51 protein-coding genes and 7 pseudogenes (1 of these 58 running past the window's edge) are annotated in these 56,537 nt (G+C 70.6%); 28 read left to right on the forward strand and 30 right to left on the reverse strand.

Going from position 1 to position 56,537, the window contains the following annotated elements:
- The 3 genes from AC0680_RS33505 to AC0680_RS33515 form a co-directional block, all read right to left on the reverse strand.
- Positions 1-356: histidine phosphatase family protein (locus AC0680_RS33505; RefSeq protein WP_478636473.1), on the reverse strand; the 356-nt coding region annotated here is incomplete at its 3' end.
- Positions 357-513: 157 nt separating this feature from the next.
- The gene (locus AC0680_RS33510; protein ID WP_478636475.1) at positions 514-972 is read right to left on the reverse strand and encodes a pyridoxamine 5'-phosphate oxidase family protein; all 459 of its coding nucleotides are present in this window, start codon (positions 970-972) and stop codon (positions 514-516) included.
- Between the two features lie 159 nt (positions 973-1,131).
- Positions 1,132-1,419, reverse strand: coding sequence for a hypothetical protein (locus tag AC0680_RS33515; RefSeq protein ID WP_478636478.1), 288 nt, complete (start codon positions 1,417-1,419; stop codon positions 1,132-1,134).
- A 117-nt stretch (positions 1,420-1,536) separates the two neighbouring features.
- Here AC0680_RS33515 and AC0680_RS33520 point away from each other — a divergent pair, with 117 nt between their 5' ends.
- Complete coding sequence (locus AC0680_RS33520) at positions 1,537-2,085, forward strand: hypothetical protein (RefSeq protein WP_478636481.1); 549 nt, start codon at positions 1,537-1,539, stop codon at positions 2,083-2,085.
- Between the two features lie 61 nt (positions 2,086-2,146).
- Here the strand turns inward: AC0680_RS33520 and AC0680_RS33525 are convergent, their stop codons facing one another.
- The 6 genes from AC0680_RS33525 to AC0680_RS33550 all read right to left on the reverse strand — a co-directional run bounded on the left by AC0680_RS33525 (position 2,147) and on the right by AC0680_RS33550 (position 9,074).
- On the reverse strand, positions 2,147-3,196 hold the full coding sequence (locus AC0680_RS33525; RefSeq protein ID WP_478636484.1) for a questin oxidase family protein: 1,050 nt from the start codon (positions 3,194-3,196) through the stop codon (positions 2,147-2,149).
- Positions 3,197-3,411: 215 nt separating this feature from the next.
- Positions 3,412-4,386, reverse strand: a complete 975-nt coding sequence (locus tag AC0680_RS33530) for an ABC transporter ATP-binding protein (protein ID WP_478636486.1) — start codon at positions 4,384-4,386, stop codon at positions 3,412-3,414.
- Entirely contained in the window at positions 4,383-5,387 is a 1,005-nt protein-coding gene (locus tag AC0680_RS33535) for an ABC transporter ATP-binding protein (protein WP_478636488.1), read from the reverse strand. Before AC0680_RS33535 ends, AC0680_RS33530 begins: the two co-directional genes overlap by 4 nt.
- The gene (locus AC0680_RS33540; protein WP_478636490.1) at positions 5,387-6,373 is read right to left on the reverse strand and encodes an ABC transporter permease; all 987 of its coding nucleotides are present in this window, start codon (positions 6,371-6,373) and stop codon (positions 5,387-5,389) included. The genes AC0680_RS33535 and AC0680_RS33540 overlap by 1 nt, the downstream gene beginning before the upstream one ends.
- A complete protein-coding gene (locus tag AC0680_RS33545; RefSeq protein WP_478636492.1) occupies positions 6,370-7,314 on the reverse strand; it encodes an ABC transporter permease in 945 nt (314 codons plus the stop codon). The genes AC0680_RS33540 and AC0680_RS33545 overlap by 4 nt, the downstream gene beginning before the upstream one ends.
- A gap of 14 nt (positions 7,315-7,328) precedes the next feature.
- Entirely contained in the window at positions 7,329-9,074 is a 1,746-nt protein-coding gene (locus AC0680_RS33550; RefSeq protein WP_478636494.1) for an ABC transporter substrate-binding protein, read from the reverse strand.
- A gap of 246 nt (positions 9,075-9,320) precedes the next feature.
- On the opposite strand from AC0680_RS33550, the gene AC0680_RS33555 reads away from it, so the two are divergent.
- The 9 genes from AC0680_RS33555 (at position 9,321) to AC0680_RS33595 (ending at position 19,249) form a co-directional block, all read left to right on the forward strand.
- Positions 9,321-10,469 (forward strand): NAD(P)/FAD-dependent oxidoreductase, encoded by a 1,149-nt coding sequence (locus tag AC0680_RS33555; RefSeq protein WP_478636496.1) that lies wholly within the window; start codon positions 9,321-9,323, stop codon positions 10,467-10,469.
- 44 nt (positions 10,470-10,513) lie between these two features.
- Complete coding sequence (locus AC0680_RS33560; protein WP_478636498.1) at positions 10,514-10,828, forward strand: (2Fe-2S)-binding protein; 315 nt, start codon at positions 10,514-10,516, stop codon at positions 10,826-10,828.
- The gene (locus AC0680_RS33565; RefSeq protein WP_478636500.1) at positions 10,809-12,356 is read left to right on the forward strand and encodes an FAD/NAD(P)-dependent oxidoreductase; all 1,548 of its coding nucleotides are present in this window, start codon (positions 10,809-10,811) and stop codon (positions 12,354-12,356) included. The genes AC0680_RS33560 and AC0680_RS33565 overlap by 20 nt, the downstream gene beginning before the upstream one ends.
- 72 nt (positions 12,357-12,428) lie before the next feature.
- Positions 12,429-13,337 (forward strand): dihydrodipicolinate synthase family protein, encoded by a 909-nt coding sequence (locus AC0680_RS33570; protein WP_478636502.1) that lies wholly within the window; start codon positions 12,429-12,431, stop codon positions 13,335-13,337.
- A 30-nt stretch (positions 13,338-13,367) separates the two neighbouring features.
- The gene (locus AC0680_RS33575) at positions 13,368-14,372 is read left to right on the forward strand and encodes a proline racemase family protein (protein WP_478636504.1); all 1,005 of its coding nucleotides are present in this window, start codon (positions 13,368-13,370) and stop codon (positions 14,370-14,372) included.
- Positions 14,369-15,751 (forward strand): aldehyde dehydrogenase family protein, encoded by a 1,383-nt coding sequence (locus AC0680_RS33580; RefSeq protein WP_478636506.1) that lies wholly within the window; start codon positions 14,369-14,371, stop codon positions 15,749-15,751. Before AC0680_RS33575 ends, AC0680_RS33580 begins: the two co-directional genes overlap by 4 nt.
- A gap of 47 nt (positions 15,752-15,798) precedes the next feature.
- Entirely contained in the window at positions 15,799-16,521 is a 723-nt protein-coding gene (locus AC0680_RS33585) for a GntR family transcriptional regulator (RefSeq protein ID WP_478636508.1), read from the forward strand.
- A gap of 147 nt (positions 16,522-16,668) precedes the next feature.
- A complete protein-coding gene (locus AC0680_RS33590) occupies positions 16,669-17,934 on the forward strand; it encodes an alpha/beta fold hydrolase (RefSeq protein ID WP_478636510.1) in 1,266 nt (421 codons plus the stop codon).
- A gap of 52 nt (positions 17,935-17,986) precedes the next feature.
- Positions 17,987-19,249, forward strand: a complete 1,263-nt coding sequence (locus tag AC0680_RS33595) for a M6 family metalloprotease domain-containing protein (RefSeq protein ID WP_478636512.1) — start codon at positions 17,987-17,989, stop codon at positions 19,247-19,249.
- Positions 19,250-19,312: 63 nt separating this feature from the next.
- Here the strand turns inward: AC0680_RS33595 and AC0680_RS33600 are convergent, their stop codons facing one another.
- Complete coding sequence (locus AC0680_RS33600) at positions 19,313-20,236, reverse strand: LysR family transcriptional regulator (protein ID WP_478636514.1); 924 nt, start codon at positions 20,234-20,236, stop codon at positions 19,313-19,315.
- A gap of 176 nt (positions 20,237-20,412) precedes the next feature.
- Here AC0680_RS33600 and AC0680_RS33605 point away from each other — a divergent pair, with 176 nt between their 5' ends.
- The 4 genes from AC0680_RS33605 (at position 20,413) to AC0680_RS33620 (ending at position 26,735) form a co-directional block, all read left to right on the forward strand.
- Positions 20,413-21,816: a M20 family metallopeptidase gene (locus tag AC0680_RS33605; protein WP_478636516.1), complete on the forward strand. Its 1,404-nt coding sequence runs from the start codon at positions 20,413-20,415 to the stop codon at positions 21,814-21,816.
- A 96-nt stretch (positions 21,817-21,912) separates the two neighbouring features.
- Positions 21,913-23,232, forward strand: coding sequence for an MFS transporter (locus tag AC0680_RS33610; protein WP_478636518.1), 1,320 nt, complete (start codon positions 21,913-21,915; stop codon positions 23,230-23,232).
- 360 nt (positions 23,233-23,592) lie between these two features.
- On the forward strand, positions 23,593-24,615 hold the full coding sequence (locus AC0680_RS33615; RefSeq protein ID WP_478636520.1) for a hypothetical protein: 1,023 nt from the start codon (positions 23,593-23,595) through the stop codon (positions 24,613-24,615).
- A 389-nt stretch (positions 24,616-25,004) separates the two neighbouring features.
- Positions 25,005-26,735 carry a mycolysin gene (locus AC0680_RS33620; RefSeq protein WP_478636522.1) on the forward strand — a complete coding sequence of 577 codons (1,731 nt, stop codon included), beginning with the start codon at positions 25,005-25,007 and terminating at the stop codon, positions 26,733-26,735.
- Between the two features lie 92 nt (positions 26,736-26,827).
- On the opposite strand, the gene AC0680_RS33625 is transcribed toward AC0680_RS33620, so the two are convergent.
- The 4 genes and pseudogenes from AC0680_RS33625 to AC0680_RS33640 all read right to left on the reverse strand — a co-directional run bounded on the left by AC0680_RS33625 (position 26,828) and on the right by AC0680_RS33640 (position 28,363).
- A complete protein-coding gene (locus AC0680_RS33625; protein WP_478636524.1) occupies positions 26,828-27,394 on the reverse strand; it encodes a GNAT family N-acetyltransferase in 567 nt (188 codons plus the stop codon).
- Positions 27,395-27,483: 89 nt separating this feature from the next.
- Positions 27,484-27,624, reverse strand: a pseudogene (locus tag AC0680_RS33630) (VOC family protein); the annotation flags it as partial.
- A 109-nt stretch (positions 27,625-27,733) separates the two neighbouring features.
- Positions 27,734-28,159 carry a cytidine deaminase family protein gene (locus AC0680_RS33635; RefSeq protein WP_478636526.1) on the reverse strand — a complete coding sequence of 142 codons (426 nt, stop codon included), beginning with the start codon at positions 28,157-28,159 and terminating at the stop codon, positions 27,734-27,736.
- A 21-nt stretch (positions 28,160-28,180) separates the two neighbouring features.
- Positions 28,181-28,363, reverse strand: coding sequence for a hypothetical protein (locus AC0680_RS33640; protein ID WP_478636528.1), 183 nt, complete (start codon positions 28,361-28,363; stop codon positions 28,181-28,183).
- A 393-nt stretch (positions 28,364-28,756) separates the two neighbouring features.
- Between AC0680_RS33640 and AC0680_RS33645 the strand changes: the two genes are divergently transcribed.
- Positions 28,757-29,512 carry a hypothetical protein gene (locus tag AC0680_RS33645; RefSeq protein ID WP_478636530.1) on the forward strand — a complete coding sequence of 252 codons (756 nt, stop codon included), beginning with the start codon at positions 28,757-28,759 and terminating at the stop codon, positions 29,510-29,512.
- 242 nt (positions 29,513-29,754) lie between these two features.
- On the opposite strand, the gene AC0680_RS33650 is transcribed toward AC0680_RS33645, so the two are convergent.
- Together AC0680_RS33650 and AC0680_RS33655 are read right to left on the reverse strand one after the other, a co-directional pair.
- The gene (locus AC0680_RS33650) at positions 29,755-30,498 is read right to left on the reverse strand and encodes a VOC family protein (protein ID WP_478636532.1); all 744 of its coding nucleotides are present in this window, start codon (positions 30,496-30,498) and stop codon (positions 29,755-29,757) included.
- A gap of 353 nt (positions 30,499-30,851) precedes the next feature.
- On the reverse strand, positions 30,852-31,970 hold the full coding sequence (locus AC0680_RS33655) for a serine hydrolase domain-containing protein (protein ID WP_478636534.1): 1,119 nt from the start codon (positions 31,968-31,970) through the stop codon (positions 30,852-30,854).
- Positions 31,971-32,156: 186 nt separating this feature from the next.
- On the opposite strand from AC0680_RS33655, the gene AC0680_RS33660 reads away from it, so the two are divergent.
- From AC0680_RS33660 to AC0680_RS33670, 3 genes are all read left to right on the forward strand, one after another.
- The gene (locus AC0680_RS33660; protein WP_478636536.1) at positions 32,157-32,816 is read left to right on the forward strand and encodes a TetR/AcrR family transcriptional regulator; all 660 of its coding nucleotides are present in this window, start codon (positions 32,157-32,159) and stop codon (positions 32,814-32,816) included.
- A 527-nt stretch (positions 32,817-33,343) separates the two neighbouring features.
- A complete protein-coding gene (locus tag AC0680_RS33665; RefSeq protein WP_478636538.1) occupies positions 33,344-33,823 on the forward strand; it encodes an OsmC family protein in 480 nt (159 codons plus the stop codon).
- A gap of 102 nt (positions 33,824-33,925) precedes the next feature.
- Positions 33,926-34,087 (forward strand): hypothetical protein, encoded by a 162-nt coding sequence (locus AC0680_RS33670; RefSeq protein WP_478636540.1) that lies wholly within the window; start codon positions 33,926-33,928, stop codon positions 34,085-34,087.
- 31 nt (positions 34,088-34,118) lie between these two features.
- On the opposite strand, the pseudogene AC0680_RS33675 reads toward AC0680_RS33670, so the two are convergent.
- Positions 34,119-34,349: pseudogene (locus AC0680_RS33675) on the reverse strand (hypothetical protein); the annotation flags it as partial.
- A 348-nt stretch (positions 34,350-34,697) separates the two neighbouring features.
- Positions 34,698-35,093 carry a hypothetical protein gene (locus tag AC0680_RS33680; protein WP_478636542.1) on the reverse strand — a complete coding sequence of 132 codons (396 nt, stop codon included), beginning with the start codon at positions 35,091-35,093 and terminating at the stop codon, positions 34,698-34,700.
- 182 nt (positions 35,094-35,275) lie between these two features.
- Here AC0680_RS33680 and AC0680_RS33685 point away from each other — a divergent pair.
- A pseudogene (locus AC0680_RS33685) lies at positions 35,276-35,550 on the forward strand (IS5/IS1182 family transposase); the annotation flags it as partial.
- Positions 35,551-35,956: 406 nt separating this feature from the next.
- Here the strand turns inward: AC0680_RS33685 and AC0680_RS33690 are convergent.
- Positions 35,957-36,202, reverse strand: coding sequence for a hypothetical protein (locus AC0680_RS33690; protein ID WP_478636544.1), 246 nt, complete (start codon positions 36,200-36,202; stop codon positions 35,957-35,959).
- Between the two features lie 238 nt (positions 36,203-36,440).
- Between AC0680_RS33690 and AC0680_RS33695 the strand changes: the two are divergent.
- Positions 36,441-36,633: pseudogene (locus AC0680_RS33695) on the forward strand (serine hydrolase); the annotation flags it as partial.
- Positions 36,634-36,692: 59 nt separating this feature from the next.
- Here AC0680_RS33695 and AC0680_RS33700 read toward each other — a convergent pair.
- Entirely contained in the window at positions 36,693-37,151 is a 459-nt protein-coding gene (locus tag AC0680_RS33700; protein ID WP_478636546.1) for a PaaI family thioesterase, read from the reverse strand.
- A 66-nt stretch (positions 37,152-37,217) separates the two neighbouring features.
- Between AC0680_RS33700 and AC0680_RS33705 the strand changes: the two genes are divergently transcribed.
- Positions 37,218-37,937: a winged helix-turn-helix transcriptional regulator gene (locus tag AC0680_RS33705; RefSeq protein ID WP_478636548.1), complete on the forward strand. Its 720-nt coding sequence runs from the start codon at positions 37,218-37,220 to the stop codon at positions 37,935-37,937.
- On the opposite strand, the gene AC0680_RS33710 is transcribed toward AC0680_RS33705, so the two are convergent.
- From AC0680_RS33710 to AC0680_RS33725, 4 genes are read right to left on the reverse strand one after another with little or no spacing between them, the layout of a single operon-like run.
- Complete coding sequence (locus tag AC0680_RS33710; protein ID WP_478636550.1) at positions 37,844-38,623, reverse strand: ferritin-like domain-containing protein; 780 nt, start codon at positions 38,621-38,623, stop codon at positions 37,844-37,846. The two genes, AC0680_RS33705 and AC0680_RS33710, sit on opposite strands and share 94 nt — an antisense overlap.
- A gap of 6 nt (positions 38,624-38,629) precedes the next feature.
- Positions 38,630-39,316, reverse strand: a complete 687-nt coding sequence (locus AC0680_RS33715) for an HvfC/BufC family peptide modification chaperone (protein ID WP_478636610.1) — start codon at positions 39,314-39,316, stop codon at positions 38,630-38,632.
- Positions 39,288-39,965 carry a multinuclear nonheme iron-dependent oxidase gene (locus AC0680_RS33720; protein WP_478636552.1) on the reverse strand — a complete coding sequence of 226 codons (678 nt, stop codon included), beginning with the start codon at positions 39,963-39,965 and terminating at the stop codon, positions 39,288-39,290. Before AC0680_RS33720 ends, AC0680_RS33715 begins: the two co-directional genes overlap by 29 nt.
- 26 nt (positions 39,966-39,991) lie before the next feature.
- Positions 39,992-41,248, reverse strand: a complete 1,257-nt coding sequence (locus AC0680_RS33725; RefSeq protein ID WP_478636554.1) for a PucR family transcriptional regulator — start codon at positions 41,246-41,248, stop codon at positions 39,992-39,994.
- 174 nt (positions 41,249-41,422) lie between these two features.
- Here AC0680_RS33725 and lysA point away from each other — a divergent pair, with 174 nt between their 5' ends.
- From lysA to AC0680_RS33740, 3 genes and pseudogenes are all read left to right on the forward strand, one after another.
- The gene (gene lysA / locus AC0680_RS33730; RefSeq protein WP_478636556.1) at positions 41,423-42,748 is read left to right on the forward strand and encodes a diaminopimelate decarboxylase; all 1,326 of its coding nucleotides are present in this window, start codon (positions 41,423-41,425) and stop codon (positions 42,746-42,748) included.
- 36 nt (positions 42,749-42,784) lie between these two features.
- Positions 42,785-44,281 (forward strand): APC family permease, encoded by a 1,497-nt coding sequence (locus tag AC0680_RS33735; protein WP_478636558.1) that lies wholly within the window; start codon positions 42,785-42,787, stop codon positions 44,279-44,281.
- A 167-nt stretch (positions 44,282-44,448) separates the two neighbouring features.
- Positions 44,449-44,523, forward strand: a pseudogene (locus AC0680_RS33740) (flavin reductase family protein); the annotation flags it as partial.
- Positions 44,524-44,834: 311 nt separating this feature from the next.
- Here the strand turns inward: AC0680_RS33740 and AC0680_RS33745 are convergent.
- The 5 genes and pseudogenes from AC0680_RS33745 to AC0680_RS33765 all read right to left on the reverse strand — a co-directional run.
- Positions 44,835-45,357 (reverse strand): annotated as a pseudogene (locus AC0680_RS33745) (transposase); the annotation flags it as partial.
- Between the two features lie 547 nt (positions 45,358-45,904).
- A complete protein-coding gene (gene adh, locus AC0680_RS33750) occupies positions 45,905-47,428 on the reverse strand; it encodes an aldehyde dehydrogenase (RefSeq protein WP_478636560.1) in 1,524 nt (507 codons plus the stop codon).
- Between the two features lie 68 nt (positions 47,429-47,496).
- Positions 47,497-48,810 carry a GAF domain-containing protein gene (locus AC0680_RS33755; protein WP_478636562.1) on the reverse strand — a complete coding sequence of 438 codons (1,314 nt, stop codon included), beginning with the start codon at positions 48,808-48,810 and terminating at the stop codon, positions 47,497-47,499.
- A 160-nt stretch (positions 48,811-48,970) separates the two neighbouring features.
- On the reverse strand, positions 48,971-49,984 hold the full coding sequence (locus tag AC0680_RS33760) for a DUF6114 domain-containing protein (protein ID WP_478636564.1): 1,014 nt from the start codon (positions 49,982-49,984) through the stop codon (positions 48,971-48,973).
- Positions 49,975-50,484, reverse strand: coding sequence for a DUF6230 family protein (locus tag AC0680_RS33765; RefSeq protein ID WP_478636612.1), 510 nt, complete (start codon positions 50,482-50,484; stop codon positions 49,975-49,977). The genes AC0680_RS33760 and AC0680_RS33765 overlap by 10 nt, the downstream gene beginning before the upstream one ends.
- A 241-nt stretch (positions 50,485-50,725) precedes the next feature.
- On the opposite strand from AC0680_RS33765, the gene AC0680_RS33770 reads away from it, so the two are divergent.
- Positions 50,726-51,382 carry a TetR/AcrR family transcriptional regulator gene (locus AC0680_RS33770; protein WP_478636566.1) on the forward strand — a complete coding sequence of 219 codons (657 nt, stop codon included), beginning with the start codon at positions 50,726-50,728 and terminating at the stop codon, positions 51,380-51,382.
- A gap of 81 nt (positions 51,383-51,463) precedes the next feature.
- Here the strand turns inward: AC0680_RS33770 and AC0680_RS33775 are convergent, their stop codons facing one another.
- Positions 51,464-52,753, reverse strand: a complete 1,290-nt coding sequence (locus AC0680_RS33775) for a glycoside hydrolase family 18 protein (protein WP_478636568.1) — start codon at positions 52,751-52,753, stop codon at positions 51,464-51,466.
- A 368-nt stretch (positions 52,754-53,121) separates the two neighbouring features.
- Here AC0680_RS33775 and AC0680_RS33780 point away from each other — a divergent pair, with 368 nt between their 5' ends.
- From AC0680_RS33780 to AC0680_RS33790, 3 genes and pseudogenes are all read left to right on the forward strand, one after another.
- The gene (locus tag AC0680_RS33780) at positions 53,122-54,330 is read left to right on the forward strand and encodes an acyl-CoA dehydrogenase family protein (RefSeq protein WP_478636570.1); all 1,209 of its coding nucleotides are present in this window, start codon (positions 53,122-53,124) and stop codon (positions 54,328-54,330) included.
- A 195-nt stretch (positions 54,331-54,525) separates the two neighbouring features.
- Positions 54,526-55,661: pseudogene (locus tag AC0680_RS33785) on the forward strand (Rv3169 family protein).
- Positions 55,658-56,537, forward strand: partial view of a phosphotransferase family protein gene (locus tag AC0680_RS33790; protein WP_478636572.1) — the 5' portion only. Its footprint extends 272 nt past the window's final position; 880 of the gene's 1,152 nt are visible here — the first part of the coding sequence; it begins with the start codon at positions 55,658-55,660; the stop codon falls past the right edge of the window. Before AC0680_RS33785 ends, AC0680_RS33790 begins: the two are co-directional and overlap by 4 nt.

Below are 56,537 nucleotides of genomic sequence, written 5' to 3' on the forward strand. Positions count from 1 at the left end.
CGACCGTCTTGATCACCACGCAGTACGAGACCCTGGTGAAACGATCCGTCGTTCCCGCCGCTGACCTGGGGATTCACGGAACTGCGGTCAGAGCCGCCGTAGTCGCACTCCCGCAGGCGCGGGTCCTGGTGAATGGGGATGCCGCTGTCGGCGAACGCGATGCGGGCAGTCTCCACCGCCCGGTGCAGGTCGGAGGCGAAGACGGCCGCCAGGTTGTCGTTGCGGCGGCGCTCGCCGAGCTGGGCGGCGAACGATCGCCCTTGTACGGAGAGCCTGCCCGGGAGCCAGCCGCTGGCGACCCCGTTCTCGTTGTCCTCGGTGAGCGAGTGGGTCTCGTAGACGATGTCGACGGCCATACCGGCTCCGTTCGCAGGTTGTTGGTCAGGCTGCTGTGCGCAGTGGCCCGCCACCTCAGCGGATGCGCTCCTTTGCCGGGCAGGAGCCGGCCAGGGCATGCCCGACGGGGCGTGGCCGGGGCCGCGGCGTTGCCGACCCTGACCCGTCGGACGCGCCCTAGCCGTCGATGTCGAGCGCCGTTCCGTACAGCCGGTCCACCTTCAACCGGATGACCACCCGGCGTTCGGTGACCAACTGCTCCAGGAACGCTCCTTCGTCCTCCGGTTTCGCGGCTTCCGGGATCATCCCGAGCAGTTCCCGTCCGACCGCGTCGCCAGGAACGGTCGTGGTCTCGGACACCTCGGCCTCGCCCTCGGCGACGGCGAACGACCATACGTCGCCGCCCTGTACATGCAGTGCCGCACGCGGGTCGCGGCGCAATTGTCTGACCTTGACGCGGTCGGCCGTCGTCGAGAACCGCACGACACGGGCCTCGGCGTCCCAGCTGTAGAGCATGGTGGTCAGGTGGGGGTGGCCGCTGCGCTTGACAGTGGCGAGGGTGCCGAACTGCTGCTTGCCGAGCAGGGCGGAGAGGGCTTCGTCGGACAGTGGGCGTGGTGCCGGGCCTTGAGTCATGGTCTGATCAACGCCGGGCACCACTCGGCAATTCCAGGCCGCCGCAAGCCCAGCGGAACCGTCTTAGCGGCTGCAGAGCCGGCGACGCCCCCAGTTGATCCACTGTGCGGTCGGTTGCCGACTTCGACACACCGGACCGAAGGGCCAGTTGGCGCGACGTCAGGCGCGTTCCCGTGCGTTCGTCTCCTCGATGGCTGCGGTTCGGGTGCGACGGCGGCCGAGCAAGGTGCATCCCACGGTCACCAGGCCGATGGCTATGACCTTTGAGGCTCCGTAGTAGCCGGACGCCGGCTCCTCCGGGGTGCCGGGCAGCCGGAAGAAGATCCACGCTGCCGCGAGGCCCCCGAAGACGATCAGTGCGACGGCCCCCCACGTCCCCAGGTCCGCCCACCAGGGCCCCGGGACGTAACCCCGCTCGTCGGTTCGCTCAACGTCCTTGTCGACCACGGTCTGTTCTCCTGGGCATGTGGTGGCGGTCGCGGGGGAAGACGCGGGCCCGGCGCGGAAGGTTCACCGGGCCAGCTCCGGGAGTCACTGTCAGTGGCGTTCGGTACGGTTCCGGGCATGCCTGCACTCCCTGAGAGCTACGACTCGACCCGGCACCCCGATCTCCTGGTGTGGCTGACCGAACGACGGACCGGCTTCGAACACTGGGCCCGCGAAGCCGGAGGCGTCACCCCGTTCGACTTCTCCAGCGCCTCCCTGGACGCACTGGAAGACCTGGTGAGGCAGGAGTACAAGGACACGGAGGAGATCACTCGGCAGCGCCGCACCCCCTTCATACAAGGCGCCGTGTGGTACGTCGGCGAAGTCCTGTGCCACCGCAACGGGTGGGTATGGAAGTTCGAGCCGGACTTCGACACGGGCGAAGTACCGCCGTTCTACGGCGAGACGGAGGCGCCGGGACTTCTGGACGCCCCCTGCGTGGGCGCACCCGAGGCCGGTCCCGGTGAGCACTGGTACCCGCTGAACATGCTGCGGCGCCTGTTCGCCGAGGATGACGAGGTGGGCAATCCGGTTGATGAAGGGCTCGTCGGGATGGTCGAAGGCTGGTACGGCGAGGAGGACGAGGAGGATGAGGAGGACGAGGTTCGGGAGGGGGATGAGGGTTGATGCCGCGTGCGGTCGCGGGCGCGGCCGGCCGGCCGCGCCGAGGTGCGTCCGCCGGTCCGGCTCAGTCGTCCTCGTCGATCAGCCGCACGGCGTTCAGCGCCGCCGAAAGGGCGCGGGTGTCGCCGTCCTCGGAGGCCGTCGCCACATCCAGTGCGGTGTCCGCGAACTTGATCGCATGCTCGTTGCCGTTGGCGACCGCCCGCTCGAAGACCTCTTCGGGGGTCAGCGAGGCGGCGTCGGGTGCCGGAAGCGGGGTGTCGGCGGCGTAGAGGGCGGTGATCGCCGACGTCGCCGCCCAGGCCGCGGCGAAGGAGCCGGCCCACAGCTCCCGGGGGAGCGCGGGGAGTGTCCGCAGTACCGCGTTCGGCGCGGTGGCGGCGTGCACCAGCATGATGCCGTTGCCATGGCCGTGGTCGGCGTAGTTGAGGGTGGCGGCCCGTACGAGCGAGGCCAGCCGCTCGCGTACCGCCTCGGGCTCGTCGGGGACGTGCAGCGACTCGGTGGTGTGCAACCACCCGGGGGTATGCGGAAGTCGGGCGTACCCCTGCACGGGTGTCAGCCCCCGCTCGGCGACGCGGGGGAGGGCGGCCAGCGCCTCTGCCGGAGTGGCACTGCCGGCCGGCCGCACGGCGGTGGGCAGGAGCAGATGGCGGGCGGCCCAGTAGCCGAGCGCATGCGCCAACTCCGCGATCCGCACCTCGTCCTCGCCCTCCGTCAGCAGGCTGCGTACGGCGTGGCCCACGCGGATGACGGGGTGGGTGGCGGCGCCCGCGATGCCGGGCAGCAGCCGCGGCCACCACTCGGCGAGGATCTCGCGCCAGGGCCGTTCGGTGACCTGACCGCTGAAGTACGCGGTCCAGTCCGTGACCCGGCCGGTGTCCCCCAGCGCCTCCGGCCAGTCGGCGTCGGTGATGGGGGCGCGGGCGCTGGGTACGTCCTCCAGTTTGTGCTCGTACGTGTCGAGCCAGCGGTGGACGGTGCGGGCCTGTCCGTTGCGGACCATGGCCTCGACGGCCATCGGGCCGTGATTGCTCAGAAACCCCTGGAACTCGGGACCGGAGGCGTGCAGACGCTGCAGGGCTTCGCCGAGTGTTCCGCTCGTCGTATCCATGGCCAGAGGCTAGGCCGGTGAACCCCGGGGGCGTAACGGGCCAGAGACCTAAGCCGTTCGGACTGCGTCCCGCGTTCTCGGGTGCTGGTGCTGGTGCTGGTGCTGGTGCTGGTGCTGGTGCTGGTGCTGGTGCGGGTGCGGGTGCGGGTGCCGACGGTGGTGCCCCGGATCCTCCGAGGAGCCGGGGCACCGTGCTCGGGCCGCTCCAGGCCGCCTCAGGCCGCTTCGGGGAAGTGGCACGCCACCTGTCGTGTCGTACCCGGCATCGTGCTCTGGAGGGAGGGCGCCGCGGCGCGGCAGATCTCCTGGGCCTTGGGGCAGCGCGGGTGGAAGGTGCAGCCGGGCGGGGGAGCGGCCGGGCTCGGTGGGTCCCCGAGCAGGGTGATCCGCTCGCGGGTCCGTTCGGCGGCCGGGTCGGGAAGCGGTACGGCCGACAGGAGCGCGCGCGTATACGGATGGGCCGGGGCGGCGTACACCTGCTGCTTCGGGCCGATCTCGACGATCCGGCCCAGGTACATCACGGCGACCCGGTCGCACACCCGCTTGACGACCGACAGGTCGTGGGCGATGAAGAGGTAGGCCAGGCCGAGTTCGTGCTGGAGCCGCTCCATCAGGTTGACGATCTGGGCCTGGACGGAGACGTCGAGGGCGGAGACCGGCTCGTCGGCGACGACCAGGCGGGGGCCGGTGGCCAGCGCGCGGGCGATGCCGATGCGCTGTGCCTGGCCGCCGGAGAACTCGTGCGGATAGCGGTCGATGTGCTCGGGCAGGAGGCCCACCAGGTCCATCAGCTCGGCTGCCCGCCTACGGGCGTCGGCGCTCGAACCACCCTGCGCCAGCAGCGGATCGGCGATGATCCGGGCCACCGTCTGGCGCGGGTTGAGCGAGGAGTGCGGGTCCTGGAAGACCATCTGCAGGTCCTTGCGGAGCGGCTTCAGTTCGCGCTGTGACAGATGGCTGATGTCGTGTCCGTCGTAGGTGATGGCGCCCGCGCTGGGTTCCAGGAGCCGGACGATCGTGCGGCCGGTGGTGGACTTGCCGCAGCCGGACTCGCCGACCAGGCCCAGCGTCTCGCCCGCCGCCACATGGAAGGTGATGCCGTCGACGGCCCGGACCGGGGCGGAGCGCCGCCGGCCGGGGAACGTCAGTGTCAGGTTCCGTACGGACAACAGGGGTTCGGTGGATGTCATGAGGCCATGCCTTCGTACGCCGGGAAGTGGCAGGCGGCCGGATGCCCGGCCGGGCCGTCGAGGAGGGGGAGTTCCGCCTCGCAGCGGGAGCGCTCCTGGGCGGGCGCACCGGCGACCCGGGGGCAGCGGGGTGCGAACGCGCAGCCGGGGGCGGGGGTGAGCAGGGACGGCGGGCTGCCGGGGATCGCGCGCAGAGGTTCGTCGTCGCCGTCGTCGAGGCGGGGCAGGGAGTCGAGCAGACCGCGGGTGTAGGGGTGGGCGGGGGCCGCGAACAGGGTGTCCACATCGGCCCGTTCGACGGCTCTGCCGCCGTACATCACCAGGACCTCGTGGGCGACACGGGCCACCACTCCCAGATCGTGCGTGATCATGATGACGGCCAGTCCCCGCTCCTGTTGGAGCCGGGCCAGGAGTTCCAGGATCTGCGCCTGGACGGTGACGTCCAGGGCGGTGGTCGGCTCGTCCGCGATGAGCAGCTCGGGTTCGCAGGCCAGGGCCATGGCGATCATCACTCGCTGGCGCATGCCGCCGGAGAAGCGATGCGGGTACTCCCGTGCCCGGCGCCGTGGCTCGGGGATGCCGACCTCGGCCAGTGCCTCGACCGCCCGCTCACGGGCGGCCTTTCGACCGCTGCCGAAGTGCACGCGATGGTGCTCGGCTATCTGCTCGCCCACGGTGTAGTACGGATGGAGGCTGGAGAGCGGGTCCTGGAAGACCATCGCCATCCGGCGGCCGCGCAGCCGGTTCAGCTCGCGCTCCGCCAGGCCGGTCAACTCCCGCCCGCCCAGGGCGATGGAGCCGGTGACCGAGGCGCCGGTATGCAGCCCCATCACCGCCAGGGAGGTGACGGACTTGCCGGATCCGGACTCGCCGACGATGCCGAGGGTCTCTCCCCGCCGTACGTCGAAGCCGAGGCCGTCCACGGCCCGCACCGGACCGCGCGGGGTGGTGAAGGAGACCGTCAGGTCCCGTACCGAGAGCACGGGTTCGTGGGTGCTCATCAGTACCTCACTCGGGGATCGACGACGGCGTACAGCAGGTCGACGGCCAAGTTGGCGACGACGATGAAGGCGGCGGCGAAGAGCGTGACACCGAGGACGACCGGCTGGTCACCGGTGGACAGCGCCCCGTAGAAGAGCCGCCCGATACCGGGGATCCCGAAGATCGACTCGGTGATCACCGCACCCGCGAGCAGGCCGCCGAGGTCCATCCCGAAGATGGTGAGGATGGGCGTCATACCGGCCCGCAGCCCGTGCTTGACCACCACCGTGCGGCGCGGCAGACCCTTGGCGCGGGCCGTGCGGATGAACGGTTCCGCCATCGTCTCGATCATCGAACTGCGGCTCTGGCGCGCGTACATGGCCGCATACAGAAGGGCCAGGGCCAGCCAGGGCAGCAGCAGGTTGGAGGCCCAGTGGAGCGGGTCGGAGGTGAACTCCACGTACTTCGGATAGGGGAGGAGCCCCGCTGTCCGGATCAGTCCGTAGATGAGCATCACCGAGGTGAAGTAGACGGGCAGGGAGGCGGCGGCGACCGCGCCGACCATCAGGGCGCGGTCGGTGAGGGTGTCCTTGCGCAGGGCGGCGGTGACGCCCGCGGTCAGGCCGAGGACCAGCCAGATCACCGCGGCGCCCAGGGCGAGCGAGGCGGAGACCGGCAGCCGGTCCATGAGCAGGTCCCAGACGCCCTCGCTGTTCTCGTACGAGTAGCCCAGGCACGGGACATCACAGTGCAGCTCGTAGCGGCCACCGCCCATGGTGCGGCCGGTGAAGATGCCGGTGGTGAAGTCCGCGAACTGGCGCCACAGCGGCTGGTCCAGGCCCATGTGGGCGCGGATCGCCGCCAGGCGCTCGGTGCTGCACGACTTGCCGCAGGCCGCGGCGGCGGGGTCGGAGGGCAGTACGTAGAAGATGAGGAAGGTGACGGCGGCGACGGCGACCAGGACACCGACGACGCCGAGCAGCCGGCGGCCGAGGTAGAGGATCACGTGCGGCTCCCTCTCGGGTCGAGCACGTCCCGCAGTGCGTCGCCGAGCAGGGTGAAGGCGAGCACGGTGAGGAAGAGACAGGTGCTGGGAACGATGAAGTACATGGGGTCCGTGTCGTAGAAGGCGACGCTCTCGGCGATCATCTGCCCCCATGAGGGGGTGGGCGGGCGGACACCGACGCCCAGGTAGCTCAGGGCCGCCTCGGTGGCGATCATCCCGGGGATGATCAGGGTGGTGTAGGCGATGACGGGTCCGGCGGTGCCCGGAAGGATGTCGCGGGTGAGGATCCGCCAGGGGCCCGAAGCGCCGACGCGGGCGGCGTCCACGTACTCGTGGTGCTTGAGCGAGAGCGTCTGACCGCGCACCACACGGGCGATGCCGGGCCAGCCGAAGAGCCCGATCACGGCGATCATCAGCGCGATCCGGTTGACGTCCCGGGCCACGGACATCATCGCGATCATGAAGATGAGGGAGGGGAAGGACATCGTCAGGTCCATGAGCCGGGAGAGCACCGTGTCGGTGCGCCGGCCGAAGTAGCCGGCGGCGATCCCGGCCGCCGTGCCGGTGATCACGATGATCGCGGTGGCGGCGAAGGCGATGAGCAGGGACACCTGGGCGCCGTGGACGACCCGGGCGAACAGGTCGCGGCCGGTGACCGGTTCGACGCCGAGCCAGTGGTCGGCGGAGACGCCGCCGAGCGGGCCGATCGGCTGCCCGCCGAGATAGGGATCGACGGCGCTCTTGTCGAACTCCTCGGGGGACCAGCCGCCTAGCCTGCTGAGCAGCGGGGCGGCGACCGCCATGAGCGCGAAGAGCGCGATCACGACGACGGAGACCTTCACGGAGGTACGGCGGCGCAACTCGCGCAGGGCGAGTCGCCAGGGGCCGCTGCCCGCCGGAGCGGTGGTGGCGGCCGGTACGGGCATGGAGGTGGTGGCCATGGTGGGGGAGCTCCTCAGCCCTTGCTCGCGGCCGGGTCCTTGAGACCGACCGACGCGTAGTCGAGCTGACCGCCGAAGGAGGTCTGCCCGTACGCGCCCGCGATGTTGGTCCCCACCACCAGCGGCCACCGCCGGACCAGGACGGGTACGGCCGGGGCCTTGGCGAGGATCTTGCCGTCCAGCTCGCGCCAGGCGGCGACGGCCTGCTTGGCATCGGTCATCGCGGCGATCTCGTCCATCCGCCTCATGGTCGCCTCGTCGCGGTAGAGGGAGTGGTTGCCGAGGTTCCCCTTCTCCTTGATGTAGCGGCCGTCGAAGACGAACGGCAGGAAGGTCGAGCCGGACGGATAGTCCGGGCACCAGCCGGTGTAGACCAGGTCGGTGCGGTGGGTGGTGTCGCCGATGGCGGCGTAGAACGCGGACGGGTCGACCGTCTCGATGGTGACCGTGATCCCGGCCTTGGCGAGTGACTGCTGGATCGCCTCGGCCCGCCCCTTGTCACCGTTGGAGACCGTCATCTTGGTGGTGAAGCCGTTCGGCTTGCCGGCCTCCTTCAGCAGCCGCCTGGCCTTGTCCACATCACCGGTGGCGGGGATCTGGAGGGTGTCGGGCTGCTTGCCGTCGAAGAGGGCCGCGGGCATGTAGGCGGTGGAGACGTCGTTGAAGGCGGGACCGCCGGAGGCGGTGACCACGACCTCCTTGTCCAGGGCGTACTGCACGGCCTGACGGACCTTCACGTTGTCGAACGGGGCCCGCCCGGTGTGCATCTGCACCATGTCGGTGCAGTTGGTCGACTCGGCGAGCAACCGCTTGCGCACGTCGGCGTCGGGCAGCACCTTCGCCGCGCTCTCCGGCCGCAGCGCGTACCAGGGGACGGCGGAGGCGTCCGTGCCCTGGCTGGCGATCATCCGGTCGTCGATCTGGTTGGGCTTGAGCCCCATCAGCATCACCAGTCTGTCCGGGTAGGCCTTGCGTATGGTGTCCGTCCCGGGGTTCCAGTGGGGGTTGCGGACCAGGACCAGCTTCTTGTTGCGCTGGTACGTCTCGATCTTGTACGGCCCCGAGGAGAACGGTCGGTTGTCATACCGGGGCCCCTTGTCCTTGGCCTGCGGCACCGGGGCGAAGGTGGGCATCACCGTCGCGTTGGGGAACTCGGCGAAGGGTCTGCGCAGTTCGAAGACGATCGTCCTGTCGTCCGGCGTCGTGATGGAGTCCAGGTGTTCGCCCTTGGCCGGGCCCTGATAGCCCTTGGCGCCCTTGAGGTAGCGGGCCGCGTAGTCGGAGCCGCCGGGCAGGTCCGGGGAGAAGGACCGCTCCACGTTGTACTTGATGTCCTGGGCGGTGACCGGCGTCCCGTCCTCGTACCTGACCCCCGGCTTGAGGTGGAAGGTCCAGGTCTTGGCGCCGTTGGACGGCGTGCCGAGGTCGGTCGCGAGGTCGGGGACCAGCTCGGCGCCGGCGGTTCCGGGGGCCGCTCGGTACGACACCAGGGTGCGGTAGAGCAGCCGGGTGCCGAAATCCATGTCGTTCATCACCCAGTTACGGGCCGGGTCGAGGTGGGTGAAGTCCTGGTTGGACAGGACGGTGAGGGTGCCGCCCTTCGTCGGCGTCCCGCCGACCGTCCGGCCGTTGTTGGCCGTTGCGGGGTTCTTGCGGCCGCGGGTGCCGTCCACCGTCCGTCCGCCGGAGCAGCCGGCCGTGCCGAGGGTGAGGGCCGCCACCAGCGTGGCGGCCAGGGCGGTACAGGTGCGCTTGTCCATGGGTGGTCACTCCGGGAAGCAGTCGGACAGCCGGGCAGGGCTGACGGGAAGGCTGGAATGTGACCGGTAACATAGTAATGTGAAATTGCACTGACAAGGTGTCGGCGCCTTCTTTACTCACCCGTGCCCATGGGGGCCGCAGTTGGGAGCGCGGGACGCGGTCGAGGCGCGGAGGTGAAACCGCTCGACAGTTGACCGAACCCTCTTGGCAGACGCAGTGCAATGTGAAATATTACTGCCGTGCTCATGAGGAACTCCGCAGACGTCATCGTCGTCGGGGCGGGTGTGATCGGCGCTGCCTGCGCCCACTACGCCGCCCGGTCCGGCCTCCGCGTCACCGTGCTCGACCGCGGCCCTGTGGCGGGCGGGACGACGGGGGCCGGCGAGGGCAACCTCCTGGTCTCCGACAAGGAGCCGGGCCCCGAACTCGAACTCGCCCTGCTGTCCACCGAGTTGTGGCGGGAGCTGGCCGACGAACTCCCGCCGGAAGTCGAGTACGAACCCAAAGGCGGACTGGTCGTCGCCTCCGATGAGGCCGGGATGGCCGCGTTGGGGGACTTCGCAGCCCGGCAGCGCACGTCAGGTGTCACGGCGGACGAGGTCCCGCCCGACCGCCTGCACGACCTGGAACCCCATCTCGCCGGCGGCCTGGCGGGCGGCTTCCACTACCCCCAGGACGCGCAGGTCATGCCGGCGCTCGCCGCCGCGCATCTGCTGCGCACGGGCGGCGACCGGGTCCGGCTGCGCCTCGGTGAGGAGGTCACCGGCCTGCTCACGGGGGCCAACGGCGAGATCCGGGGGGTGCGTACGGCGGCCGGGGAGCTCCACGCCCCGTATGTGGTGAACGCCGCCGGGACCTGGAGCGGCGACCTCGCCCGCCTCGCGGGTGTCGAGCTGCCCGTACGGCCCCGCCGGGGCTTCGTCCTGGTCACCGAGCCGCTGCCGCGCGTCGTCCGCCGCAAGGTGTACGCGGCCGACTACGTCGCCGATGTGGCCAGCGGCTCCGCCGGGCTGCAGAGTTCGGCGGTGGTGGAGGGCACCCCGGCGGGTCCGGTCCTGATCGGCGCCAGCCGGGAGCGGGTCGGCTTCGACCGCACCCTGTCGGTCGAGGTGCTGCGGCGTCTGGCGGTCCAGGCCACCGCGCTCTTCCCGGTCCTCGCCGGGGTTCGGGCGATGCGCACCTACGTCGGCTTCCGCCCGTACCTTCCCGACCACCTGCCCGCCATCGGCCCGGACCCGCGCGTGCCCGGCCTGCTGCACGCCTGCGGTCACGAGGGTGCGGGGATCGGCCTGGCTCCCGCCACCGGACTGGCCGTCGCACGGTCGCTGACCGACGGCGCACCGCCCCTCGACATCCGCCCGTTCAGGCCGGATCGCTTCGCGTCCACCGCCTGAGACCGTCCGCCATGTCTGCCACGACCGCCATGAAAGGAGGATCCGTGGCCCGTACCCCCGCCGAGCTGGTCGGCGCTCAGCCCGGTCCGCCGTTCCAGATCACGTTCGACGGGCGCGCCGTGAGCGCACTGCCCGGCCAGTCCGTTGCCGCCGCGCTGTGGGGTGCCGGAATCCTCGCCTGGCGCACCACACGCGGCGGCGGGCGCCCGCGGGGCGCGTTCTGCGGCATCGGCCAGTGCTACGACTGCCTCGCCACCATCAACGGAGAGCCCAATCGGCGGGCCTGCCTGGTCCCGGCCCGGCCGGGGGACGCCGTCACCACTCAGGAAGGACACGGCCGTGCCTCGCTCGGAGTCTGAACCGTACGACCTGGTGGTGATCGGTGCGGGCGCCGCCGGCCTCGCCGGAGCCGTCGCGGCCGGTGAACTCGGTCTGTCCGTCGCCCTGCTGGACACCTCCACGCAGACGGGCGGACAGTTCTACCGCACCCCCGCGCCCATCATGGGGGCCGTCCGGCCCGAGGCGCTGCACCATGACTGGTCCGCGTACGCCGACCTGTGCCGACGGCTGGCACGGAGCGAGGTCCGTCATCTTCCCGGACATCATGTGTGGAGCGTGACGCAGGAGGAGGGTCCCGGGGCCGTCGAAGGGCCGTGGGCGGTGCACGCCGTCACCGGAGCCGACGGCGACGGCGAGCGCCCCGTGCGCGTAGCGGCCCGTGCGGTGCTCCTGGCGACCGGCGCCTGTGAACGTCAACTCCCTTTCCCCGGCTGGACATTGCCCGGTGTCGTGGGCGCCGGCGGAGCGCAGGCCATGCTCAAGTCCGGCCTGGTGCTGCCCGGGATCGGGGTCTCCCCTGCTCGAGCGAAGTCGAGAACTGGGGGAAGGGTCGTGGTGGCGGGCAGCGGCCCCCTGCTGCTCGCGGTCGCCTCCTCGCTGGCCGCCGCCGGCGCGAGGGTGCCGGCCGTCGTCGAGGCGTCCGGCTATCTGCGGTACGCCCGGCACCCCCGGGCGCTCGTCGGCAATCCGCACAAGGCGGCCGAGGCGCTGGTCCACGGCGCCGCGCTGCTGTGGCACCGGGTGCGGGTGCGGATGCGCAGCGCGGTCACCGAGGTGCACGGCACCGACCGGGTGGAGGCCGTCACCGTCACTCGTCTCGACGGCGACTGGCGTCCCGTACGGGGGACGGGGCGACGGATCGAATGCGACGCGCTGGCGGTCGGACACGGCCTCGTTCCCCAGATCGAACTGGCCACGGCGCTCGGCTGCGCCACCCGCCCGCTGTCCGACGGCACCAGGGCCCTGACCCTGGACGGCCTTCAGGAGACATCGGTACGCGGCCTGTGGGCGGCGGGCGAGACCGGGGGAGTGGGCGGTGCCCGACTCGCCCGCACCGAGGGGGAGTTGGCCGGAGTGTCGGTGGCCGCCCGGATCCTGGACCGCCCCGCCCATCCCGGACGGGTCCGGGAGCTCCAGCGCCGCATCGGCCGGATGCGTGCCTTCGCCGACGCGATGACCGCCGCCCATGCGCCCGGCCCGGGGTGGCCGCGCTGGCTCACGGACGACACCGATGTGTGCCGCTGCGAGGAGGTCACCGCCGGGCGGATCCGCGAGGCGGTCGAGGACCTCGGAGCGCGCGACGCGCGCACCGTCAAACTGCTGACCCGGGCCGGTATGGGCTGGTGCCAGGGCCGGATGTGCGGTCCGGGGGTGGCCTGCCTGGCCGCCGGCGGCCAGGCCGCCGAGGCCCCGGCCGAGCGCCGCCCTTTCGCCGCCCCCGTCCCGCTCTCGGCGCTCGCCGCGCTGGACGACCCCGTCAGACACGAGCCCGGGGACCACCCCGACACCGAACCCGACCCCGACGCCGCCCCCGGCGGCGACGGCTGACCGCGAGCCGGGCCGCCCTCGGACGAGGCACGGCTCAGTAACATGTCACACATCCTAGAGAGGTTTCGCGGCATGACCGCTACCACCTGGAACAACGCCCGCCCCTGGCGCGGCATCATGGTCGCCACCGCCCTGCCCCTGCGTGACGACCTGTCCGTCGACTACGACGCCTACGCCGAACACGTCCGCTGGCTCATCGCGAACGGCTGCGACGGAGTCGTGCCCAACGGCTCGCTCGGCGAATACCAGACCCTCACCGACGAGGAGCGGACCCGCGTGGTGCGGACCGCCGTCGAGGCCGCGGGCGACGGAGGGCGCGTCATGCCCGGCGTCTCCGCCTACGGCAGTGCCGAAGCCCGGCACTGGGCGGATCAGGCGGCCGAAGCGGGCTGCGGCTCGGTGCTCCTGCTGCCCCCGAACGCCTACCGGGCCGACGAGCCGGGCGTGCGCGCCCACTACGCCGAGGTCGCCCGGGCCGGGGTGCCGGTCGTCGCGTACAACAACCCCATCGACACCAAGGTCGATCTCACGCCCGGCATGCTCGCCCGGCTGCACCAGGACGGCAGCATCGTCGCCGTGAAGGAGTTCACCGGTGACGTGCGCCGGGCGTACGAGCTCGCCGAACTCGCCCCGGAGCTCGATCTGCTGATCGGCGCCGACGACGTGCTGCTCGAACTCGCCACCGCCGGTGCCGTCGGCTGGATCGCCGGATACCCCAACGCCTTCCCCGCCGGCTGCGCCGCGCTGTACCACGCCGCCGTCGCCGGTGACCTGGCCACGGCCCTGCCGCTCTACAAGTCCCTGCACTCCTTGCTGCGGTGGGACTCCAAGACGGAGTTCGTCCAGTCCATCAAGCTGTCCATGGACGTCGTCGGGCGGCGGGGCGGGCCCACCCGTCCGCCGCGTTCCCCGCTCACGGGGGAGATCGAGGCGGCGGTGCGGGCCGCCACCGAGAAGGCCGTCGCCGACGGCCACCGCTGACCACATCACCGGATCGTCGAAAGGAAGCCCGTGCGCACCCGCAATGTCTTCCACGCCGTCGACTCGCACACCGAGGGCATGCCCACGCGAGTGATCACCGGCGGCGTCGGGGTCATCCCCGGCGCCACCATGGCCGAGCGGCGGACGTACTTCATCGAGCACATGGACCAGCTCCGGACGCTCCTGATGTACGAGCCGCGCGGCCATGCCGCCATGAGCGGCGCCATCCTCCAGCCACCCACCCGCCCCGACGCCGACTACGGAGTCCTCTACATCGAGGTCTCCGGGCTGCTCCCGATGTGCGGGCACGGGACGATCGGGGTCGCCACCGTCCTGGTCGAGACCGGCATGGTGCCGGTCACCGAACCGGTCACCACGGTCCGGCTCGACACCCCGGCGGGGCTGGTGACCGTCGAGGTCCAGGTGGCCGACGGCGCGGCCAAGGCGGTCACGCTCACCAACGTGCCGGCGTTCTGCGCCGCGCTGGACAGCAAGGTCGCCGTGCCCGGATACGGCACGGTCACCTACGACCTGGCGTTCGGCGGGAACTTCTACGCCCTCGTCGAACTCGACGCACTGGGGCTGCCGTTCGACCGTGCGCGCAAGGACGACCTGCTGGCCGCGGGGCTCGCCATCATGGACGCGATCAACGCCTCACCGGAGCGGCCCGTCCACCCCGAACGACCGGAGATCGCCGGAGTCAAGCACGTCTACCTCGCCGCTCCCGGCTCCGGCGCCCGCCACTCGCGGCACGCCATGGCCATCCATCCCGGCTGGTTTGACCGCTCCCCGTGCGGTACGGGCACCTCGGCCCGGATGGCCCAGCTGTACGCCCGCGGTCAGCTGCCCCTCGGCCAGGACTTCGTCAACGAGTCCTTCATCGGTACCCGCTTCACCGGCCGGCTGATCGAGAAGACCACAGTGGGCGCGCTGCCCGCCGTCGTGCCGACCGTCACCGGACGCGCCTGGATCACCGGCACCGCCCAGTACTTCCTCGACCCGGACGACCCCTTCCCCGGAGGCTTCCTCCTGTGACCGCCGCCGTACCCCTCATCACCTCGTGCAATCCGACCGACCCGTCCGACGTGCTCGTTCACCTTCCGGCGCCCGGCGCCTTCGCGGTGGCCGACGCGGTGGAGCGGGCCCGCGCCGCCCAGACCGACTGGCGGCTCGGCGGGGCGGCCGCCCGCTCGGCCGCCCTTGGTGCGGTCGCCGCCGCCATCGATGCCGCCGCGGCCGAGCTGACCGCACTCGCCGTCCGCGAGGTGGGCAAGCCGCTCGCCGAGGCCCGGGCCGAAGTCGCACGCACCGTCGCCATCTGGCGCTACTACTCCCAGGCTCCGTACGAACCCGTCGGCGCCGTCCACGAGACCGCCGCGGGCCCCGGCCTGCTGCTCACCCGCCGCCGCCCGCACGGGGTGGCCGGGCTGATCACGCCCTGGAACTTCCCCTTCGCCATTCCGAGCTGGAAGGCCGCCCCGGCGCTCGCGGCCGGCAACGCGGTCGTCCTCAAGCCCGCGCCCGAGGCCACCGCCTGTGCACAGCGCCTGGCCGAGATCGTCCAACAGGTCCTGCCCGCCGCGGTGTTCACCGTCCTGCCCGGCGGGGCGACGGAGGGCAACGCGCTCGTCTCCGCCGCCGACGCGGTCTCCTTCACCGGCTCGACCACCGTGGGCCGGGCCGTCGCCCGCGCTGCCACGGAACGCGGTGTTCCGGTCCAGGCCGAGATGGGCGGCCTGAACGCGGCGATCGTCCTCCCCGACGCCGACATCGAGCGGGCCGCGGCCCACATAGCCGCTGCCATCGCCGGGTATGCGGGCCAGAAGTGCACGGCCACCAGCCGTGTCATCGCGGTCGGTGCGGCCCTCGATCCGCTGCGCGAAGCGCTCTGCGAAGCGCTGCGTGCCGTTCCGGTCGGCGATCCGGCCGACGGCGCCACGGTGAGCGGGCCGCTCATCAGCCAGCACGCCCGCGACCGGGTCCGCGACGCCTGGCACGGCCTGGGCGCGCTGGCCGGCGGCACCGTGCCCGACGGGCCCGGCTGGTACGCGGCGCCGACACTGGTCGAGAAGGTCCCCGCGGGGCACCGCCTGCTGCGCGACGAGGTCTTCGGGCCCCTCGCGGCCCTGCTGCCCGCCGATGACCTGGCCCATGCGGTGCGGATCACCAACTCCGTGCCCTACGGCCTGGTCACCTCGGTCCACACCGCCGACCTGGACGCCGCGCTGTGCGGACTCGACCTGCTCGACACCGGGATGATCCGGATCAACGCACCGTCCACCGGTGTCGACTTCCACCTGCCGTTCGGCGGCGCCAAGGCGTCCAGTCACGGGCCGCGTGAACAGGGTCGGGCAGCGCTGGAGTTCTACACCTCCGGCCGGACCTACACCCTGTCGCCCGCTGGAGCAACGTGACATTGTACGGTGGTGGTCCATACCAGACCGAAGGGACCACCACCGCCATGGGGCACCTGAAGCACCGCGACCTCAACGTCGGCCGGGAGCGGCTGCGCGACCAGGTCAGCAACGCCCTGCGAGCGGCCCTGATCTCCGGCGAGCTGCGGCCGGGTGCGGTGTATTCGGCGCCCACCCTCGCCGAGGACTTCGGTATCTCCGCCACCCCGGTACGTGAGGCGATGCTCGACCTGGCCCGCGAGGGCCTGGTCGAGCCCGTCCGCAACAAGGGCTTCAGGATCACCGAGGTCAGCGAGCGCGACCTCGATCAGTACACCGAGATCCGCGCGCTGATCGAGATCCCCGTGATCGGCCGGGTCACCCGAAGCGTGGCGCGCGAGGACCTGGAGGCGCTGCGCCCGGTCGCCGAGGAGATCGTCCGGGCCGCCCGTGACCACGACCTCATCGGCTACCTGGAGGCCGACCGGCAGTTCCATCTCTCGCTCCTCGCACTCGGCGGCAACGACCGCCTCGTCGAGACCGTCAGCGACCTGCGCAAGCGTTCCCGCCTCTACGGGCTCACCGCCCTGGACGAGCGCGGTGAACTGATCCCCTCGGCCGAGGAGCACCTGGAGCTCCTCGACCTGATGCTCGCGGGGGACGCGAAGGGGGCGGAGAAGTGCATGGCCGAGCACCTGGGCCATGTCCGCTCTCTGTGGGCAGGCGGCGACAGCCCTTCGTCGGCCGAGCCCAAGGCGGCTGCGCGGCGTACGCGCAAGCGCACCGCCTGAGGCGCAGCGGCGAGGTCGGCTCCCCGTGACGCGGGGCTGCGCCCAGTGGGTGCTCCTCGAAGGGGGCCGGCCGAATGCATGCGGCCATGCAATGTCACACCTCACCTTTCGTATCCGATTCCTCTCGCCGCGCCGGGAAAGGGCCCCATGAATCCTGCGTACGCCACCACCGATCACCTCTTCACCGTCCCGCTGGACCACTCCCTTCCCGACGGCCCGACCATCCGGGTGTTCGCTCGCGAGGTCGTCGACCCCGCCCGTACCGGTGAACGACTGCCCTGGCTGCTCTACTTGCAGGGTGGCCCCGGCGGTAAGGCGCCCCGCCCTTCGGCGGGTTCGCCGGGCTGGCTGCCCCAGGCCCTGAAGACCCACCGGGTACTGCTCCTGGACCAGCGCGGCACCGGCCGCTCCACCGCGGTCACCGCGCGGATGGCCGCACGGTTCGCCTCCGCGTCGCAACTGGCCGCGCATCTGGCCCACTTCCGCGCCGACGCGATCGTGGCGGACGCAGAACTGATACGTCGTCAACTGTGCGGTGAGGAACCCTGGGAGACGCTCGGCCAGAGCTACGGCGGCTTCATCACCCTCACCTATCTCTCCCGGGCCCCCGAGGGCCTGCGGGCCTGCTACGTCACCGGCGGCCTGCCCGGACTGGCCGCGACCGCCGACGACGTGTACGCCCGCACCTATCCGCGGGTGCGGGACCGGGTCCTGGACTTCTACGCCCGCTACCCGGACGACGCCCCTCGGCTCCGCAAGATCGCCGACCTGCTCGCGGCCGGCGACGTCCGGCTCCCCGGAGGCGACCGCCTCACGACCCGCCGCCTGCGCACCCTCGGCCTCGCTCTCGGCATGGGCGACGGCTTCGAGCGGATCCACTGGCTGCTCGACGAATCCCTCGATGCGGACGGCGAGTTGACCGACACCTTCCGCCACCAGGTGGAGACCCTGACCGGCTTCACCGACAACCCGCTGTTCGCCGTCATGCAGGAGACGCTGTACGGGCAGGCCTCCGGCCCGACCGGCTGGGCGGCCTCGCGGGCACTCGCCGGCTTCGCCGAGTTCGCGGAGGAGGCGGACCCGCTCCTGCTCACCGGGGAAATGATCTACCCCTGGATGTTCCGGGAGATCAAGGGCCTGCGCCCCTTCGAAGCGGCCGCCGACCTCCTGGCCCGGCGTACCGACTGGCCCCCGCTCTACGACCCGGACCGCCTGGCCGCCAACCAGGTGCCCCTCGCCGCGGCCGTCTACCACGACGACATGTACGTCGACGCGGGCCTGTCCCTGCGCACGGCGCGCGAAGTCGGCGCCACCCGCGTCTGGGTCACCAACGAATGGGAGCACGACGGCGTCACCGCTTCCGGTGGCAGCGTCCTCGCCCGCTTGATGGACCTGGCCGCGGGCCGCGCCTGAGCCGACGGTTCCCACGTAACCGCCCCTGGACATCGCCTCCGACGGGAGTGACATGCCTGCCCTGCCGACCCGCCTGCGCCCTTGTGCCGCGGCCCTCACCCTCACCGCCTGCCTCGCCGCCCCCACGACGGCGAACGCGGCCCCCGTCCCTCCGGCCCACCCTTCCTCGCCTCCCGCCGCCTGCGCGCTGCCCGGCAGAACCGGCTGGACCGACGAAGGCCACGGCACCGACCGCGTCCAGTTCCAGCCCGCCACCGGAACCCGGCGCGTCCTGACGCTGTTCGTGGACTTCCCCGATGCCCGGGCCACCGGCACCACCGACGAGTACGCCGCTCAACTCGCCCCCGCCGCCGACTGGTTGCGCACGGCCAGCTACGGCCGCACCCGCCTCGCCCTCACCCCACTGCGCCGCTGGATCCGCATGCCGGCGGATGCGGGCTCCTACGGCTTCGAGCGGGGCCTGACCTTCGAGGCCCACGAGAAGTACGTACGGGACGCGATCGCCGCCGCCGACCCGTACGCGGACTTCTCCCGCTACGACATGGTCCATGTCGTCCCCACCAGAGCGGCGGCCGCCGTCTCCTTCTCCCCGACCTACCTCTACGACCCGACCACGTCCGGTGTGACCGCCGACGGCACCCGCATCAAGTGGGCCGTGACCTTCGGCCAGGACCTGTGGCACTGGGGTCCCGAGGTCGCCGACCACGAGACCGGCCACACCTTCGGCCTGCCCGACCTGTACTCCTTCACCGGCGCCACCCATCGGTTCGTCGGCGGCTGGGATGTCATGGGCGATATCGCCGGTCACGCACCCCAGTACCTGGGCTGGCACTCCTGGAAACTCGGTTGGACCCGGGACGCCCAGGTCGCCTGCCTGGCCGCGCCCGGCCGGCGCACCGTGCGCCTGACCCCGGTGGAACGGCGCGGCGGCACCAAGATCGCCGTACTGCGCACCGGTGACACGACGGCGTACGTCGCGGAGTCCCGCCGGGCCGAGGGCAACGACCGGGACATCTGCTCGGCCGGCGTCCTCATCTACAAGGTCGACTCCGCGGTCCCGACCGGCGAGGGACCGGTCCGGGTCATGAACGGCAACCCGGCCGCCCGCCCGTCGCCCGACCTCCACCCCCAGAAGACGGCGCCACGCGCCGATCGCTCGCATGCCACCGGCTGCACCGGGCTCGACCTGGCGGCCTACACGCCCGGCCAGACCTTCACGGACCCGGACAGCGGCGTCCGCATCGACGTCCTCGCGGGCGGCAGGGCGGGGGACACGGTGCGGCTCGACATGGGGCGGGCCGGGCAAGGCCGATGACAGCCGCCGTCGGCATCATGAAGGCCTGGGGCGTGTCCGATGGCGGGACGAGACCCCGGACCGTCAAGACACCGGTCCTGCCGGGCGCAGCAGGGAGACCAGCAACCCGGTGAACTGTGTTGCCGCCCAGGAGAGTCGACGGCCGAGCATCGTCTGCACCTGGGCTTCGCGGCGGCGGAATACCGGGTGGTCGAGCGGCACGTAGACGACGCCTTCGGCGACCGGGTCCGGGCGCAGGTCGCCCACATTGCCCAGGTTGCCGACGAGTGCGATGCCGCCGCCGGAACGCACGAACTCGTACTTCGTGGCCATGGCGTCACAGACCAGGGCCGGCCGGACGGTCAGGCCCTCCAGTTGCACGCCGGTGTCGAAGAGGTCGCGCTGGGTGGTTCCGGCCGGGGGCAGGGCGAGGGGGTACGCGCACAGTTCGGCCAGGCCGACCCGTTCCCGGTCGGCGAGCGGGTGCCGGGGCGGGACGATGGCGGCCATCGGAACCACGACGGCGCACTCCACCCGTACGTCGTGCTGCGGGCCCATCGCGTAGGTGACGGCGACGTCGGCGATTCCTTCGGCCACCCTGCGGGTCGCCTCCTGAGGGGGCACGCGGTCGAGCTGGAACGTCACGTCGGGGTGGTCGTGCCTAAAGGCCGCCATCGCGCGCGGGACGAGGCGGCGTGCGAAACCCTCCGAGCAGGCCACGGTGACGTTGCGGGCGTCCGCGCCGCTGCCCGTGCGCAGTTCGGTCAGGAGCGCGGAGGACTCGGCCTCGCTGCGGCGGGCATGGGCCAGCAGACGTGATCCGGCGTCGGTCAGGGTCATTCCGCGCGGATGCCGGATGAACAGGGGGACGCCGACCCCGGATTCGAGCTTGGCGATCTGCCGGCTGATCGCCGACGGGGCGACCCGCAGGTTCTGGGCGGCCTCGCTCACCGCCCCGGTGCGGGCGACTTCGAGAAAGTACGCCAGGCTCACCGGCATGAGCTGCATCGGACCTCCATGGGTGGGGCGGTGTGCCGTTCTGACGCGCACACCGGTTTGCCGAGATTAGAACGCCGGGCAGCACAAACGGCAATGGTCACGGTGAGTCAGGGCCCCTACGCTGCTGAGCCAACACGGCACGTGCCGTGCACCCGTACCTGCGCCATGCTCAGGAGTAATCGCCAGTGATACCCGAAAATCTCGTCCAACAAGCCGAGGCGTACGTCGACTCGGGCGCCTTCTTCGCCGAGCTGAGCGCCATGGTCGCGTACCCGACGGAGAGCACCCGCCCGCAGAGTCACCTTGCCGTTACGGCATACCTGGACGAGGTGCTCGTCCCCGCGCTGACCGACCTGGGGTGCTCGGTGGCCTCATACGCCAATCCGGACCCCTCGGGCGGCCCGTTCCTCGTCGGCACACGCGTGGAGTCCCCGGAGCTCCCGACGCTGCTCTGTTACGGGCACGCCGACGTGGTGGACGGCCACGCGGGCAGGTGGAGCGACGGCCGCGACCCATGGACCCTGACCGCCGACGGCGACCGGTGGTACGGCCGTGGGGCGGCCGACAACAAGGGCCAGCACCTGGTCAACCTCGCGGCGCTGCGGCTGCTGCTGGCCGAGCAGGGGTCGCTCGGCTTCAACCTGACCTTCCTGTTCGAGACCGGTGAGGAGATCGGCTCGCCGGGCCTTGCCGCCTTCGCCGCCGCGCACCGCGAGGAGCTGCGGGCCGATGTGCTGATCGCCTCGGACGGGCCGCGCCTGGACGCGACGACGCCGACTCTCTTCCTCGGAGCGCGCGGTGGCGTCAGGCTCCTGCTCGATGTCGACCTGCGGCCGGACGCGTACCACTCCGGCAACTGGGGCGGCGTCCTGCGCAACCCCGCCACCACCCTTGCCGGTGCCGTCGCGAGCCTGGTCGACGGGCACGGCCGCATCCAGGTCCCGGCACTGCTGCCGCCCGGCCTCCCGGACCAGGTGCGCAAGGCGCTCACCGGCGTCGCGGTCGGGGGCGCTCCCGGCGACCCGGTCCCCGACGAGCAGTGGGGCGAGCCCGGCCTGACCCCTGCCGAGCGGCTCTACGGCGGGAACACCCTCGAGGTCCTGTCGCTCGGCTCGGCCGACATCGACCGCCCGGTCAACGCGATCCCCGGCCGGGCACGCGCCGCCCTGCAGCTGCGGTACGTCGCCGGAACCGACGTGAGCCGGATACGGGAGATCGTCACCGAGCATCTCACCGCCCACGGTTACCCGATGGTCGACGTGACCGTCCACCACAGCTTTCCCGCCGGCCGAACGCCGCTCGACGACCCGTGGGTGGGCTGGGCCAGAGCGACGCTGGAACAGGCCACCGGCAAGGCCGTCGCCGTCCTGCCCAACATCGGCGGTTCACTGCCCCACCACGTCTTCACCGACATCCTCGGCCTGCCCGCCCTGTGGCTGCCGCACTCCTACCCCGGCTGTCTGCAGCACGCACCCGACGAGCACCTGCTCGGCACGATCGCCCGAGAGGGCATCGTGCTGGCGGCCACGCTCTTCCACGCCCTCGGCCACGACCCGGCCGGCCTCCCGCTCCCCGCACGCAGCGGCTGACCCGCCACTTCCCGCACGCGCCCCGGCCCACCTCCGCTCCCCGTCCCCAGATCGGCCTGACGACCGTCAGCCCGGCGCCTGCCGGAAGGACCCGCGATGACCGAAGCCTCCCCTCGACCCACCCAGCCGGGGACGTCCCCGGCCGCGCCCCCGAGACGCGCGTCCGCCAAGCGCGCGATAGCGGCGGCGACCATCGGCAACGCCCTTGAGTTCTTCGATCTCGCCCTGTACGCCCTGATGGCGACGTACATCGGCAAGACCTTCTTCCCCGACGACGACCCCGGCATCCAGCTCGTCCAGACCTTCGCCGTCTTCGGCATCACGTATCTGGTGCGCCCGATCGGTGGCCTGCTGCTCGGCTCGTACGCCGACCGGCAGGGGCGCAAGAAGTCGCTGATGCTGTCGATCCGGCTGATGGTGCTCGGCACCGCGCTGATGGCGTTCATGCCCGGCTACGCCACGCTCGGATTCCTCGCGCCGCTGGGCATCGTGCTCGCCCGGCTGGTCCAGGGCTTCGCGGCCGGCGGCGAGTTCGGCGCCGCCACCTCCTTCCTGGTCGAGCAGGACAGCCGGCGCAAGAGTTTCCTCGGCAGCTTCCAGTTCGCCAGCCAGGGGCTCGCCACGGTGATGGCCTCCGTATTCGCCGCCGGCCTGACCGCGACGCTGTCCGATGCCCAGATGACGGCCTGGGGCTGGCGGATACCGTTCGTCTTCGGCCTCCTGGTCGGCCCGGCCGGCTATGTCATCCGCCGCTGCGTCGAGGAGCCGGCCGGGACGGCGCAGCGACCGGGGGCGCGGGAGGGCGGGGAGACGCCTTCGCCGATCCGCTCGGTGTTCCGCCGCCATGGGGGCGGCCTGCTGATCGCCGGCGGGGCGCTGATGGTCTCCACCGCACTCAACTACACCCTGCAGTACCTGCCCACCTTCGCGATCAAGGAACTCGGCCTGGACGACTCGCTGTCGTTCACCGCCCTGCTCATCACCGGCGTCATCCTCACGTTCGGGACCCCGGTCGTGGGCCTGCTCGCCGACCGCTTCGGGCGGCTGCGGATCATGGTCCCCGCCGCGGTCCTCATCGGACTGAGCGCGGTCCCGCTGTTCCTCTGGCTCACCACGGCACCGTCCTTCCCGGCACTCGCCCTGTGCATGACGGTCCTCGGGCTCCTGAAGGCGGCGTACTTCGGCGCGCTGCCCTCGGTGATGTCCGACGCCTTCCCGGTGGAAGCCCGCGCGACCGGGCTCGCGTTCAGCTACAACACCACGGTCGCCCTCTTCGGCGGCTTCACCCCGACGATCGCCGCGGCACTGGTCACGGCGACCGGCTCGCGGATCTCACCGGGCTACTACCTGATGGCCGTCGCAACTCTCAGCATCGCTGCGCTGGCCAGCGGATACCGGATCCGCGGCATCCGCTGAGAGCGCGTGTGGCGGGTTCCTGAAGTGACGCCCGGTCAACGCCCGTATCGACCATGACTGAACGCGACCCGCTGTCCAGCCGGCGCTGTTCGACGCCGCACAGTGCGACTGAGTCACGTCCGTTACAAACGTTACGGACGAACGCAATAGTAACTTTCTAGATTTTTTGCCGCGGCAGCACCCATTCGGAGCGCCAACTCCGCTGTTCCGTCGCACACGTCGATATCGACATCGACAGGCCTCGACGGCTCCCCGCTCTGGGGGCCACGGCCTGGCGAGGTGCGACAAGCGGGTGCGCCGCACACCCCCCACAAATCGGCGCGGCCCCAAGGGGCCGATGCCCGACTGATTGGAGACCGTGTGTCAACGCAACCGCAGTCCGAGCTCACTTCGGGCCGACGCAAGAGCAGTGTGGTGGCCGGGACACTGGCCACCGCGTTCCTCACCGGCATATCCCTGATCGGCACCCAGACCCCCGCCTTCGCCGAAGACGGTCAGCCCGCGAAGGTCGCCGACGGCACCTACGAGTCCGATCAGGACGTCCTCGCCGCGATGGAGAAGACCGATCCGGTCAACTCCTCGGAATCCTCCATGGGTTACCCGGCCGGGGTGGACAAGGACAAGGACGGCAACGTCAAGGCATTCACCCTGGCGGACGTGCAGGGCAAGTACGACCCCGAACAGGCCGTCAAGGACGCCCAGGCGGCGGCGACACAGTACGCGGCCGACGAGAAGCACTCCGCGCCGCTGCGGGAGAGCGCCAAGCACCTGGCCGGGGGATGGGCCGATGCGGCCAAGCCCGCCGCCACCGAAATCCGTCAGAACACCAAGGACGGCGCGCTGTCCGGCGGGCAGAGCGCCGAGCAGTACTGCAACATGACCAACACCGATTCGCAGAGCCCGTACTACGGTCAGGCGGCGCCCTGCATGTTCGTCGGGAAGGTCGACGAGAAGTACCCGCAGCGGGGCGCCAGCGACGGCCTCACCGGCGAGGGCAAGCTCACCTACAAGGTCACGGCGTCCGTCGCCGACGAGCAGAGCACGACCGAAGGCTGGCAGGTGGGCGGCAAGATCACGCCCTCGATCAGCGGCGACGGCGGATCGGTGGGCGGCGAGGCGAGCTTCACCTACAGCTACAGCTCCACGTCCACCACCAAGGTGCAGAACACCCGGGAGTCGGACGTCGAGATCAACGTGCCGCAGGGCAAGAAGGGCTATCTGGAGGGCCGGGCCAACGGCGCGACCTACACCGGCTACATCGTCGTCCGCGACCTCGACAGCAGCAACCAGGAGCACCTCGTGGCCATTCCGGCACGGGTCTTCATCCAGGCCCCCGGCAGTAGCAGTTCGGTCACTTGGGTCAAGCGACTCACCGCCGCGTAACAGGCCGGCGCAGGGCAGGGCCGACGTACGTGGGCCCTGCCCTTCACCGACTCGTCGCAGATCGTCGGCTCCATGCTCCATGTGCCGAGCGGGCGGCGCCCGTTGAAGGTCTCCAGGTCCCTTCTTCGGCGCCGGTGAGCGTGCGCCGGAACTCCGCCTTGTTCGCACCTCATCCACATTTTCCGCACTGGGCGATGACATGCGCAGGCCGTAGGTATATGGTTTCGGCCACTGTCACTCAGGGTGCAGCTCTGGCCAATGATTGAGCCAGTGATCGATCGCTGCAGTGCCCGGGGCGCAGTGCCCTACCCCCCTCACAGATCTGCCCGCGTGCACCGGACCCGGTCGTGCCAGACCCGGTCCGGTGCACGCCGCAGAAAGGCATGCCCATGTCCCGAATACGGGTCACGAAACCCGCCGCTCTGACCGCGCTGGCAGGCGTAGGAGCCTGTCTGGCAATCGTCGTCGTACCGTCCGCGTTCGCGGGCACGACCACTCCGGCCGGCGGCACCTGCACGATCCGCCCCGCGGCGAAGAGCTCCGAGGCGCCGCTCAGCTGTCTCGGCGTCACCGCTTCCCTCGACCGTCTGCCTGCTGTCGGCGAGCAGGCCACCCTCACCGTGGACGTCCGGGCGCAGGCCGACGTCAAGCGCGCCGGCCTGTCCGTCCAACTGCCGCCCGCGCTCCGGATGACCGGCGAGAAGTCCGGCCTCGCCGCACCCACCACGGACACCTTCGGCCAGCGCACAAGCCGGGAACTCGCCCTCACCCCCGGCACCCACACCGTCAAGCTCAAGGTCGAGGCCGTCGCCGCCGGACCCGCCCAGATCCAGGCGGACATCAGCGACATCGACCGCCCCGACCCGCGGCGCGCCGCGCACGACTCGGTGGAACTCACCGTCGGCACCTCCAACGGCTCCTCCGACAAGGGCGTCTCGGTCACCAAGGGCGACGCGGCCCCGGCCCACCGGCCCGGTTCCGGCGCCCGCAAGGCACGCCCGGTCACCCCCAAGGCCCCTGCCCCTGCCCGCTCCTCAGCCCGTTCCTCGGCCGCCTCGGCCCCGGACTCCGCCCGCGCCACCACCTCGGCGAGGTCTGCCTCCCGGACCTGTGTCGGCGGCACCTTCCGCAACCGCTTCCAGTCCGCCGAGGGCGGCAGTTGGAACGGCAAGGCCAACCGGGACGAGCCGGTCAGCAACGCCAACATCACCCTGTGGGGCAAGCCCACCGCCAACAGCGCCACGCAGAGGCTCGCCACGGGGATGACCGGCAACGGCGACGGGAAGTTCAACCTCTGCTTCACCCCGACCGCCTCCGTCACCGCCCAGGCATGGATGGAGTTCCAGACGCAGGCCGGTCAGATGTGGTCGGTCGTCGACGGCGGCGGCCGCCGCTACTCCACCGCCACGTACTCGCTGAACAACATCTCGGGCAGCACCAGTCTGGGCAACGTGTACGCCAACGACGGCCAGAGCCGTGCCTGGCACGCCCTCGACACCCTCAACAAGCTGTGGTGGAACCGCGGTTCCACGACCAACTGCTGGGCGAGCCGCCAGCAGGACGGCCACTGCACCCCGATCACCGTCCAGTGGTACCCCGGCTCCACCGACGGCACGTACTGGACCACCAGCGACGACAAGATCCACCTCGCGGACAACGACCCCGACTCCGAACACACCACCGTCCACGAAGCGGGCCACGCGCTCATGGGCAAGCTCTACAACGGCTGGTGGCCGAACGTGAGCAACTGCTCGCCCCACTACGTCAACCGCACCTCCTCCACCAGCTGCGGCTGGACCGAGGGCTTCGCCAACGCGGTGGCCTTCCACACCTTCAACGACACCACGTACTACTGGGGCAACGGCAGCTCCATGAACCTCGCCAATGACCGCTCCACGACCGGCATCGACTCCGGCGACGCCTGCGAGGCCCGCGTCGCCACCGCCCTCGTCGACCTGTGGTCCCAGGTCGACGGCGGCTGGACGAAGAGCAACACCATGATGTCCCGGACCTGGCAGTCCAGCTTCCGCGAGTACTTCGTCGACGACCGGCCCGATTACGGCCTGGACAGCGGCACGACGGCCCGGAACATCCTCTACAACCACACCATCCAGTACTGACACCGACCTTCTGCCAGCCGCATGAACCCAAACCCGTGGACCGGGCCGACCGTCGGCCCGGTCCATCCTTGTGTGTCCCAGACGCGGGGACATCAGACGCTCGTGTGCCGCATGTGCAGGTGGCCGTCGAGGGGGAAGGAGGGCGGCGCCGCGGGGAGGACATGGTCGAAGTCGTACCGGCTCTTCTGCGCCACCCGGCACGATGCCAGGTTGTCCACCTGGTGCAGGAGTTCGAGACGCGCCAGCCCGTCGTCGCCGAAGGTGTCGAAGGCCCAGCCGGTGAGCGCCTCCAGAGCGCGGGGGGCGACTCCCCTCCCACGCGCGTGCGCCGCGGTCCAGTAGCCCACCTCGGCCGCCGGATTGCCGGAGACGACTTCCTTGAGGACCACGTTGCCCACCAACTGCTGGCGAACTGGGCCGGGTTGTGCCTCGAAGACCGCGAAGCTGAACCGGTCTCCCGCCGCCCAGTGTCGCTGCTGGGCCCGCACCCACCGTGCCCCGTCGGCGTCGCTCTCCACGGCATGGCTCGTCCAGCGCCGCAACCCGGGATCGCGCAGCACCTCGACCAGTGCGGCTGCATCCTGCGTGCACCAGGGACGAAGCACGAGAGCAGGCGAGGCCGCCGTCGCGGCAACCTGAAGGGGGACGGGGGTACCCATTGGCAGATCATAGGCAGTGCGAGCCGGCGGGGCGCGCCATCTCCTGCGGGAAGGAAGCGACTGATCCGGCGAGCCGCTCTCAGCGCTTCTCAGCGCCGGACCAGGCAGAACGGATGCCCCGCCGGATCGGTGAGGACCCGCCACCTGTCCTCACCCGGCTGGTGATCCGGCTTGCCCGCGCCCAGCTCCAGCAGCCGGGCCTCGGCCTCGTCCAGGTCCTCGACCGCGAAGGCACCTCCGGCCGGATCGGGGGCTTTCACGATGGGCACGCTAGTGCCGTATCAGGCAACGTCCGCCCTGTTGTCGGTCGGCGGAGCCAGCGCGTGCTGAATAGCGCGGTTACTCGGTGTCGAGCTGGTGGTCGGCCCAGATGTAGCTTTCGGGCAGCAGGTCGGTGATGAGGACGGTTCGGATGCGATCGCCTTCGCCGACGATGACCTTGAGGGTCGGGAAGTAGTCCAGGAGGACCTGGCGACACCGGCCGCACGGGGGAACAACGCCTCGGTCGCGGTCGCCCACCGCGACGATCGTGTTCAGCTCGTTGGCGCCCTGGGCGGCTGCCGTGCCGATAAGGACCAGCTCGGCGCAGGGTCCTCCCGTGAAGTGGTAGGCGTTCACCGCGGTGACGATGCGGCCGTCCTGGGCGCGGGCGGCGGCTGCCATGGTGTGGTTGTCGCCCCGACAGCGAGTGCGAGCAACGTGCGCCGCTGCCTGGATGAGCTCGTGGTCGACGGGATGGTCGACGGGATGGGTCTGCGTGGTCATTGTCTCTGCCTTCGTCAGGTGTCACGCGACGTTGACCCGAGTGACGACGGAGCGCAAGTGAATATCGGCGGTGTGCCTCATCTCGGCGTTGTTCGCCCCGGCCCAGGTGCCGACCCGCTGGCACTTCAGCCGTCTGCCTTCGTCATCGTCGATCTCCCGTACACGTACGTACCTGTTCTGCCAGCTGGACAGGGTGACGGCCACGCGCCGCCCGGCACAGCACGGCGACGGCGCGTCACATCACAACAGGGCATGCGTTGCCTGCTGCGGCACTGGAGGCGGCCGCCCGCCTATCCCGAGCTCGGTCCTCGGTGGAGCCGGCGAGGGACGTACCACTGCCTTCGCGGTGCCTGTCGCCCGATCCAGTCGCTCAGCTGCTGTGTCGGGTTCAGCCGCCAGCAGCGCCAGCCCTTCCCGAGACGTCATTTCCGCTGCTAGTTGTCATGAAAGGATCAGGATATTGATCCTGTGTGAGGAGACGTGAGAGTGAGCAACCACCAGCCTCCGCCGTCCGGTTACCCGGCCCCTGGCGGTCCACCGCATGGCGGCTGGCAGCAGCCCGGCCCAGAGTCTGGGCCGCAGCCCGCGTGGGGTGCCGTGCCGCCGCTGGGAAGCGGACCGGGCGGACCGAACAACTGGGGCGGCCCACCGGTCGCCCCGCCCCCGCAGCGGAAGGGCAAGGGTGCGTTGATCGCCGTCATCTCCGTGGCAGCCGCGCTCGTGCTCGCGCTGGCGGTCGGTGGTGTCGTGTGGTTCCAGAGCCGGGACAGCGAGATGGTGCCGTACACCATCAGCCTTCCGAACAAGCTCCTCGGCGACTACTACAAGAAGAAGGACATCCCCAACGTCTGCCCCCACTCCGACTGCCTGACGTCCATAGACGAGGTCAAGAAGCTGGGGATCAAGAAGGGGTTCCCCCGGGGGGCCTACTACATGACCCCGGTCGGCGACCCCAAAGAGCAGCCGACGATGACCGTCATCGGCATCCAGGGAACGGTCACCAACCCGACCGACTCGGTGGACGCGGTCCTGACGCGCATGCACAAGGACGACAAGAAGAACGCGAAGACGCTCGGAGTCAAGATCGAGGTCATCGAAGGGACCAAGAAGACCGCGTGGAAGGGCGACACGTTCGACGGAACCCTCATGATGTGCGAGTCGGTCATGATGCAGCCGAAGCACGGCCTCGACAATGACGTGACGATCACCCGCTGCGTGTGGGGTGACACCAGCGCTGTGGGCATCGTTCAGCAGCAGGGGGCGGGCATCAAGTCCGACGTGATGGACACCAACGAGCTGACCGACGCCACGCTCAGGATCCGGAGCCAGTTGCGGCAACCGCACCCCGCCTGACATGCGGAAGACCGTGTGTGTACGGCACCGGCTGTGACACCTCGCTGTCGGATTCGGCGCTCGGCGGAGCGGTCTGGGCCGGAGCCGGCTGATCACCCAACACCCGCCCCCGGCCTACGCCACACGGCTCTTCGACGCGCGGGCCGCCGGCGCCACCGAGCAGCAGCTGCAGATCATCGCCGCCGAGGGCTTGCAGTCTCACGAGCAGTCAGGCCTCACGTGCCGGGGTGTCGCCGAGTGCGTCAGGACTGGGCGAGGACGCAGAACTCGTGACCCTCGGGGTCGGCCAGGCACGTCCACGAGACGTCGCCCTGGCCGAGGTCGAGGTCGGTGGCGCCGAGGGTCCGCAGCCGGGCCACCTCCGCCGCTGTGTCGTCACCGGGGTACGGCAGCAGGTCGATGTGAACACGGTCCGGCACGGTCTTCGCGTCGGGCTTGCGGAGGAACTCCAGGTACGGGCCGACACCCTTGGCGGAGCGCAACACCGCCTGATCATCGGTCACTTCGCACAGGGTCCAGTCCGTCGCCTGGCCCCAGAACCGAGCCATGGCCCGCGGATCCAGGCAGTCGACCACCACCGCGGCGACCGGCCCGGTGTCCCGGTAGATCTCCCGGGGTTCGAGGACGCAGAACTCGTTGCCCTCCGGGTCGGCGAGGACCGTCCACGGCACGTCGCCCTGGCCCACGTCGACGGGCTTGGCACCGAGCGCCTGGAGGCGTGCGACCAACTCCGACTGATGGGCCGCGGAGGTGGTGGCGAGATCGAGGTGCACACGGTTCTTCGTCGCCGTCTTGGGTTCCGGGACGGTGACGATGTCGATGCAGACGGCGGTTGCGTCCGGCCAGACGAAACCGTCGCCGGGCTCGACGTTGGTCACACCGGGTGCCTCGCTGGAGATGCCCCAGCCGAGCGCCTCCGCCCAGAAACGGCCGACCGCGGCGTCGTCGAGCGCCTTGATGTTCACATTCACAGGTCGAAGTGCCATGCCGGCAACCCTATGCACTCCGTTACGGCATCCACAGCTGTCGTCGCCAAACAGAGATCAACTCGCTCACCAGCCCCACAAGACTCAGCTCGCCAAAGAGAGCGCTCAGCCCCGCCAGGTCAACTGCGCACTCGCCAGGTGAAGCGCCATGTCACACCGGGCCCTGCGGTCGGCGGATCGCGCCAGTTCGGGACCAGGTCGCCAGGACCACGATCCCGCCACCGGCGGCCGCCGACGGGGGCGGCGACCACATCCACGGCAGTCCCCGGCAGCCGTCCCCCCTGTTCCGAAACGAAGACCTTCGGCGCCTTCGGGGCGGCGCCGCGGGGGCTCGGCGACTCTCTCCGGCCTGGTCAGCCGTACATCGCCGCGCGGTAGAGAGCCGCGAGCGCGTCGTCGATGGGATGGGGTTGCGGCTGGCCTGAGGAGTCGAGCCTGTTCCACCTCTGCAGGTTCACCGCGACGGCCATCTGCCGCTTGCCGTCGGCACGGGTCATGGCCAGTGCTCCAGCACCCCAGACCGTGCCGCCGTGGCCCCAGAAGGTGCCCTGCCCGGGAGCCTCCATCGGGTGCAGGCCGAGGCCGTAGTCGATCGTCCTTCCCTCTTGGGAGACGACGGCGACGGTGCGTTGCATCTGCGCCAGCGACCCGGGGCTGACGATCTCGCCGGCCAGCAGCTTGCCGAAGAAGCGGTTGAGGTCCGTGACGGTCGATATCAGCGAGGCCGTCGGCCCCACCCATGACATGTCGTAGACGCTGTAGTCGCGAGGCGGGTCGATCATGCCGAACCACGCCTCGTAGATCTGCGAGTGCGGCCCGTCGACGCGCGGTCCGGCGGGAAATCCGGTGTCCCGGAGGCCGGCACGTTCGATGACGTTCCGGGTGATGTACTCCTCGGCCGTGGTGCCGGTCACCTCCTCCAGGAGTTTCCCGAGGAGCAGGTAGTTGGTGTTGGAGTACACCCCCGGCGTACCACCCGGCGCGCCGACGGCGGGTGCCCTGACCCCCATCCCGATCAGTTCGACGGGGTCGAACCGCGTGAACCGGTGATCGTCCAGGCTCTCGGGCCGGGTTTCCGCGATGACGGGGTACGCCCTGAGGGAGGCGTAGGCGTACGGGAGGTACTCGGGGAAGCCGCTGGTGTGGTTGATCAGCATCCGGACCGTGATCGCGGCACCGCGCTCTCCGGGAACCAGCCGCGGAAGGTACCGGCCGATCGGCGTGTCGAGACCGATCTGCCCGCTCTCGACCAGCCGCAGAACCGCGGCGGCGGTGAAGGTCTTGGTGATGCTGCCGACGCGGTGCCGCATGTCGGCGGTGACGGGGCGACCGGTGGCGACATCGGCGACCCCGGCGGCGCCGCGCCAGACCTGGTCGCCGTCACGCACCTCGGCGAACAGGCCCGGCATCCCGGCGCGGTGGACGTTTTCCATGGCGGCGTTCAGCTCCGCGGGATCCAGCGGGTTCCTCACGACATGCGTCCTTTCGTAGTCCCGGGGGTGAGCCGCACGCCGGCCGCCTGACCCGGGTAACGGGGCACGAGTGGCACGCCGGCCCGCCTGCTGCCGAGCCGTTCGGCACTCGCATGACCTCATTATGCACGCGGTGCGTGCAACACCAAGTGCATAGGTTAGACTGAACCCGACGAGAGGGGTGAGATGGCAGGCAGAAGGCGCTGGTCGACCGAGGAGATCCTGGATGCGGCGGCGGAGTTGCTGCGCACGGGCGACGCCGAATCGTTCAGCGTGCGCAAGCTCGCCGCGGCGCTCGGGACCGATTCCTCCAGCCTCTACCGGCATTTCCGCAGCAAGACCGAACTGCTGCGTGCGGTCGCCGACCGGATCCTCCTGGCTGCCATGGACGGCCACCGCCCCGAGGGCGACTGGAAGCAGCGCATCACGGCCCTTGCCCTGCGGGTGCGAGAGGCCTTCGGTCAGCAGCCCCAGCTCGCCGCGGTCTGGGGACGCTACGCGTCAAGCGGCACCGGTTCCCGGCTGGTCATGGAAGAGGTGCTGCAGGCTCTGCGTGCGTCGGGACTGCCCGACGCGGAGATCCCGGCGCGCTACCACCGGATCGCGGTCCTCATCGCCGCGTTGATCGCCTCCGAGGCCGGGGTCAGTACCGTCACGCCCGGAGAGCACGAACAGGGCATGGAGCTGTTTCGCGTCGCGGTACTCGGCGCCGACCCCGAACGCTTCCCGGCCCTGGCCCACTTCGCCCGCGACGTTCGCCCCCTCGGGGCGGACCGCCGCGCCGCGTTCGAAGAGATCCTCGCTGCCCAACTCGCCCACATCGAGGCCGCGATCCGCCCGAGCTAGCCGCCTGGCTCGGGAGTGTCGGCAGCCCCTGCGGGGGCACCACTGAGGCCGGCCGGAGGCGAAGCGGCGGCGGCAGTCGTCTCCGAGCGCGGGATCGGGCGGCACATCATCGAGCAGGGCATCGACACCTCCACGAGGGGGCCGGGCGATGTTCGGGGTACTGTCCGTCCTGCCGAGTTCATCCGCGAACTGCGAACTCATCGTCCAGGGAACCAACGAGGGCCTGGACGCTGCCGCCGCACCCGCGACGCCCACCTCGGGCCCACCACCGGCCGTGACCGGGGAACATATCCGCCACGCCCGCGACGTCCGCCTCGGGTCCACCGCCCGCCGTGACCGGGGAGCAAATCCGCCACGCCCGCGACGTGCTCACCCGGCCGGAGAGCACCGTCCCCTCGATCGCGAAACTGCCGGGCGCCCCTCCCCATGACCACTCCGCGAGATGATCACGGCGCCGGGGGAGCTGCACCCTGGAGGATGGAAATGCGTAGCACCACCGCCCCCAGTGCCTTCTAAGCTCTGGCCCTATGACGACAACGCATACCTACGACGTCACGGTCGAGTGGACGGGCAACCTCGGGTCAGGCACGGACAGTTATCGGTCCTTCAGCCGAGATCATGAGGTATTGGCGGACGGCAAGGCCGGGATCGCCGCCTCCTCGGATCCCGCGTTCCGCGGCGACCCGGCGCGCTGGAACCCCGAGGAGCTGCTCGTCGCCTCCGTCGCTCAGTGCCACATGCTCTGGTACCTCCACCTCTGCGCTGTCGGCGGGATAACGGTCACCGACTACGAGGACAACGCCCATGGAGTCATGACCATGGACGAGAGCGGCGAAGGAGGCCAGATCACCGAGGTTGTCCTGTGCCCCGAGGTGACAGTCGCCGACGCGTCGATGGTGGAGAAGGCTCGCTCACTGCATGGCGACGTACCTGAGCTGTGCTTCATCGCCCGCTCGGTGAACTTCCCCATCACTCATACACCCGTCATTCGTGTCCAGGAGAACTGAGCGGAGTTCCGACAGCCCCCGGCTCGCAGTGCCCGGCCAGGAAATGTCACGTGGTCGGCGAAACTTGGAGTCGGGACGGCGCAGACCGAGGAGGATCCGGCCGTGCTCGTCCTCAAGGCAGAGGTGGACGCCGACGATGAGGAGCTCGGTGCCTTCCGGCGCCTCGTCGCGCAGCAGACGGGCGCGGTCCGGCGGGCTGCCGGCCGCGGGGTGTTGGGCCGCATGTCGGCGGACCAGGTCACCGAGGCCAGGGCTCAGGCGTAGCCGATCGAGCATGTCAGGGGGGAACCACGCATCAGCGGGGAAAGCCGCTCTGGCGGGCGCGGTTCGCTCTGCATCTGCGACAGGGCGGGTGGCGCCGACCTGCCGAACCCGCCGCATTTTCGATGCTGTCCATGAATACACCGTAAGCATGCCCTCCAGTCGACCACTTGGAGATTGTTTCGGTCAGGTGGCTTGGGCTGGATCGTGCGAATTCACGGGAACAGATGAGCTCAAACCCGGGCAGGGATGCGGTGCATACGGTACCCGGATCAGGTCAAACCGCGAGATCGAGGGGGAGAGCTTCCGTCTCATGTACGGCCGTCCCGAGGGCCCTCTCGGCCAGGGCCTTCGACTTGGAAGGATGGATTTCCGCCATGGATCGAAAAGTCTCTCGCGGATCACCCTCGGCAACAACCATCACCACGACCGATTTCGACCCCAACGGGGTATCTCTCAAATTGCCGTCGTCCTACTGAGTTGATGCAGGCTAGGGATCCTGGGCAGGGCACCGACATTGCCCGCCTCCACGACCTGCTGCTCGAAGCTGAGATTCTGCAGGTAGTGGCGGCTGTGGTCGGGCAGTGGTTCGGTGATGCGGATGCGGATCACCTCAGGGCTTGAGCGAGTCCTTCGTACTGGGCACGGGAGCGCGTTTGACGCCGCTGCACGCCAAGAGTTCGGTCCCGGTGGCGTCGAAGTACAGGTTGAAGAACCAGAGCCGGTCTGCTGCGAGGATGGTCCCGGTACGCAGTTGCTCGCCGCGGTGCAGCGCGAGGATCTCAACGGTCTCGTCAAGGCCGATGGTCTTCGGCAGACCACGCTTCAACGACCGCCTCAGCCTCGTTGCGGCGATGCCGTGAACCATCCAGTGGGGCGCCGCCCTGTCCGAGACGTGTACCTCGCCGCCGCTGGCGATGGCGTCGCGTGCTGCCTTGCACGCGCTCGTCTGATCGGTGAGCATCGCGGCGATGTCGGGGTGACTGGGGCGCTCGTCCTCTGTGGCCATGCGCTGACTGTAGGGACGGAATTCGGGCGTTGCTACAGGATTTCGGCGTGGTCTGCGCCGGGCGACACGTAGAGGATGGAGCACTCGCGATGTTGCGCCGGGCACCCTGGAACGATCTTGTGGTGGCTGGTGTGATCACGGCGTCGGAGTCGTCCTGGATAGGCTCGTTCAGTGGGCGGGTGGGAACCAGGGTGCCGTCTACGATGAGGACGGTGTCCCTGCTGAACGCCGATATCCGACTCGTCGTGGTGATCGGCCGGCCCCTTCCCGGTAACCGCAACGACTGCAAGGCGTGGGAGGAGCCCGGCGCGAAGGCCGCCGTGAGCACGACCATGACGATCGCCGACGGTGGCTGTCCAGGCACAGGGCTTGTCATGCCTCACTGCCGCCTCACGGCGATGGCGTCCACCCCGGCATGCTCGGCATCGCACGCCCACGCAACCTCAACCTCGCCGGACAGGCGAGCGGACGGTTTGATCCCCGGCCTTGTCCACACCAGGCAGAGATGATTTACGGGGCAAGCCTTAGGCGCTGGTTGTCGGTCAGTACTGCTCCCTTTCCGGTCTTTGCCTCGACTGCTACCCAGTTTCCCGCAGTGCCCTGCGCTACGAAGTCGGCTCTGAAAAGGGGTGCCCGGGCGGGAGCGGTGGCCGGCACCGATCTGGGTTCGCCGCTGTAGCGTCGAGGTACGGCTCTTGGAATGCTGAGAGCGTGCGGAGCAGGCAGAGTGGTAGCCGCCTACCGCCAGGCGGGCACGGTACGTGCATGGCGAAGGCGCGCGCACAAGACTTGCTAGTCGTTGAGCACGCCACTCCCCGTGTCGATCGGGAGGTACGAGTTCCATGGCGGCACGATGTCGGACGTCAGGGAGTTGACTTGCCGAAATCTCCGAGTTCCGCAATCAGGCGCTCGCGTGCCGCTTCCAATTGGCCGGAGTAGTTGGAGTCGAAGATCTGAGGCAGTCCGGTCTCCAGTGTCCCACTGATCTTGAGAAGAGCGGACCAGACGGAGCGGTCGTCCACCAAATTCGAGAAATCCTCGCTATGCATGACGCGGTCCAGCCAGTCTGACAGGACAAGGGCCTGGTCGCCCGTCAACTCAATGTTCATTCGAAGCCTCCCCGTGAATCTCGCAACCGTGACCCGCCATCATAGGATGCCGTCCCGAAGCAGGTAGGTAAGCTGGTCCCCGTGAGATCGCCAGCCTCCAAGGTATTCCCCAACGTTAGGTCCGCTGGCGGGAAACGAGGCATGTAGCCCGGTCCCCGGTCGCGTCCACGTAATGGGCCGCCGACTGCCGTCTGAAGGTTCCCTCAATTTTCCGCGTTCCGAGGTTCTTCACCAGACACCCGGCGTCGGCGTCCCGGGTGGTACGCCGGGGGTGTACTCCGACACCAACTACCTGCTCCTCGGGAAACTCCTGGAGGAGATGACCGGCACCACGGCCGAGCGGTACATCACCCGGAACGCCATCGAACGTGCCGGCCTCCGGGACACCGGATCTTCCCGCTGGACCGTGCGTCGACGGGCCGCACTCGCAGACGACGCGCTCGCGGCGCCCTACCGCGTGGCGATGTAGGCCGTCACTCGTGAGCCGCCCTCACCGGATGGGGAAGATCGCGCAGGTGGTGGTGGCGTGTGCGTACACCTTCCCGTCGTCGACGCCGACCACCTGAGCCTCGGCGGTGCCGAGCGTGCGCCCGACGTGGACGGCGGTGCCGGTCGCCCGGAGCTTTCCGGTCCGCGCGGTCACCGGCCGGATGAGATGCACGTTGAGCTGTGCGGTCGTGTAGCCCGTACCGGCGGGCAGGCGGCTGAAGACCGCGGAGCCGAGCGCCGAGTCCAGCAGGGTGGTCAGGTAGCCGCCGTGCACGGTGCCCATCGGGTTGTACAGGTGCTCGCCGGTTCCGCCCTCGAAGACCGCCCGGCCGGGCTCCGCGCCGACGAGCGTGAAGCCGAGCGTGTGCGAGATGGGTGCCTGCGGCGTTCGGCCCTCGATGATCGAACGCAGGAAGTCCAGGCCGGAAGGAGCGGTGGTTTTGGTGTTTTCGCTGCTCATGGGAGTAACGCTAGATCGCCGCCACGACACGGCAAGTACGGATTCTGGACCGCTACCGTGGGCTGCATGAGTGGATACGGGCAGTTCTGCGCGGTCGCCCGCGCGCTGGAAGTCCTGGGTGAGCGGTGGACGCTGCTGGTCGTACGGGAGCTGCTGCTGGGCGAGCGGCATTTCAACGACATCCGCCGGGGCCTGCCGCGCATCTCACGGACCATGCTGTCGACGCGCCTGAAGACCCTGGAGAAGGCCGGGATCGTTTCCCGGGAGGACGGCGGCTACCGGCTCACCGAGGCAGGCGAGAATCTGGCGCCGGTGGTGCGGGAACTGGGCGGCTGGGCCACGCACTGGGACCGGCGCGGCCTGCGGCCCGAACACCTCGACCCCGACGTCCTCGTGTGGGACATCCGCCGCCGTACCGTGACCGAGCACCTGCCGGAGCGGCGGACCATCGTCGAACTGCGCTTCCGCGGAACGGAGGGCGGGCCGTACTTCCTGCACATCGCCCGGCCGCAGATCGACCTGTGCACTGACGACGGCGGCTTTGAGGTGGCCTTGCGAGTGGACGCCGACCTGGAGGCACTGACCCGCTACTGGCTCGGTGAGACCCCATGGGCCCCGCTCCTGCGCTCAGGAGCCGTCACTTTGACCGGACCGAGCACGCTGCGACGGGCCTTCCCCACCTGGTTCTCCGGCTACCTGCTCCGTGCCACGCCTGCCACAGGGCCACACCGCGGCCGTGTTCCCCTCGCGGGACAGCCGCCGAACACCGCGGTGGAGGACGGCTGATGAGCGGACCGGCTTCCGGTCGCCCGGACGAGCGGGACCGCCGCCGGCGCCCTCAGATGCCACGGTGATCTGCATCGCCTCGATCGCCGACGCCTCGTCCACGATGAGCCGCGGCTGGTCGGAGCCCCGTTCTGGTTCCAGTAGGCCCGGTGGTACTGGAACTTCCACAGGTCCTTCTTCGCCTTGGCCCAGTCGATGGTCGAGCTGAGGTCGTGGATGCCCCGTTCGATGCGCGCGTAGAACTCCCCGAGGGAGTGGTACGGCTCGATCTCGCCGAGAGCGGCCACCGGAGGGGCGGCCGGCAGCTCGATCTGCATGAACGTGTTCCTGACCTGGTCGGTGGAGAGTTTCCGCAGCCGCATGGTCAGCTCGGGCTCGCGCTTGAGCATCACGCCTGGGTAGGTGGGGATGACCTTCGGGTCGTAGAGCCGGAAACTCGTGTCCCCGACCGCGATCAGCAGGTTGCGCACCAGACTGAGGTGCAGCATCTCCTCGATCGCCACACCGATCATCGTGCGCTGCGCCGACGCGCCGGCCGCCCACTGCGAGTAGCCGCGTGCCTTGATCGAATAGGTCGCGTACAAGTACAGCGGAACCGTGGACAGTTCGACTTGGGCGGCGGCCTTCAGATGGTCGATCAGGTCCTGCAGGTCGGTGATCTCCTGAACCGATTCCTTCGTGGTCACGGTGAATCAATCCTCCGATGCCGATGCCGATGCCGATGCCGATGCCGATGCCGACACCGGTGCCGCTGGGGAAGTTGGGGGAGGCGAAGAAGAGACGTGCAGTCGCGCGTACGCCCCCGGGCTCAGCTCCCGGGTGACGACCGTGAAGTGCCGTCGGGTCACGGCGAGATGGACGGTCCGCTGTGCGGGCGGATCCGGTTCCTCGCCCCGGTGCACCGCGGCCAGGTACGCGTGGACGGGCGCGCAGACCCGCAGCAGCCGCAGGGGCGGCGCCGGGGCCGTGCCGTCCTCGGTGCCGGGCGCGTCCAGGACCTCGGTGAAGGCCCGCTCGAAGCGGATCAGGTCGATCAGCAGGTCGATCCACGCCTCGCGCTCCGCGCCGGGTCCGGAGTCCGGCCGCGTACGGGCCGGGTGGCCGGCGAAACCGGCACTGAGCCCGGCCAGTGTGGGGGAGCGGGAGGGGTGCGCGTCCAGGTGCTCCTGCGCGAAACCGTCGAAGATCTCCTGCTCGAGCAGCTGCACCGATCCGGGGTGAAGGGTGCGCATGCACTCCAGCAGCCGCAGCCGATAGCCCTGTTGGTGGACGAGCAGCCGCTCGCGGGCCGACTGCCGGCTGGACGCGGTGATCTCGTGTGGCCGGGGTCCTCGTCCGTCGGGTGCAGGATCACCGCCTGCATCCAGCGCTGCACGGATGCCAGCGAGGTGGCGTCAGCCACGGGAGCCCCCGCCGGGGCGGCTGCCGCCCGCTCCCGTGCCCTGTCGAGCTCGGCCAGCAGCTCCGGGAACGGCGGCAGCTTGTCGTCGCGTTCCAGCAGCGTGGACACTCCGCCTCCTGCGCCATCCGCCCGAGGAACTCCCACTCGGCGAGCGTGGAGGCGCGGAACTCCACGTAGCTGCTGGGGTTCTCCAGGACCAGTCGGCGCTCCAGCACGTCCTGGACGATGCGCACGCGGCGCACGACGTGGTCCAAGGTCTCCTCGGTGAACGGCAGCGGAGGCAGGTCGTGGGTGTGCACGCCCAGTACGCCCGTCCAGCACACGTGGTCCGAGACCCACGGGGCCCGTACCTCGTCGGCCAGCCCTTTCAGCCGGCGCAGGTAGCCGAAGTCCAGGGGGGCCGTGCTCCCGATGGACAGCGAGCCCCCGTGCAGGACGACCGGGTACCGTTCGGCGATCTCCGCCAGTGCGTGCCGTCTGGCGCCGCGGGTGTCCAGGAAGTTCGCGGAGATGATCTCGAAGAAGCCGACGTACTGCAGCGCTGGTTGCCGAAGGTTCCAGCGGTGCTGGTCACGGTCGTGCCGGCGATCGGCGCGGCGGCCGTCTTCGACCTCAATGCAAGCCAACCAGCACAGTCATCACGAGTAGACCTCTAGCCCGCGTTCCGGGGGCCCAGGGGCAGCCGCAGCTGGAGCCAGCAAGAGAGCCGGACGTCCGGGTTGGTGAGGTCGAGCCCGAAGAGGTCTTGGGTGCGGCGGAGGCGGTATTTGAGGGTGTTGGGGTGGACGGTGAGCCGCTGGGCGGCCTCGGCGATGTTGCCGGTCGCGTCCAGCCAGGCCAATACGGACGCGGCGTAATCGGTGTGGCGGGTGCGGTCGTGTTCGCGCATCGCCTCTATGCCGGGGTGCCGAAGGCGGGGGCGGCGGGCCAGTTCGTCGGCGCAGTGGAGCAGCAGCACCTGGGCGTGCACATCGGTGAGGGCGGCGACGGCCGGAGTGTCCGGGGAGGCGGTGGTCACCCGGAGGATGTCGTCCACCTCGGCACGTAGCCCGGGCAGTTCGGCCAGGTCGTCGGAGGGGCGGCTGACGGCGGCCCGTAGTGGGGTCTCCAGGATGCGGCCCAGGGCGGCCACGGCTTGCTCGGCGAGACGGCGGGCCTCGGCCGGGCCGGCCTGCGGCAGCAGAACGTAGACGGTGCGGCCGACGGTGGCCACCGCCGCCTCGTTGTGCACTGCTGCCCAGTGCCGGGCCGCTGACGCGCCCAGCCGGACGACGGCGGGGCCTGTGCGGTCGGTGCCGTACACGGTCGGGGCGAAGCCGAGGAGTGTCGGCTGCGGCCGTTCCGGCAGGCCCAATTGGAAGCGGATCTCCTCGGCGGGCCCGTCGCCGCGCAGCGCGGCCCGCAGGGTGTCCTCGCGAGCCCGCAGTTCGAGCTCGGCCGAGCTGCGGCGGCGCAGCATGTGCAGTGCCGCGAGCCGGGTGCCGTCCAGCAGCGCCCGGCTGCCCGCCGCGTCCAGCCGGGATTCCCCCTCGATGGCCCACATCGTGCCCAGCGGCAGATCCCCGGCCCGGATGGCGGCCGCGGCGCGCGGCAGCTCGTCGGGCGCGAGGACCGGCAGCCGCACGATGCCCTGCGCGCCGAGCACCTCGCGGTACTGGCGCAGCTGCTCGGGATCCTCGGGGACCCGCCGTTCCAGGATGCCGCGGCGGCGCAGCTCGTCGATCCGCTGGCCCGGAATCGACGAATAGGCCAGCACCCGGTGATCAAGATCCTCGATCGCCACCGAACCGCCGATGACCGCCGCGACGGCGTTGGCCAGGGCGAACAGCTCCTCGCTGGTGCCGCCGAGCCCGGACCCGGCCGGAGGCGGCAGTGCACCCGGCGGGTTTGGCGAATCCGTCGTCTCCATGTGCGGACCCTAGGCGATTTCGCCAACGACGGGGAGTGATCTGCACCTCACCATGGTGCGAACCGATCGATCCCGTACGCCCCCTCCTACCTACCTCGTACATCCCGTACGCCCCTTGCAGCCGGCCTGCGTGAAGCCCGGCCCTGCAGGAAGTCAGCCCTGAGGAGAAGTGCCATGGTCCCCGGGACCACCACCGAGACCGCCACCACTGCGAAACCCGCCCACCCCTCGTCCCCCCGCCCGCACGGGCTCTTCCCGCCCGGCACCGCCCTCGCGCCCGACGGAGCGCTGCGCATCGGCGGCTGCCACGTGGCCGAGCTGGCGGAGCGCTACGGCACCCCCGCCCTGCTCGTCGACGAGGGCGCGCTTCGGGACCGGGCCCGCCGCTACGCCGACGGGCTCGCCGCCCGCCGTACGAACTCGGCGGTCGCCTTCGCCTCCAAGGCTTTCCCCTGCACCGCGGTCTACCGGCTGCTCGCCGAGGAGGGGCTCGGCATCGACGTCGCCAGTGGTGGCGAGCTGGCCCTCGCCCTCGCCGCCGGCACCGACCCGGCCAGGCTGATCGTGCACGGGAACGCCAAGACCGACGGCTATCTGCGCGCGGCCGTCGAGGCGGGCGCCGGGCTCGTCGTCATCGACAATTTCGATGACATCGAGCGTCTGGAGCGCATTCTGGGCGCCGCCGGGGGCCGTGAGCAGGCCGTCCTCGTCAGGGTCACCCCCGATGTCCGGCCCGACACCCACGAGGCGGTCTCCACCGGCCAGCGCGGCTCGAAGTTCGGCTTGCTGGTGCCGCAGGCGCGCGAGGCCATCGCCCGGCTGCGCGGCAGCACCAGGTTGCGGCTCGACGGGCTGCATGTGCACATCGGCTCGCAGATCCTCGACACCGAACCGTTCGTCCGGGCCGTGGAGGCGGTGGCGGAACTCGGGGAGTTCCCGGTGTACGACCTCGGCGGCGGGCTCGGCGCCCGCTATACGTACGACGACCGGCCACCGAGTGTGGAGGAGTACCTCGACGCGCTGGCATCGGCGGCCGATGACCTGCTGCCCTCCGGAGCCCGCGTGATCATCGAGCCCGGCCGGTCCATGGTCGCCGAGGCGGGCGTCTCCCTCTACCGCGTGGTGACGGTCAAGCGCACCGGCGGCGAGACCTTCGTCGCCGTGGATGGCGGAATGGGCGACAACCTCGAAGTCTCCCTGTACGGGCAGCGGTTCGAGGCGACGGTCGCCACCAGGCCGGCCGGCCCCGACGACGAGATGTGCCGGCTCGTCGGCCGGCACTGCGAATCCGGCGATGTGCTCAGCGCGGGCGTCCCCCTGAACGACCCGCGTCCGGGCGATCTGATCGCCGTCCCCGTCACCGGCGCCTACACCTACTCCCTGGCCAACAACTACAACGCGGCCCGCCGCCCACCCGTCGTCTTCTGTCGCGACGGACGTTCCCGCCCGGTCGTCCGCCGCGAGACCTATGCCGACCTGATGCGCCGCGACCTCCCCTGAAAACGCCCGCTACCCCTCCCCTGGAATGAGGTCGCCTTGAGACTTGCAACGCGAACGCCCCACCCCACGAGGACACCACTCCGTCAGCAGCTCCTGCGCCGCAAGCCGGTGGCGGCCTTCCTCGCGGACGCCGAAACACCGGCCGACGGCGGCGGGCTGCGCCGCACCGTGGGCACGTTCCAGCTCACCATGATCGGCATCGGTGCGACCATCGGCACCGGCATCTTCTTCGCCCTGAACGCCGCGGTCCCGGAGGCCGGCCCGGCCGTCACGATCTCCTTCGTCATCGGCGCCGTCGCAGCCGCGCTCACCGCCGTCTGTTACGCCGAACTCGCCTCCGCCGTACCGGTCTCCGGTTCCTCGTACTCCTACGCATACGCCACGCTCGGTGAGTTCGCGGCCTATGCGGTCGGCTGGTGCCTGCTGCTGGAATACGCGGTCTCCGGCGCGGCCATCGCGGTGAGCTGGGGCCAGTACCTCAACGACCTGACGCAGCGCCTCTTGGGCTTCCAGATGCCGGCGGCCATCTCCGCACCGCCCGGCGCCGGTGGCTACCTCAATCTGCCGGGCGCCGTCCTGGTGGTGCTCTGCTGCGTCCTGCTGGTGCGCGGAGCCAAGGAATCGGCGCTGGTCAACACCGTGATGGTGCTGCTCAAGCTGGCGGTGCTGGGGCTGTTCGTCGCGCTGGGCCTCACCGGCTTCCACAGTGCGAATCTGCACCCCTTCGCGCCCATGGGGATGGCCGGCATCGGCGCCGCCGCCTCCACCGTCTTCTTCTCCTTCATCGGCCTCGACGCGGTTTCCACCGCCGGCGAGGAGGTCCGTAACCCGCGCCGGACGCTGCCGCGGGCCATCATCTGCGCGCTGCTGGTGGTCACCACCGTCTACGTTCTGGTGGCCCTCGTCGGCGTCGGCGCCCAGCCGTGGACCGCGTTCGCAGGCCAGGAGGCGGGCCTGTCGACCATCCTGGCGAAGGTCACAGGGGCGGGCTGGCCGGGCGTGGTGCTCTCGGCGGGCGCGGTGCTCTCCATCATCAGCGTCACGCTGGTGGTGCTCTACGGGCAGACGCGCATCCTGTACTCCATGAGCCGGGACGGCATGCTCCCCGCCGCCTTCCACCGCATCGACCGCCGCACCGGCACCCCGGTGCTCGGCACCATCATCGTCGGCGGGTTCGTCGCTCTGCTGGCGGCGGTGTTTCCCCTGGACCTGCTGACCGACCTGACCAGCCTTGGCACCCTGGCCGCGTTCACCGTCGTCTCGGTCGGCGTGATCATCCTGCGCCGTCGGGCGCCCGGTCTCGACCGCGGCTTCAAGGTGCCCGGCTACCCGGTGGTCCCGCTGCTGTCGGTGGCGTTCTGCGGCTATCTGCTCTACGGGCTGCCGGTGTCGACGTACATCATGTTCGCCTGCTGGCTCGCCGCGGCCCTCGCCGTGTATCTCCTCTACAGCCGTCACCACTCACGGTTGCACGATGAACTCCCGGACGCAGAGGACGAGTTGAAGGAGACGGCGCCTGGCGTACGTTCGTAGGCGTGCGGGGGGCGGGGAGACGGCGCGCCCCGGGCCGGGGCGCGCTACCCGACGTCCCCCACCTTCCGCCGAACTCAGGGGTTTGGTGGTGCCGTGGAATCGCTGCAGGGTCCGCGGCCGCCTGTGTGGATACTGATCACCAAGGCATTGACTTTGATCCCGCTGACATGTCCCGCAATGCCTGCTACAAGCTGCTGACCTCGACGGTGGTGCCGCGGCCGAGCGCCTGGGTGTCCACAGTTTGACCAGGCGCTTCAGCTTGGTCCGGGTGCTCGGGCAGTTCCGGCGGGGATGCGGGGAGCCGATCGGCGAGACCGATGACCGTCTTGCGGGTGATCGCGAGGTGCTCAAGGTGTGTCTCGGTCTCCCGCAGCCGGATCTGCAGGTCATCTCTCTGCGCGCGAAGGTCGTCGGCCAGAGCCCGGGTGGCGTCCTCCTGCAGGTCCAGTGCCTGAGGGAGGGGGCGGATGTTCACACGCTCACCGCCTCTTCGCGCCAGGTGGAGGTGTTCGCGCCGGTGAGGCGGCGGATCATGACGTGGGAGTGGGACATTGACGACCTGGTTCTTGAAACCTGGTCGACGAGGGCTTTGCGGACGCTGCCGCCGGTGTGCTCGGCGACCTGGTCCAGAAGGACGATGCCCGCGGTGTTGTCGTGGATGTTCGCGGCGAGGAAGACGACCGCGATGACCAGGACGAGGACGTCTACGGCCGAGCCGCGCTTGCGGCCCGGCACCCGCTTGGCCGGATCGTGGCCGGTCGTGGCCGCGGAGACCCCGGCAGCCGAGTGGACGCTTTGGGTGTCCAGCACCACCAGGGTCGGGCCCTGTAACCGGCAGGCGCGTTCACGGACCTGGCAGCGCAGGAGTTCTGGATGACCTGGTGGGTTCCGTCGTCCCGCAGGCGGCGAAATAGTCGTACGTCGCACTCTTCTGCGGCAGGTCGTGCGGGAGGTGGGTCCACTGGCAGCCGGTCCGCACCTGGTAGCGGACCGCGTTCACGATCTCCCGCATGTCATAGGTGCCCTGACGACCGCTGAACCGAGCGGTGCCGGTCCTTCCACGCGGTGATCACAGGAAGTCCTGGAAGATCCGGATGACGACGTCGGCTTCCTCCGGGACGAGCTGCCTCTTGTTCTCGCAACGCCGGGCGGTAACCGCCCCTCGGAGTAGCTCCACATAGGTGGGCCAGAGTCGAGAGCGGACAGCAGATGTTCACCAGTCGCTGGACTGTGCGCCGGCCGGGTTCGAAGCCGCGGCTCCGGTACGCCTGTTTCGGTGGTCGCGGCTGCCGGGCCTTCTATGTAGAAACGGGCCGCAGCGGACCTTGGGCGGTTATGGCGCTGGCCAGCGCCATGAAGTTGCCAAGTTTGGACGGCGTCCGGGAGCAGGCCAACCGCCTCATCGAGCAGTCGATGAAGGAGTGGGACCGCGTCAGCCAGGGCGTGGCGCCTGCGGGGTGAGCCGGGGACTTGGACCGGAAACAGACCGGAAGAGCTGGTCAGAACCGGGATGGCCGCGGGAGAAACTGGGAGTTATGACGTAAACCGGGCTCTGCTCTGAGCGGGCCGAGCGAAAGGCGCCTGACGGGCAGAAGCCCAGGTCAGGCGCCTTTTCTCGTGGGCCTAGAAGAAGCCCAGCTTCTTCGGCGAGTAGCTCACCAGCAGGTTCTTCGTCTGCTGATAGTGGTCCAGCATCATCCTGTGGGTCTCGCGCCCGATGCCGGACTGCTTGTAGCCGCCGAAGGCCGCGTGTGCGGGGTAGGCGTGGTAGCAGTTGGTCCATACCCGGCCGGCCTGGATGGCGCGGCCGGCGCGGTAGGCGGTGGAGCCGTCCCGGGTCCAGACGCCCGCGCCCAGGCCGTACAGGGTGTCGTTGGCGATGTCGATCGCGTCGTCGAAGTCGTTGAACGGCGCCACCGCGACCACGGGGCCGAAGATCTCCTCCTGGAAGACCCGCATGCTGTTGTTGCCCTCGAGGATCGTCGGCTGCACGTAGTAGCCGCCCTCCAGCTCGCCGCCCAGCTCGGCCCGGGAGCCACCGGTCAGGATGCGGGCGCCTTCCTTCTGGCCGATGTCCAGGTAGGAGAGGATCTTCTCCAGCTGGTCGTTGGAGGCCTGTGCGCCGATCATGGTGTCGGTGTCCAGCGGATGTCCCTGGACGATCTTCTCCGTACGGGCCACGCCGGCCGCCAGGAAGGTGTCATAGTGCCCGCGCTGGATCAGTGCCCGCGACGGGCAGGTGCACACCTCGCCCTGGTTGAGGGCGAACATGGTGAAGCCCTCCAGGGCCTTGTCCTGGAAGTCGTCCGCCGCCGCCGAGACGTCGTCGAAGAAGATGTTGGGGCTCTTGCCGCCGAGTTCGAGCGTCACCGGGCGGAGGTTCTCCGAGGCGTACTGCATGATCAGGCGGCCGGTCGTGGTCTCCCCGGTGAAGGCGACCTTGGCGACCCGCGGGCTGGAGGCGAGCGGTTTGCCGGCCTCGACGCCGAAGCCGTTGACGATGTTCACCACGCCCGGCGGCAGCAGATCCGAGATCAGGCTCATCCAGAAGTGCACCGAGGCGGGGGTCTGCTCGGCCGGCTTCAGGACCACCGCGTTGCCGGCGGCCAGTGCCGGGGCGAGCTTCCAGGTGGCCATCAGGATGGGGAAGTTCCAGGGGATGATCTGGGCGACCACCCCCAGCGGTTCGTGGAAGTGGTAGGCGACGGTGTCCTGGTCGATCTCCGACAGGGAGCCCTCCTGGGCGCGCAGGGCGCCCGCGAAGTAGCGGAAGTGGTCGACGGCGAGGGGGATGTCGGCCGCCAGGGTCTCCCGCACGGGCTTGCCGTTCTCCCAGCTCTCGGCGACCGCCAGGGCCTCTTGATGCTGCTCCATCCGGTCGGCGATCTTGTTCAGGACGGCGGCGCGGTCGGCGGCGGAGGTGCGGGCCCAGCCGGGCGCGGCGGCGTGCGCGGCGTCCAGCGCGCGCTCGACGTCCTCGGCGGTGCCGCGGGCCACCTCGGTGAACGGCTGCCCGTTGACCGGTGTCGGATTCTCGAAGTACCGGCCCAGCGCGGGCGCCACGAACTCCCCGCCGATCCAGTGGTCGTAGCGCGGCAGATAGCTCATGACGGCATCGGCGGAACCCGGGCTGGCGTAACGGGCCATGGGGCGGCCTCCCAAATCGCTCTCGGCACCAAGCCCGCCGCTCCCGTGCGCCGGGCGTTGTGCGCAGGCTAGAGCGGACGAGGTTGCGCGGACGTTGCGACGCGCACGGCGGGTGGCGCCGCGCTCCCGCCGCCGGTCAGGCCGTACGCGGCGCGCAGCCGGTCGGCGGTGGCCCGAGGGGCGGCCTGGGCCGGGGAGCGCTCGGGGAGGGCGCCCACGAGGGCCTCGAAGATCTCCAGGTCGTCCTCACCCCAGGGGGTACGCGACCACTCGCGCAGCAGTTCGGGATCGCCCGCGGCGAGCAGTGCGCACCGCATCCGGTCCGCCAGCGCGTCGCGCAGCCGTCGTACGCCGGGCGCCTCCGACAGCGGCAGCAGCGGACCGGGATAGGCGCCCAGCGCGGAGCGCGGGTCGCCAACCGCCAACTGCTCCTCGACCGTACCGAGATCGGTTTCGACGGGCCGGCTCAGGCGGTACGGGCGGGAGTGCAGCAGCGCACCGACGAGCTGCCGCAGCCGGGACAGCTCGGCCCGCAGCGTCACCGGGCGCATCTCGCGCTCCCCGTACAGCAGCAGGGTGAGCTGATCTCCGGTCAGGCCCTCCGGGTGCCGGGCCAGCAGGAGCAGGATCTCGCTGTGCCGGCGCCCGAGCCGCAGCCGCTCACCGTCCACGACCAGCAGCGCCTCGTCCCGGCCCAGCGCGGTCAGGAAGACACCGCACTCCGGCGCGCCGGAGGCGAGATGGGCTTCCGCGGCGCGTGCCGTGGCCTGCACCAGGGCCAGGCTGTGCGGGCTCGCCAGATGGTCGCCGCCGGTGATGTCGACCGCGCCCAGCAGCCGTCCGGTCCGCGGGTCGTGCAGTGGGGCCGCGGCGCAGGTCCAGCGCTGCACCCGCCGGTTGTAGTGCTCGGCCGCGAAGATCTGTACGGCGTGATCGGCGGCGAGCGCGGTGCCCGGGGCGTTGGTGCCGGCGTGCCGCTCGTCCCAGCGGGCGCCGACGACGAAGTTCATCCGCTCGGCGCTGCGCCGCACCCCGCGGTGCCCCTCCACCCACAGCAGCCGCCCCTGCGGATCGCAGACGGCCAGCAGATGCGCCCCGTCCTGCGCGAAGCTGCCCAGCAGCTCCCGGAAGACGGGCATCGCCCGGGCCAGCGGATGCCCTTCGCGGTAGGCCCGCAGTGCGCTCTCGTCCAGCTCGATGGGCGCGGGCCCGTCGTACGCGGCCCGGGCGTCGGCCGAACGACGCCAGGAGTCGGCGACCACCTGGCGGACCGGCGGTGCGACGGTCGGGTCGGCCAGGAACGCCGCATGTGCCCGGCGCACCGTACGGGTCCGTTCCACCGGATCGGCACCGGCCTCCATCGCCAGCCAAGGGTTGACCACGTGTCACCTCTCCAGAAGCGGCTCCTGCCCCCGTTGGGCGCGTCGGCAGAGTCCCGCCCGGCCCGCCTTGCGGGCGGACGAGGGGACCTTGCGGACACGCCCTACGGCCGATGGTGCTCGTACCGGCCCGGGCCGTAAACCCCGCGTGGTGCGCGCCGCCTCAGCCACGGGCGCCGCCGCGGACGCCCGCGCGCAGTCGCAGCCCGTCCGCGACGACCAGATCCGAGGTGACCAGCGCCTGTTCGGCGCGCACGTCCGTCATGAAGACGAAGGGCGGCACGACCGGCGGCACCGGGAGGGTGTCCGGGGTGAAGGTGAGACAGATCAGGCCCTCCAGGCAGCCGCTGAACTTGGTGAGGTAGAGAGTGACCTCGCCCTTGAGGCTCAACGAGTCGGCGCTCAGGCCGAGTTCGTATCCGCCGTCGCGGGTGGTGAGCCGGTAGTCGGTGAGCGAGGCCGCCTTCATGCGCAGCACGATCGCCTTGATCGGGCCGTTCGCCGTCGGTACCTCCTCGACCCCGGCCAGGGTGAATCCCTGTGGTGCGAACATCGTGGTGGTCACGGTCGGCGGATGCGGCGGCGCCGGGATGCCGGCGGCCGCGCGGGCGGGCCGCGCCGGGCCGCCGACGGTCAGCAGCAGGGCGAGGGGCAGTCCTACGGCGAGCGCCCTGCCGCCGGTGCCGCCGCGCAGCGCCGCCGGATCCCCGCAGTCGGACGGCGCAGGCTCCGGCGGCGGGGCCTGCCCGGGCGTCCGCTCCGGCGCCGGGGCCGCTCCGGGCGTCCACCCGAACCCCATCGCGCTGCCCGCGATGCCCAGCCCCATGCCGACCAGGAACCCGCCGAGATTGGTCGCCGCGAAGGAGAGCACCGACAGGATCAGCGCATGGATGCTGACGTAGTGGTGGGCGGCCGGCGCGTACCACAGGAACAGCCCCGCCACGATCAGCGCCAGTCCGATGCCCAGCGCTGCCAGCCCGCCGAGCCCCAGGCTGACCAGCACGGTCAGCGGAGACAGCGGCACCAGCAGCAGCTCCGCCCCGCCGCACACCAGCAGCAGTCCGGCCCAGAACGGCCGGGTCCGCCGCCAGCGCCGCAGCGCGGCCCGCCGCTCGGGCCAGGGCAGCGTCCGCTCCAGCCAGGCGCCGCACCGGGCGCGCCGTGCGGTCAGAAGCACTTCGCGCCGTCCAGGCTCACGCTCACCCGCATTCCTTTGAGGCGGAAGTTTCCGCCGGTGGCCGACCAGGCGTGCGACTTCACACCGGCGACCTCGATGTCCCCGGCCTGCAGCCCGAACGCGCCCTTTCGCCCGTGCACGCCCGGCACGGAGTCCAGGGAGGCGGCGTCCCGGCCGATCTGGGCGGTGCCGAAGCGGGCGTCGCCGACCAGGTCCTCACCGTCTATGACCAGGCTGTCGGCGCTCACCGGACCGGCCTTGCCGCCCGCGGTCAGCTTGAACACCACCGTGCCCACCGGCGTCTTCACCTGCGCCGACTGGCAGATGTCGGCCAGCGACGCCTTGCCGATGCCGAGCAGCGCCACTGGATGGCCGCCGCCGTCGGCGTCGCGGTCGGTGTGCACGTACGAGGCGAGACCGTGGCTGGTCAGCTTCCCCGACGACACCTGGAAGTGGGTGCCGGAGACGGCGAACGACGAGGCCAGCACGCCCTGGGCCATCGCCGTGGCCAGCGCGCCCACGGCGAGCACGGCGGGCAGCGCCACCACCGCGGTCTTCTTCCAGGAGGTTCGCCCCTCGGGCGAGGTGTCCGTCCTTGAGCTCACTGCGTCCTCCCCGGGGCAGTGGTCGAATGCACGAGGGAAAGTGCTTCCAGGCGCCCTGCGGAGCAGCCAGGTCCGCGGTTCATGACGCTCTGTCATACTGCGCAAAACTCTTGGCAGTTGGAGACTAGGGCGGATTTTGAATAAGAGTCAACAGCGGGGAGGGGGCGGCTCGCCGGCCGCCCGCGGGACCGGGCGCTCACAGGCGCGCCGCGCCGAACTGATAGCCACCGGAAGGAAGTTGTTCGCCGACACCTCCTACGACGCGCTGTCCATGGACGACATCGCACGTCAGGCCGGGGTCGCCAAGGGATTGATCTACTACTACTTCACCAACAAGCGCGGCTACTACCTCGCGATCATCGAAGACGCGGTCGCCGAACTGGTCGAGCGGGCCGGCAGCACCCATGACCTTCCGCCCGTCGAACGCGTCGAGCGCACCGTTGAAGGCTATCTGCGCTACGCCCAGCACCACCAGGCCGCCTATCGCGCCATCGTCACGGGCGGTGTCGGTTTCGACGCCGAGGTGCTGGCGATCCGCGACACCGTACGCGCCCGGCTGCTCGGCACCATCGCCCGCGGCGCCTGGGGCCGCGAGGACATTCCGCCGCTCGCCCGCACCGCGCTGACCGGCTGGCTCTCCAGCGTCGAGGGCGTCACCCTCGACTGGATCGCCGAGCAGCAGTTGCCCCGCGAGACGGTGGTCTCGCTGCTGGTGCGCGGCCTGGGCGACACCCTCCGGCTGATCGAGGAGTACGAACCGGGCTGCCCGGCCCCACCCAGGTCACCCGCCTGACCTCCGTCCGGCGCGCCGCCGCACGACGAACGGGCGGGGAGGCCGCTGCCTCCCCGCCCGCCGGCCCGGCTGCCGTCGGCGCTACTTGATCGCCTTGATCAACTCGCCGTCTGCGGTGTCGCCGCTGAGTTCCCAGAAGAACGTGCCGCCCATGCCCTGGGCGTTCTTGAAGGCCATCTTCGTGCCGATGGTCTCCGGGGTGTCATAGCTCCACCACTGGTCACCGCACTTGGCGTAGGCGGTGCCGCCCACCTTCCCGGTGGCCGGGCAGCGGCTCTTGAGCACCTTGTAGTCGTCGATGCCGGCCTCGTACTTGCCCGGCGCCGCGCCGGTCGCCGTGCCGCCCGGCGCGTCCTGGGTGACGCCCGTCCAGCCCCGGCCGTAGAACCCGACACCCAGCAGCAGCTTGTTCGCCGGAATGCCGAGGCCCTTGAGCTTGGCGGTGGTGTCGGTGGTGTTGAAGCCGGCCTTGGGGATGCCGTTGTACGACGAGAGCGGGGAGTGCGGGGCCGTCGGTCCCTTCGCGTCCCAGGCGCCGAAGTAGTCGTACGTCATCGGGTTGTACCAGTCGACGTACTGGGCCGCGCCCGCGTAGTCGGCGGCGTCGATCTTGCCGCCGTTCGAGGCGTCCGCGGTGATCGCCGCGGTCACCAGGTTGTTCTGGCCGAACTTCGACCGCAGCGCCCTCATGACCTTGGTGAAGGCGTCCTTGCCGCTGGTGTCGCAGCTCAGGCCGCAGGCGTTGGGGTACTCCCAGTCGACGTCGATGCCGTCGAAGACATCCGCCCAGCGCTTGTCCTCGACCAGGTCGTAGCAGGACTGCGCGAAGCCGTCCGGGTTCTTGGCGGCCTCGGTGAAGCCGCCCGACCAGGTCCAGCCGCCGAACGACCAGATCACCTTGAGGTTCGGGTGCAGCTTCTTGAGCTTCCTGAGCTGGTTGAAGTTGCCGCGCAGCGCGCCGTCGTCCCAGGTGTCCGCCTTGCCGTCGACGCTCTGGCCGGCGGTGTAGGCCTTGTCGTAGTCGGCGTAGGAGTCGCCGATGGTGCACTTGCCGCCCTGGACGTTGCCGAAGGCGTAGTTGATGTGCGTCAGCTTGGCCGCCGAGCCCGACGTCTCGATGTTCTTGACGTGGTAATTCCGGTCGTAGACACCCCAGTTGGTGAAGTATCCGACGACCTTGTCGCCCGCGGCGGCCGGTGTCGCCGTCGTGCCGGCCGGGTGGGCCGCGGACCGGCCCTGTGCGGCGGGGGTGCCGGTGGGGTGGGCCGAGGCCGGTCCGGCGAGCAGGGTGCCGGCCAGCGCCGCCGTACACAGCGCGGTGGCGGCGGCGATCACCGCGCGCGGTGATCGCATCCGGTGCGGTCTGAGCATGTCGTCTCCTCGGAGGGGGGCGAGGGGTGGAGCCTGACCTGCGTTCCGAATTGGCATGAACGCGTTGAACGTTGGAGGAAAAGTTAGAAGGACTAGACCACTGAGTCAATGGTTCGGACCAATCTCGTGACCAGCGGGTAAAGACTTCTCCGGCCCGCGGTGGCCGGCGGTCTGCCGGGTCCGCGCAGCCGGTGATGATCAACCCGTGACGCCGGGCCTCCGATCGGGCATACTCCTAGCGCCACAGCCGCAGGTCATCGCCTTCCGAGACCCGGAACGCGATCATCGGCCTGGCACTACGGAAACCGGCGCCGCCGCCCATCCCCGCGCGCGTCGCCGCAGCGCCCGACAGGGAGGAGAGCGCCGCCATGACCGAGTACGGCCCCCGGCCGGTGGACCGCAGGCTGCCCACGGAGGAAGCCCGCGATCTGTTGACCCTCGTCCGCGAGCTCGCCGAGCGCGAGGTCAGGCCCGCGGCCGCCGAGGAGGAGGACGCCGGCCGCTTCCCCCGCGAGCTCTTCCGCCTGCTGTCGGAGTCCGGCCTGCTCTCCCTGCCCTACGACGAGGAGTTCGGTGGCGGCGGCCAGCCCTACGAGGTCTACCTCCAGGTCCTGGAGGAGCTCGCGGCCGCGCGGCTGACCGTCGGCCTCGGCGTCAGCGTGCACACCCTCGCCTGCCACGCCCTGGCCGGTTTCGGCACCAAGGAGCAGCGCGCCGAACACCTCCCCGACATGCTCGGCGGCGGGCTGCTGGGCGCCTACTGCCTCTCCGAGCCCTCCTCGGGCTCCGACGCCGCCTCCCTGACCACGCGCGCCACGCGCGAGGGTGGGGGCACCTCCCGCTCGAGCGGAGCCGAGAGTGGGGGAACGTGGACCCTGAACGGCACCAAGGCCTGGACCACCCACGGCGGCGTGGCCGACTTCTACACGGTCCTGGCCCGCACCGGCGGCGACGGGGCCCGCGGCATCACCGCCTTCCTGGTCCCCGGCGACGCCGAGGGCCTCAGCGCCGCGGCACCCGAGCGCAAGATGGGCATGAAGGGCTCCCCGACGGCCCAGCTGCACTTCGACGGCGTGAGCATCCCCGACTCCCGCCGGCTCGGCGAGGAGGGCCAGGGCTTCGCCATCGCCCTGTCCGCCCTCGACTCGGGGCGCCTGGGCATCGCCGCCTGCGCCATCGGCGTCGCCCAGGCCGCGCTCGACGAAGCGCTCGCCTACACCGCCGGGCGGCAACAGTTCGGCCGTCCGATCGCCGACTTCCAGGGCCTGCGCTTCATGCTCGCCGACATGGCCACCCAGGTCGAGGCCGGCCGCGCCCTCTACCTCACGGCCGCCCGGCTGCGCGACGCCGGACTGCCGTTCTCCAAGGAGGCGGCGATGGCCAAGCTCTTCTGCACGGACACCGCGATGCGGGTGACCACCGACGCCGTCCAGCTCCTCGGCGGCTACGGCTACACCCTGGACTTCCCGGCCGAGCGCTATATGCGCGAGGCCAAGGTCCTCCAGATCGTCGAGGGCACCAACCAGATCCAGCGCATGGTCATCGCCCGCCATCTGGCGGGACCCGAGACCCGCTGAGGCCGGGCCGGGGCGGGGGAGGGCGACCTTCCCCGCCCCGGCCCCGGCCCGCGCGCGGACGGCCGGATGCGGCCGTCGGGCGCGGTACCTCCTCCCGGGGGCTGGCCGTCCGTTCTCACCTGACGTACCGTCAACTCCCCGCCGCGGCACCGCACACCGGGCGACCCCTGCCGACCGTGCGCCCAGGAGGAGACCGTGCCCGACCGCCCCATCGCGCTCGACGAGTACCCGATCCACCAGGTCCCGCTGTCCATGCGGCATGTCGCCACCGGCGACCGCAACGCCTACGACCGGTGCATCTTCCACGTCATGGACCACTCCGGACGTGCGCTGCTGATCGCCGGGCTCGGCGTCTACCCCAACACCGGCGTCATCGACGCCTACGCCACGCTCCGCCTCGGCGACCAACTGCACGCCGTACGGGCCTCCGACGCGCTCACCGACGACCGGCTGGCGCTCACCGTCGGCCCGCTCACCATCACCGTCGAGGAACCGCTCGCCCGCCTGCGGCTGACCTGCGACCCGGACCCCGCCGACCCGGACGGCCTGGCGTACGACCTGACCTGGACCGCGGCGTTTCCCGCCACCTGGGAGCCGCACCACACCCAGTACCGCGGCGACCGGCTGACGCTGGAGGGCCGGCGGTTCGTCCAGGCGGGCACCTGCACCGGCCGCATCCGCGTCGCGGGCCAGGAGCTCGCCGTCACGCCGGGGGAGTGGACCGGAACCCGCGACCGCAGCTGGGGAGTACGCCCGATCCCCGGCGAGGACGCCGGCCGGGCGGGGGAGGAGCTGCGCCCCGAGGGCTTCCACTGGGTCTGGTGCCCGGTGCGTTTCGACGACCGCTTCGTCATGGTCATCGTCCAGGAGGACGCGGACGGCCATCGCACGCTGAACGAGGCCCGGTTGGTCCGCGACGGCCGCCCCGACGTCCAGCTCGGCTGGCCCCACACCGACATCGGCTACCGCCCCGGCACCCGCCACCCCCAGCGTGCCGTCATCCACCTCACCGACCCCACCCGCAAGCCGCTGGAGCTGACCGCCGAGATCCTCACCTCCTCTCGCCCCTGGCCGTCGGCGCCGGCTATCCGCCCGCGGACGACTGGCAGCACGGCACCTGGCGCGGCCGCGGCTGGACCGACCGCCGTAGCTACGACCTGTCCGACCCCTCGGCGCATCCGCTCGCCGCGTACGGCGTCACCGACCACGCGGCCCGCTTCACCCTCGACGGCCGCACCGGCTACGGCATCTTCGAGCACGGCAGCTTCGGCCGGCACGACCCCAGCGGATTCACCGGCTATGACTCCGTCGCGCAGGAGGCGGGAGAATGACCGACCACCCGTCGCCCCCGAAGCCGCCCGGAGCGGCCGCACCCGCGGACCGGCGTCCGCGCACCACGACCCGGGACCCCGAGGAACTCACCCGCCGGCTCACCGCCTGGCTCGGCACCCGGCTGCCCGGCGCCCGCGCCACCGCCGCGACCGTCCCCGACTCCAACGGCATGTCCAGCGAGACGCTGCTCTTCGACATCGACCACCCCGGTCCGCCGTCCCCGGGGACCCCGCGCTCCTGCGCGCTGCGGCTCGCCGCCGACCCGGCCGCCTACACCATCTTCCCCCGCTACGACATGGCCCGGCAGTACCGCACCATGCGCCTGGTAGCCGAGCACACCGACCTGCCGGTGCCCCGCACCCTCTGGCTGGAGGAGGACCCGGCACACCTCGGCGCCCCGTTCTTCGTCATGGCCCGCGCCGACGGACGCGTCCCGCCGGACGTCATGCCCTATACGTACGAGGGCAATTGGCTGCATGACGCCACCGACGCGCAACGCGACGCGCTGGAGGCCGCGAGTGTGTCGGTCCTTGCCCGGCTGCACGACCAAGTCCCGGTGGGCGCCGCCGACTTCCTCGAAACCAAGGGGACGGGCGGCGCCTTGCACCGGCACGTCGAAGCCCAACGCGCCTATTACGCATGGGTGGTTGACGGGCGCCCGCGCTCACCGCTCATCGAGCGGGCCTTCGACTGGCTCACCGACCCCGGGCACTGGCCGAAGGACCCCGGCGAAACCGTCCTGACCTGGGGCGACGCCCGGATCGGCAATATCGTCTACGACGGATTCGAGCCGACCGCCATCCTCGACTGGGAGATGGCGGCCCTCGGCCCGCGCGAACTCGACCTGGGGTGGACGGTCTATCTCCACCGCTTCT

It is taken from the genome of Streptomyces sp. NPDC043738, assembly GCF_056436545.1.

Bases quoted from the DNA above. Each gene is read 5' to 3' on its own strand.
- AC0680_RS33510 (WP_478636475.1), bottom strand. From the start codon at position 972: ATGACTCAAGGCCCGGCACCACGCCCACTGTCCGACGAAGCCCTCTCC.
- AC0680_RS33520 (WP_478636481.1), top strand. From the start codon at position 1,537: ATGCCTGCACTCCCTGAGAGCTACGACTCGACCCGGCACCCCGATCTC.
- AC0680_RS33525 (WP_478636484.1), bottom strand. From the start codon at position 3,196: ATGGATACGACGAGCGGAACACTCGGCGAAGCCCTGCAGCGTCTGCAC.
- AC0680_RS33530 (WP_478636486.1), bottom strand. From the start codon at position 4,386: ATGACATCCACCGAACCCCTGTTGTCCGTACGGAACCTGACACTGACG.
- AC0680_RS33535 (WP_478636488.1), bottom strand. From the start codon at position 5,387: ATGAGCACCCACGAACCCGTGCTCTCGGTACGGGACCTGACGGTCTCC.
- AC0680_RS33545 (WP_478636492.1), bottom strand. From the start codon at position 7,314: ATGGCCACCACCTCCATGCCCGTACCGGCCGCCACCACCGCTCCGGCG.
- AC0680_RS33550 (WP_478636494.1), bottom strand. From the start codon at position 9,074: ATGGACAAGCGCACCTGTACCGCCCTGGCCGCCACGCTGGTGGCGGCC.
- AC0680_RS33555 (WP_478636496.1), top strand. From the start codon at position 9,321: ATGAGGAACTCCGCAGACGTCATCGTCGTCGGGGCGGGTGTGATCGGC.
- AC0680_RS33570 (WP_478636502.1), top strand. From the start codon at position 12,429: ATGACCGCTACCACCTGGAACAACGCCCGCCCCTGGCGCGGCATCATG.
- AC0680_RS33585 (WP_478636508.1), top strand. From the start codon at position 15,799: ATGGGGCACCTGAAGCACCGCGACCTCAACGTCGGCCGGGAGCGGCTG.
- AC0680_RS33590 (WP_478636510.1), top strand. From the start codon at position 16,669: ATGAATCCTGCGTACGCCACCACCGATCACCTCTTCACCGTCCCGCTG.
- AC0680_RS33595 (WP_478636512.1), top strand. From the start codon at position 17,987: ATGCCTGCCCTGCCGACCCGCCTGCGCCCTTGTGCCGCGGCCCTCACC.
- AC0680_RS33600 (WP_478636514.1), bottom strand. From the start codon at position 20,236: ATGCAGCTCATGCCGGTGAGCCTGGCGTACTTTCTCGAAGTCGCCCGC.
- AC0680_RS33610 (WP_478636518.1), top strand. From the start codon at position 21,913: ATGACCGAAGCCTCCCCTCGACCCACCCAGCCGGGGACGTCCCCGGCC.
- AC0680_RS33620 (WP_478636522.1), top strand. From the start codon at position 25,005: ATGTCCCGAATACGGGTCACGAAACCCGCCGCTCTGACCGCGCTGGCA.
- AC0680_RS33625 (WP_478636524.1), bottom strand. From the start codon at position 27,394: ATGGGTACCCCCGTCCCCCTTCAGGTTGCCGCGACGGCGGCCTCGCCT.
- AC0680_RS33635 (WP_478636526.1), bottom strand. From the start codon at position 28,159: ATGACCACGCAGACCCATCCCGTCGACCATCCCGTCGACCACGAGCTC.
- AC0680_RS33650 (WP_478636532.1), bottom strand. From the start codon at position 30,498: ATGGCACTTCGACCTGTGAATGTGAACATCAAGGCGCTCGACGACGCC.
- AC0680_RS33660 (WP_478636536.1), top strand. From the start codon at position 32,157: ATGGCAGGCAGAAGGCGCTGGTCGACCGAGGAGATCCTGGATGCGGCG.
- AC0680_RS33665 (WP_478636538.1), top strand. From the start codon at position 33,344: ATGACGACAACGCATACCTACGACGTCACGGTCGAGTGGACGGGCAAC.
- AC0680_RS33680 (WP_478636542.1), bottom strand. From the start codon at position 35,093: ATGGCCACAGAGGACGAGCGCCCCAGTCACCCCGACATCGCCGCGATG.
- AC0680_RS33690 (WP_478636544.1), bottom strand. From the start codon at position 36,202: ATGAACATTGAGTTGACGGGCGACCAGGCCCTTGTCCTGTCAGACTGG.
- AC0680_RS33700 (WP_478636546.1), bottom strand. From the start codon at position 37,151: ATGAGCAGCGAAAACACCAAAACCACCGCTCCTTCCGGCCTGGACTTC.
- AC0680_RS33705 (WP_478636548.1), top strand. From the start codon at position 37,218: ATGAGTGGATACGGGCAGTTCTGCGCGGTCGCCCGCGCGCTGGAAGTC.
- AC0680_RS33725 (WP_478636554.1), bottom strand. From the start codon at position 41,248: ATGGAGACGACGGATTCGCCAAACCCGCCGGGTGCACTGCCGCCTCCG.
- lysA (WP_478636556.1), top strand. From the start codon at position 41,423: ATGGTCCCCGGGACCACCACCGAGACCGCCACCACTGCGAAACCCGCC.
- adh (WP_478636560.1), bottom strand. From the start codon at position 47,428: ATGGCCCGTTACGCCAGCCCGGGTTCCGCCGATGCCGTCATGAGCTAT.
- AC0680_RS33765 (WP_478636612.1), bottom strand. From the start codon at position 50,484: ATGGCCCAGGGCGTGCTGGCCTCGTCGTTCGCCGTCTCCGGCACCCAC.
- AC0680_RS33775 (WP_478636568.1), bottom strand. From the start codon at position 52,753: ATGCTCAGACCGCACCGGATGCGATCACCGCGCGCGGTGATCGCCGCC.
- AC0680_RS33780 (WP_478636570.1), top strand. From the start codon at position 53,122: ATGACCGAGTACGGCCCCCGGCCGGTGGACCGCAGGCTGCCCACGGAG.